At 67.9% G+C, this 56343-nt stretch carries 57 protein-coding genes (2 of these 57 cut by a window edge); 49 read left to right on the plus strand and 8 right to left on the minus strand.

The annotated features are described in order from the left end of the window. Both FSZ13_RS01590 and FSZ13_RS01595 read left to right on the plus strand, forming a co-directional pair. A protein-coding gene (locus FSZ13_RS01590) for a type II toxin-antitoxin system RelE/ParE family toxin (protein WP_145477685.1) crosses the window boundary here: on the plus strand, window positions 1-230 show its 3' portion. 58 nt of this gene lie to the left of the window's left edge; 230 of the gene's 288 nt are visible here — the last part of the coding sequence; the start codon falls outside the window, past its left edge; it ends in the stop codon at window positions 228-230. A 53-nt stretch (window positions 231-283) separates the two neighbouring features. Beyond that, window positions 284-586, plus strand: coding sequence for an addiction module antidote protein (locus FSZ13_RS01595; RefSeq protein ID WP_145478510.1), 303 nt, complete (start codon window positions 284-286; stop codon window positions 584-586). 14 nt (window positions 587-600) lie between these two features. Here the strand turns inward: FSZ13_RS01595 and FSZ13_RS01600 are convergent, their stop codons facing one another. After that, window positions 601-1089 (minus strand): hypothetical protein, encoded by a 489-nt coding sequence (locus tag FSZ13_RS01600; protein WP_145477686.1) that lies wholly within the window; start codon window positions 1087-1089, stop codon window positions 601-603. A 184-nt stretch (window positions 1090-1273) separates the two neighbouring features. Here FSZ13_RS01600 and FSZ13_RS01605 point away from each other — a divergent pair, with 184 nt between their 5' ends. The 4 genes from FSZ13_RS01605 to FSZ13_RS01620 all read left to right on the plus strand — a co-directional run bounded on the left by FSZ13_RS01605 (window position 1274) and on the right by FSZ13_RS01620 (window position 4128). Further along, the gene (locus FSZ13_RS01605) at window positions 1274-2404 is read left to right on the plus strand and encodes a GNAT family N-acetyltransferase (RefSeq protein ID WP_145477687.1); all 1131 of its coding nucleotides are present in this window, start codon (window positions 1274-1276) and stop codon (window positions 2402-2404) included. Further along, the gene (aat, locus tag FSZ13_RS01610) at window positions 2401-3147 is read left to right on the plus strand and encodes a leucyl/phenylalanyl-tRNA--protein transferase (protein WP_145477688.1); all 747 of its coding nucleotides are present in this window, start codon (window positions 2401-2403) and stop codon (window positions 3145-3147) included. The genes FSZ13_RS01605 and aat overlap by 4 nt, the downstream gene beginning before the upstream one ends. Before the next feature lie 172 nt (window positions 3148-3319). Further along, a complete protein-coding gene (gene infA, locus FSZ13_RS01615) occupies window positions 3320-3538 on the plus strand; it encodes a translation initiation factor IF-1 (protein ID WP_005409596.1) in 219 nt (72 codons plus the stop codon). A 224-nt stretch (window positions 3539-3762) separates the two neighbouring features. Then, the gene (locus FSZ13_RS01620; RefSeq protein ID WP_186308823.1) at window positions 3763-4128 is read left to right on the plus strand and encodes a hypothetical protein; all 366 of its coding nucleotides are present in this window, start codon (window positions 3763-3765) and stop codon (window positions 4126-4128) included. Window positions 4129-4173: 45 nt separating this feature from the next. On the opposite strand, the gene clpA is transcribed toward FSZ13_RS01620, so the two are convergent. Together clpA and clpS are read right to left on the minus strand one after the other, a co-directional pair. Further along, a complete protein-coding gene (gene clpA / locus FSZ13_RS01625) occupies window positions 4174-6456 on the minus strand; it encodes an ATP-dependent Clp protease ATP-binding subunit ClpA (protein ID WP_145477689.1) in 2283 nt (760 codons plus the stop codon). A gap of 319 nt (window positions 6457-6775) precedes the next feature. Next, on the minus strand, window positions 6776-7105 hold the full coding sequence (gene clpS / locus FSZ13_RS01630) for an ATP-dependent Clp protease adapter ClpS (protein WP_068851786.1): 330 nt from the start codon (window positions 7103-7105) through the stop codon (window positions 6776-6778). 94 nt (window positions 7106-7199) lie between these two features. Between clpS and FSZ13_RS01635 the strand changes: the two genes are divergently transcribed. The 6 genes from FSZ13_RS01635 (at window position 7200) to FSZ13_RS01660 (ending at window position 11517) form a co-directional block, all read left to right on the plus strand. Further along, on the plus strand, window positions 7200-7664 hold the full coding sequence (locus FSZ13_RS01635) for a hypothetical protein (protein ID WP_145477690.1): 465 nt from the start codon (window positions 7200-7202) through the stop codon (window positions 7662-7664). Window position 7665: 1 nt separating this feature from the next. Next, window positions 7666-8127, plus strand: coding sequence for an NUDIX hydrolase (locus FSZ13_RS01640; RefSeq protein WP_145477691.1), 462 nt, complete (start codon window positions 7666-7668; stop codon window positions 8125-8127). Beyond that, the gene (mnmA, locus tag FSZ13_RS01645; protein WP_145477692.1) at window positions 8124-9263 is read left to right on the plus strand and encodes a tRNA 2-thiouridine(34) synthase MnmA; all 1140 of its coding nucleotides are present in this window, start codon (window positions 8124-8126) and stop codon (window positions 9261-9263) included. The genes FSZ13_RS01640 and mnmA overlap by 4 nt, the downstream gene beginning before the upstream one ends. After that, on the plus strand, window positions 9260-9874 hold the full coding sequence (hflD, locus tag FSZ13_RS01650) for a high frequency lysogenization protein HflD (protein WP_145477693.1): 615 nt from the start codon (window positions 9260-9262) through the stop codon (window positions 9872-9874). The genes mnmA and hflD overlap by 4 nt, the downstream gene beginning before the upstream one ends. Before the next feature lie 97 nt (window positions 9875-9971). Continuing rightward, the gene (locus tag FSZ13_RS01655; protein WP_145477694.1) at window positions 9972-11162 is read left to right on the plus strand and encodes a methyl-accepting chemotaxis protein; all 1191 of its coding nucleotides are present in this window, start codon (window positions 9972-9974) and stop codon (window positions 11160-11162) included. 97 nt (window positions 11163-11259) lie between these two features. Beyond that, window positions 11260-11517, plus strand: a complete 258-nt coding sequence (locus FSZ13_RS01660) for a hypothetical protein (protein ID WP_145477695.1) — start codon at window positions 11260-11262, stop codon at window positions 11515-11517. Between the two features lie 129 nt (window positions 11518-11646). On the opposite strand, the gene FSZ13_RS01665 is transcribed toward FSZ13_RS01660, so the two are convergent. Beyond that, complete coding sequence (locus FSZ13_RS01665) at window positions 11647-14451, minus strand: sensor domain-containing protein (protein ID WP_145477696.1); 2805 nt, start codon at window positions 14449-14451, stop codon at window positions 11647-11649. Between the two features lie 144 nt (window positions 14452-14595). On the opposite strand from FSZ13_RS01665, the gene FSZ13_RS01670 reads away from it, so the two are divergent. Then, window positions 14596-16698 carry a PAS domain S-box protein gene (locus FSZ13_RS01670; RefSeq protein ID WP_145477697.1) on the plus strand — a complete coding sequence of 701 codons (2103 nt, stop codon included), beginning with the start codon at window positions 14596-14598 and terminating at the stop codon, window positions 16696-16698. Between the two features lie 3 nt (window positions 16699-16701). Beyond that, window positions 16702-18459: an EAL domain-containing protein gene (locus tag FSZ13_RS01675; protein ID WP_145477698.1), complete on the plus strand. Its 1758-nt coding sequence runs from the start codon at window positions 16702-16704 to the stop codon at window positions 18457-18459. A gap of 289 nt (window positions 18460-18748) precedes the next feature. Here FSZ13_RS01675 and FSZ13_RS01680 read toward each other — a convergent pair whose 3' ends face one another. The 4 genes from FSZ13_RS01680 to flgA all read right to left on the minus strand — a co-directional run bounded on the left by FSZ13_RS01680 (window position 18749) and on the right by flgA (window position 21479). Continuing rightward, window positions 18749-19996: an ATP-binding protein gene (locus tag FSZ13_RS01680; protein ID WP_186308847.1), complete on the minus strand. Its 1248-nt coding sequence runs from the start codon at window positions 19994-19996 to the stop codon at window positions 18749-18751. Between the two features lie 118 nt (window positions 19997-20114). Further along, complete coding sequence (locus FSZ13_RS01685; protein ID WP_145477700.1) at window positions 20115-20453, minus strand: flagellar protein FlgN; 339 nt, start codon at window positions 20451-20453, stop codon at window positions 20115-20117. Continuing rightward, on the minus strand, window positions 20450-20752 hold the full coding sequence (flgM, locus tag FSZ13_RS01690) for a flagellar biosynthesis anti-sigma factor FlgM (protein ID WP_145477701.1): 303 nt from the start codon (window positions 20750-20752) through the stop codon (window positions 20450-20452). Before flgM ends, FSZ13_RS01685 begins: the two co-directional genes overlap by 4 nt. 82 nt (window positions 20753-20834) lie before the next feature. Beyond that, on the minus strand, window positions 20835-21479 hold the full coding sequence (gene flgA, locus FSZ13_RS01695; RefSeq protein WP_428999972.1) for a flagellar basal body P-ring formation chaperone FlgA: 645 nt from the start codon (window positions 21477-21479) through the stop codon (window positions 20835-20837). A 123-nt stretch (window positions 21480-21602) separates the two neighbouring features. Between flgA and FSZ13_RS01700 the strand changes: the two genes are divergently transcribed. The 35 genes from FSZ13_RS01700 to fliN form a co-directional block, all read left to right on the plus strand. Beyond that, entirely contained in the window at window positions 21603-22547 is a 945-nt protein-coding gene (locus tag FSZ13_RS01700; RefSeq protein WP_145477703.1) for a chemotaxis protein, read from the plus strand. A gap of 149 nt (window positions 22548-22696) precedes the next feature. Continuing rightward, window positions 22697-23092, plus strand: coding sequence for a flagellar basal body rod protein FlgB (gene flgB, locus FSZ13_RS01705; RefSeq protein ID WP_145477704.1), 396 nt, complete (start codon window positions 22697-22699; stop codon window positions 23090-23092). A 3-nt stretch (window positions 23093-23095) separates the two neighbouring features. Continuing rightward, window positions 23096-23503: a flagellar basal body rod protein FlgC gene (gene flgC, locus FSZ13_RS01710; RefSeq protein ID WP_145477705.1), complete on the plus strand. Its 408-nt coding sequence runs from the start codon at window positions 23096-23098 to the stop codon at window positions 23501-23503. Between the two features lie 26 nt (window positions 23504-23529). Continuing rightward, entirely contained in the window at window positions 23530-24210 is a 681-nt protein-coding gene (locus tag FSZ13_RS01715) for a flagellar hook capping FlgD N-terminal domain-containing protein (RefSeq protein WP_145477706.1), read from the plus strand. 31 nt (window positions 24211-24241) lie between these two features. After that, window positions 24242-25465, plus strand: a complete 1224-nt coding sequence (flgE, locus tag FSZ13_RS01720) for a flagellar hook protein FlgE (protein WP_145477707.1) — start codon at window positions 24242-24244, stop codon at window positions 25463-25465. Between the two features lie 35 nt (window positions 25466-25500). Further along, window positions 25501-26253 carry a flagellar basal body rod protein FlgF gene (locus tag FSZ13_RS01725; protein ID WP_145477708.1) on the plus strand — a complete coding sequence of 251 codons (753 nt, stop codon included), beginning with the start codon at window positions 25501-25503 and terminating at the stop codon, window positions 26251-26253. A 105-nt stretch (window positions 26254-26358) separates the two neighbouring features. Beyond that, window positions 26359-27144, plus strand: coding sequence for a flagellar basal-body rod protein FlgG (flgG, locus tag FSZ13_RS01730; protein ID WP_145477709.1), 786 nt, complete (start codon window positions 26359-26361; stop codon window positions 27142-27144). Window positions 27145-27167: 23 nt separating this feature from the next. Next, complete coding sequence (gene flgH / locus FSZ13_RS01735) at window positions 27168-27860, plus strand: flagellar basal body L-ring protein FlgH (protein WP_145477710.1); 693 nt, start codon at window positions 27168-27170, stop codon at window positions 27858-27860. Window positions 27861-27879: 19 nt separating this feature from the next. Further along, window positions 27880-29004, plus strand: coding sequence for a flagellar basal body P-ring protein FlgI (locus tag FSZ13_RS01740; RefSeq protein WP_428999959.1), 1125 nt, complete (start codon window positions 27880-27882; stop codon window positions 29002-29004). Next, window positions 29004-30221, plus strand: a complete 1218-nt coding sequence (gene flgJ / locus FSZ13_RS01745) for a flagellar assembly peptidoglycan hydrolase FlgJ (protein WP_145477712.1) — start codon at window positions 29004-29006, stop codon at window positions 30219-30221. The genes FSZ13_RS01740 and flgJ overlap by 1 nt, the downstream gene beginning before the upstream one ends. An 8-nt stretch (window positions 30222-30229) precedes the next feature. Continuing rightward, window positions 30230-32107: a flagellar hook-associated protein FlgK gene (gene flgK / locus FSZ13_RS01750; RefSeq protein ID WP_145477713.1), complete on the plus strand. Its 1878-nt coding sequence runs from the start codon at window positions 30230-30232 to the stop codon at window positions 32105-32107. Then, complete coding sequence (flgL, locus tag FSZ13_RS01755; protein WP_145477714.1) at window positions 32104-33306, plus strand: flagellar hook-associated protein FlgL; 1203 nt, start codon at window positions 32104-32106, stop codon at window positions 33304-33306. The genes flgK and flgL overlap by 4 nt, the downstream gene beginning before the upstream one ends. 276 nt (window positions 33307-33582) lie before the next feature. Further along, complete coding sequence (locus tag FSZ13_RS01760) at window positions 33583-34749, plus strand: flagellin (protein ID WP_145477715.1); 1167 nt, start codon at window positions 33583-33585, stop codon at window positions 34747-34749. Window positions 34750-34821: 72 nt separating this feature from the next. Further along, a complete protein-coding gene (locus FSZ13_RS01765) occupies window positions 34822-36000 on the plus strand; it encodes a flagellin (RefSeq protein ID WP_145477716.1) in 1179 nt (392 codons plus the stop codon). An 80-nt stretch (window positions 36001-36080) separates the two neighbouring features. Then, entirely contained in the window at window positions 36081-37310 is a 1230-nt protein-coding gene (locus FSZ13_RS01770) for a flagellin (protein WP_145477717.1), read from the plus strand. A gap of 79 nt (window positions 37311-37389) precedes the next feature. Next, the gene (locus tag FSZ13_RS01775) at window positions 37390-38583 is read left to right on the plus strand and encodes a flagellin (protein ID WP_145477718.1); all 1194 of its coding nucleotides are present in this window, start codon (window positions 37390-37392) and stop codon (window positions 38581-38583) included. 389 nt (window positions 38584-38972) lie between these two features. After that, window positions 38973-40355, plus strand: a complete 1383-nt coding sequence (gene fliD, locus FSZ13_RS01780) for a flagellar filament capping protein FliD (RefSeq protein WP_145477719.1) — start codon at window positions 38973-38975, stop codon at window positions 40353-40355. A gap of 94 nt (window positions 40356-40449) precedes the next feature. Next, the gene (gene fliS / locus FSZ13_RS01785; protein WP_145477720.1) at window positions 40450-40866 is read left to right on the plus strand and encodes a flagellar export chaperone FliS; all 417 of its coding nucleotides are present in this window, start codon (window positions 40450-40452) and stop codon (window positions 40864-40866) included. Next, window positions 40866-41171, plus strand: a complete 306-nt coding sequence (locus FSZ13_RS01790; protein ID WP_145477721.1) for a hypothetical protein — start codon at window positions 40866-40868, stop codon at window positions 41169-41171. The genes fliS and FSZ13_RS01790 overlap by 1 nt, the downstream gene beginning before the upstream one ends. Beyond that, the gene (locus tag FSZ13_RS01795) at window positions 41168-41746 is read left to right on the plus strand and encodes a PilZ domain-containing protein (RefSeq protein WP_145477722.1); all 579 of its coding nucleotides are present in this window, start codon (window positions 41168-41170) and stop codon (window positions 41744-41746) included. The genes FSZ13_RS01790 and FSZ13_RS01795 overlap by 4 nt, the downstream gene beginning before the upstream one ends. 219 nt (window positions 41747-41965) lie before the next feature. Next, window positions 41966-42598, plus strand: coding sequence for a response regulator (locus FSZ13_RS01800; protein ID WP_145477723.1), 633 nt, complete (start codon window positions 41966-41968; stop codon window positions 42596-42598). A gap of 265 nt (window positions 42599-42863) precedes the next feature. Next, window positions 42864-44273 carry an RNA polymerase factor sigma-54 gene (gene rpoN, locus FSZ13_RS01805; protein WP_145477724.1) on the plus strand — a complete coding sequence of 470 codons (1410 nt, stop codon included), beginning with the start codon at window positions 42864-42866 and terminating at the stop codon, window positions 44271-44273. Window positions 44274-44286: 13 nt separating this feature from the next. Then, window positions 44287-44664, plus strand: a complete 378-nt coding sequence (locus FSZ13_RS01810; RefSeq protein ID WP_145477725.1) for a response regulator — start codon at window positions 44287-44289, stop codon at window positions 44662-44664. Beyond that, a complete protein-coding gene (locus tag FSZ13_RS01815; protein WP_145477726.1) occupies window positions 44661-46151 on the plus strand; it encodes a sigma-54 dependent transcriptional regulator in 1491 nt (496 codons plus the stop codon). The genes FSZ13_RS01810 and FSZ13_RS01815 overlap by 4 nt, the downstream gene beginning before the upstream one ends. Before the next feature lie 256 nt (window positions 46152-46407). Beyond that, entirely contained in the window at window positions 46408-47433 is a 1026-nt protein-coding gene (locus tag FSZ13_RS01820) for a YadA-like family protein (protein WP_145477727.1), read from the plus strand. A gap of 338 nt (window positions 47434-47771) precedes the next feature. Beyond that, window positions 47772-48131, plus strand: coding sequence for a flagellar hook-basal body complex protein FliE (gene fliE / locus FSZ13_RS01825; protein ID WP_145477728.1), 360 nt, complete (start codon window positions 47772-47774; stop codon window positions 48129-48131). A 12-nt stretch (window positions 48132-48143) separates the two neighbouring features. Continuing rightward, window positions 48144-49793 (plus strand): flagellar basal-body MS-ring/collar protein FliF, encoded by a 1650-nt coding sequence (fliF, locus tag FSZ13_RS01830; protein WP_145477729.1) that lies wholly within the window; start codon window positions 48144-48146, stop codon window positions 49791-49793. A gap of 22 nt (window positions 49794-49815) precedes the next feature. After that, window positions 49816-50802, plus strand: a complete 987-nt coding sequence (gene fliG / locus FSZ13_RS01835; RefSeq protein ID WP_145478512.1) for a flagellar motor switch protein FliG — start codon at window positions 49816-49818, stop codon at window positions 50800-50802. Further along, entirely contained in the window at window positions 50799-51437 is a 639-nt protein-coding gene (locus FSZ13_RS01840) for a FliH/SctL family protein (protein ID WP_145477730.1), read from the plus strand. Before fliG ends, FSZ13_RS01840 begins: the two co-directional genes overlap by 4 nt. After that, window positions 51434-52816 carry a FliI/YscN family ATPase gene (locus FSZ13_RS01845; RefSeq protein ID WP_145477731.1) on the plus strand — a complete coding sequence of 461 codons (1383 nt, stop codon included), beginning with the start codon at window positions 51434-51436 and terminating at the stop codon, window positions 52814-52816. Before FSZ13_RS01840 ends, FSZ13_RS01845 begins: the two co-directional genes overlap by 4 nt. Window positions 52817-52819: 3 nt before the next feature. Beyond that, window positions 52820-53275: a flagellar export protein FliJ gene (gene fliJ, locus FSZ13_RS01850; protein ID WP_145477732.1), complete on the plus strand. Its 456-nt coding sequence runs from the start codon at window positions 52820-52822 to the stop codon at window positions 53273-53275. Continuing rightward, the gene (locus FSZ13_RS18805; protein WP_313955404.1) at window positions 53275-54420 is read left to right on the plus strand and encodes a flagellar hook-length control protein FliK; all 1146 of its coding nucleotides are present in this window, start codon (window positions 53275-53277) and stop codon (window positions 54418-54420) included. Before fliJ ends, FSZ13_RS18805 begins: the two co-directional genes overlap by 1 nt. 330 nt (window positions 54421-54750) lie before the next feature. Beyond that, window positions 54751-55284, plus strand: a complete 534-nt coding sequence (locus FSZ13_RS01860; protein WP_186308824.1) for a flagellar basal body-associated FliL family protein — start codon at window positions 54751-54753, stop codon at window positions 55282-55284. Window positions 55285-55293: 9 nt separating this feature from the next. Further along, a complete protein-coding gene (gene fliM / locus FSZ13_RS01865; RefSeq protein ID WP_145477734.1) occupies window positions 55294-56301 on the plus strand; it encodes a flagellar motor switch protein FliM in 1008 nt (335 codons plus the stop codon). Continuing rightward, window positions 56298-56343, plus strand: the 5' portion of a protein-coding gene (fliN, locus tag FSZ13_RS01870; protein WP_145477735.1) for a flagellar motor switch protein FliN. The gene runs 296 nt beyond the window's last position; the window shows 46 of its 342 coding nt (coding positions 1-46); the start codon lies at window positions 56298-56300; its stop codon lies beyond the right edge, outside the window. The genes fliM and fliN overlap by 4 nt, the downstream gene beginning before the upstream one ends.

Raw genomic sequence — 56343 nt, forward strand, 5'->3', positions numbered from 1 at the left:
TGGGACGCGCCAGAATCCTTGCCCGGATCAGGCGATTGGGCGACGGCAACCCCGGTGACCATCGCAACCTGAGTGCCGGCATAAGTGAACTTCGCATCGATGCAGGCCCGGGTTATCGGGTGTATTACACCCAGCGGGGAAACGAGCTCATCATCCTGCTGGTTGGCGGCGACAAAAGCTCCCAGCAACGCGATATCGAGAGGGCAACGGCACTGGCTCGCAACCTGTAACGAGATGCCACGCAGCATTGTCCGTGGGCACCCAAGAACTGGAGATTTCCATCATGACTGCCAAGACAAAAACAAAGCTGGAGGCGTTCGACGTCGCAGAGCATCTGCGCACGCCAGAAGAAATGGCCGCCTATCTGGATGCATGCATCATGGAAAGCGACGGCGACTCTGCTTTCATCGCAAAGGCACTGGGCGATATCGCTCGCGCACAAGGGATGAGCAAAGTTGCCCGCGACGCTGGCGTTTCTCGTGAGAGCCTGTACCGCGCCCTTTCAGGCGAGCGGAGCCCGGACTTCGCCACCATCCTGAAGGTTACTCGCGCGCTTGGCGTGAAACTGCACGCCAGCGCCGCCTGAGCGGACCTTTCCTGCTACGGAATCTCCTCCTCCGCCGTTGGCGACGCGACGAGATCCTCAGGTCCATAGCGCTTGAGCGGCGTTCCCTGCTTCTCGAACTTCACTTCACGAATCGGAAGCCCTGCCTGCTCGGCGTGCTGCCGCAAGGTCATGGCCAGCGGGATCAGCAGCCGCCGTGCGACATCGGCGCCGCGCGGAAATCCCGCCCCGAAATCGGCTGTCATGGTGCGACCTTTCATGTCTATCGAAACGCTTACCTCGATCGAAGGCAAGGACGCGTCGCCCCCCCGGTAACGCGACACCGCCACGGATGCCTGCTTCTCGAGCAGCAGAATCAGCTCTGCGTCGATATACCAGGTGGTCGAAACTTCGGCCGACGCATCCGCCATCCTGGCGCTGTCCACGAACGGAGGCGGCACGACTGTTGCGCCTGCCGAACCCATCATCAGGAGCAGACCGCCGGCTCCTGCCAGATGCTGCAATTGTTTGACTGCCACTGCCATCTCCCTGCACCGTCACGCTTCAGGCTTGAAGCGGGTGGCAACTGTGCGCCGTCCGCCGGGAAAGGTGCGCGCACCACCTCACGCTTTCGGACGTGCACCAATCGGCTTTTCAATCGCACTGACTGACTCCATCGGCGCAGCCTAAAAGGCCCCCATTGCCATCGTCGTGCCCTATCCTTTGGCCATGCCCGATACGCGCTTTCTCCATCGCCTCGCCGATCTTCCCGCCGCCGACTGGGACGCCCTGCATGACGGGTGCAACCCGTTTGTCAGCCATGCCTTTCTGTCTGGCCTGGAGGAGCACGGCTGCCTGCGTGCCGAATGGGGCTGGCGGCCGCGCCATTTCACGGTGTGGGACGACGGCCAGCTGGTCGGGGCCATTCCCGGCTACCTGAAGGACAACTCGCACGGCGAATTCGTGTTCGACCATGCCTGGGCCAACGCCTATGCCCGGCACGGGCTGGACTACTTCCCGAAGTGGTTGGGCGCGGTGCCGTATTCGCCGGTGACGGGACCGCGACTGCTGGCCCGGGATGGCGCTACGGCAAAGACCCTGGTGGCGGCCCTGCGCGACGAAGTGGGCCGGATGGGCTGGTCGTCGGCCCACGTCAACTTCCATGCAGCAGCTGACGACAGCGCATTCGGCACGGATTGGCTGCTGCGCGAGGACATCCAGTTCCAGTGGCACAACCCGGGCGACTGGAGCGACTTCACCAGCTTCCTCGCCGCGATGGACCACAAACACCGCAAGAACATCCGCCAGGAACGCGCCAAGCTGGCGCGCAGCGGCGTCAGCTACCGCATCGTGCACGGCGATGAGGCGAGCGCCGCCGACCTGCAGGCGATGCATGGCTTCTATCTGCAGACCTTCAGCGAGTACGGCAATTCGCCGGCGCTGACCCTGCCCTTCCTGCAGCACCTGGCCGCCACGATGCCACGCCAGCTGGTGATGTTCCTGGCCCTGCACGACGAGCAGCCCATAGCAGGGGCGCTGTGCCTGCGCGGCGCCGACACCCTGTATGGCCGCTACTGGGGTGGCGCCACCCTGCCCGGCCTGCATTTCGAGACCTGCTATTACCAGGGCATCGAGTACTGCCTGCGCGAAGGCCTGTCCCGCTTCGAACCCGGTGCCCAGGGCGAGCACAAGCTGGCCCGGGGCTTCCTGCCGCAACCGGTACGCAGCCGCCATTGGATCGCCGAACCGGCGTTCGCCGAGGCGCTGGCCGGCTGGTGCGAGCAGGAACGGCAGGAGGTGCAGCGCTATGCGCGGGTGCTGGCCGACCACAGCCCGTTCAAGGACGGCACGGCCGCATGACCCGCCACCTGCCCTGGCGGCTGGACGACCGCCCTGACGCGCCCTTCCCGCCGGCCGAAACCGCGTTGCGCGAGCCGGACGGGCTGCTGGCGCTGGGCGGCGACCTGTCGCCGGTGCGGCTGCTGAATGCCTACGCCGGCGGGATCTTCCCGTGGTTCTCGGAAGGCCAGCCGCTGCTGTGGTGGTCGCCGGACCCGCGCATGGTGTTCCGCACCGACGGGGTGCACCTGTCGTCCCGTTTCCGGCGCAGCCTGCGCGGCAGCAACTGGGTGCTGCGCGCGGACACCCGCTTCCGCGAGGTGATCGAGGCCTGCGCCGCCAGCCCTCGCCCCGGACAGGACGGGACGTGGATCACCCGCGACATGATGGATGCCTACGAGGCGCTGCATGCGCTCGGTTTTGCCCATTCAATCGAAGTGCTGGAGGGCGACCGGCTGGTGGGCGGCATCTATGGCGTGGCGATTGGCCGGATGTTTTTCGGCGAAAGCATGTTCAGCGCCAGCAGCGGCGGTTCCAAGGTGGCGCTGGCCGGGTTGGCACACACGTTGGGGGAATGGGGCTGGCCGTTGATCGATGCGCAGGTGGAGAACGACCATCTGCTGCGGATGGGCGCCGAGCATTGGCCGCGGGAGCAGTTCCTGGGGATGGTCCGCGAGCTGGTGCGGAGAAATGAGGCGCCGGGGGCCTGGACAGCACGGGTTGGGGAAGTGTCGGTGGCGGCGCTGGTGGGTCGGGCGTCGTGATGTGGCGGGCGGCGCCTGGGCCGGCCAACGGCCGGCGCTACCGGGATTGCGTGCAGCGGCGGACAGCGCTGGGCCGCTGCGGTTAACATAAACTTTGCATGTGGGGGCGGTTGCGCGTAAAATGCCCGCTCTTAAGGCCAGCTCGGCCGTTTATAGAACTGCACAGGACTACATGTCGAAAGACGACTCCATCGAGTTCGAAGGCACCGTCAGCGAGACGCTGCCGAACACCACTTTCCGCGTACGACTGGAAAATGGGCATGAAATCATCGCCCACATCTCCGGCCGCATGCGCAAGAACTACATCCGCATCCTGACGGGCGACCGCGTGAAGGTCGAAATGACCCCGTACGACCTGACCAAGGGTCGCATTACCTACCGCATGAAGTAAGCGGCAAGGCGACTTCCCCCGGGAAGACGCGCCCAGAGGCCAGCCCCGTGCTGGCCTTTCTGCGTTGTTCGGGCTCACTCGGGTGGCCTCGCCCCTGCCGCTGGTCACCCTGCCCGATGGCACCATGACATCAGTCAGCCTGACGGTATGCAGATTCGGTGCCTGCCGGATTGGCGCATGGTGGCACCCGGTCCACTCCGGACCGCAACCACCTGGCCCCCGACATGAAAACCCTGTTCACGCTCAGCCTGTTGCTGGCCTCCAGCTTCACCGGCTCCGTGTTGGCGCAGACGCCCGACACTTCCCCCGCGACCGGTTGCATCGCCCTGTCCAGCGATCACCAGGTCGTGCGCAAGGATGCCGACCAGAGCGTCCTGCTGCGCAATGGCAGCGACCACTACCTGGTGCGCTTCACCCGCTCCTGCAGCAGTGCCGCGCGCTCGCGCAAGCTGGAGTTCTCCACCCCCACCCAGCGGGGCCAGCTCTGCGGCGCGGGTGGCAGCGCACTGCGCACCGATTCCCAGTCCTGCCAGGTCGCCTCGGTGGAGCCGATCAGCGCCGAACTGTTCGCCCGGCGCTCGCGCCCGTAAACCGGGAACGGCGGCAAAAAAAACGCCCCGTGAGGGGCGTTTTGGTCATTCCACCGTGGCTGGCAGCAGCCGTTCCGGCTCGGCCTGGGTTTCCACGAAGAGCTCGTCGTCGCGGACATCGATGCTGACCCGGCCGCCGTTGACCAGCTTGCCGAACAGCAGTTCGTCGGCCAGCGGACGCTTGATCTTCTCCTGGATCACGCGCGCCATCGGGCGGGCACCCATCAGCGGGTCGAAGCCGTGGCGGGCCAGCCAGTCGCGCGCGGTCGGGGTGGCCGACAGGCTGACGTGCTTTTCCTGCAGCAGCATCTCCAGCTCGATCAGGAACTTGTCCACCACGCGCAGGATGTGCTCGAAGCCCAGCGGCTGGAACTGCACCACCGCATCGAGGCGGTTGCGGAATTCCGGCGTGAAGCTCTTGCGGATGATCTCCATCGCATCGGTGGCATGGTCCTGGCGGGTGAAGCCGATCGAACGCCGCGAGGCCTGGGCCGCGCCGGCATTGGTGGTCATCACCAGCACCACGTTCTTGAAGTTCGCTTCGCGCCCGTTGGTGTCGGTGAGCACGCCGCGGTCCATGACCTGCAGCAGGATGTTGAAGATGTCCGGGTGGGCTTTTTCCACCTCGTCCAGCAGCAGCACGCAGTGCGGGGTCTTGACGATCTTCTCGGTGAGCAGACCACCCTGGTCGAAGCCGACATAGCCCGGGGGTGCACCGATCAGGCGGCTGATCGAATGCGGCTCCATGTACTCGCTCATGTCGAAGCGGACCAGCTCGATGCCGAGCTGCAGGGCCAGCTGCTTGGTCACCTCGGTCTTGCCCACGCCGGTGGGGCCGGCAAACAGGAAGTTGCCGATCGGCTTTTCCGGGTTGGCCAGGCCCGAGCGGGCCAGCTTGATCGCCGAGGACAGGGTTTCGATGGCCGGGTCCTGGCCGAAGATCACCATCTTCAGGTTGCGCTCCAGGTGCTGCAGCACGTCCTTGTCGGTCGCGCTGACCTGCTTGGCCGGGATGCGCGCCATCTTCGCCACGATGGTTTCGATCTCCTCGATGTCGATCAGCTCCTTGCGCTCGCCGTCGGGCAGCAGCCGCTGGCGGGCACCGGCTTCGTCGATCACGTCGATGGCCTTGTCCGGCAGCAGGCGGTCGCCGATGTGCTTGACCGACAGGTCCACCGCCGCCTGCAGTGCGTCATCGGCGTAGGTCACGCCGTGGTGCGCTTCGTACTTCGGCTTCAGGCCCTGCAGGATCTCGTAGGTTTCGCCCACCGTCGGTTCGACGATGTCGATCTTCTGGAAGCGGCGTGCCAGTGCACGGTCCTTCTCGAAGATGCCGCGGTATTCCTGGAACGTGGTGGAGCCAATGCAGCGCAGCTCGCCCGACGCCAGCGCCGGCTTGATCAGGTTGGAGGCGTCCATGGTGCCGCCCGACGCCGAACCGGCACCGATGATGGTGTGGATCTCATCGATGAACAGCACTGCGTTGGGCATCTTCTTCAGTGCGGTCAGCACGCCCTTGAGGCGCTTCTCGAAGTCGCCGCGGTACTTGGTGCCAGCCACCAGCGCGCCCAGGTCGAGCGAGTAGATCACCGCGTCGGCCAGAACTTCGGGCACCGAGCCTTCGACGATGCGCTTGGCCAGGCCTTCGGCGATGGCGGTCTTGCCCACGCCGGCCTCGCCGACATACAGCGGGTTGTTCTTGCGGCGGCGGCACAGGACCTGGATGGTGCGCTCGATCTCGTCGCGGCGCCCGACCAGCGGGTCGATCCGGCCGTTGCGCGCGGCCTCGTTGAGGTTGCTGGCGAATTCGGCCAGGGCGTCGCCCTTGCCCTCGCCATCCCCACCCTCGACGCGCCCCTCGGCGTCCGACGACGGCGGCACTTCGCCCTCGTCGCCCAGCTTGGCGATGCCATGGGAGAGGTAATTGACGATGTCCAGCCGGGTCACGTCCTGCTGGTTGAGGTAATAGACCGCGTGCGAGTCCTTCTCGCCGAAGATCGCGACCAGCACGTTGGCGCCGGTGACCTCCTTCTTGCCCGAGGACTGCACGTGGTACACGGCGCGTTGCAGCACGCGCTGGAAGCCCAGGGTGGGCTGGGTGTCGCGGCCGTCATCCTCGGCCAGGCGGGACACCGAGGCCTCGATGGCCTGCTCCAGTTCCTGGCGCAGGCGTTCGGCGTCGGCCCCGCAGGCCTTGAGCACGGCTTGGGCGGACGGGTTGTCGAGCAGTGCCAGCAGCAGGTGTTCCACCGTCATGAACTCATGGCGGGCCTCACGGGCGCGCTTGTAGCACTGACCGATGGTGTGTTCGAGGTCTTTACTGAACATGTTCTACTCCGGCGGCAGTTGAGAACAATATGCGGCCTACCTGCTTAATTTCCATCACCCTAGCGGATCGGTGCGTTCAGATGGCGTTAGCACTTGCATGATCATGCCCGAGACGACGCCAGCATTGGCTGCCTGCCCGTGATGGCGACGTCATCGAGAGATTGCAAGCGCCCCGCCTACCCGGCGGTCCCCGGCGCTGTTTCAGACAGGGACGGTCATAGCGGCCGGGAGCGGCCATCGGGGACAGGATGCGTGGGCCGGCCAACGGCCGGCGCTACCGGCGCGCGGTCTACGGCCCATCAGGGGCCGACACTGCCGATTACCCGGCCTTTTCCATCGTGCACAACAGCGGATGCTGGTTCATGCGCGAGAATTCATTGACTTGGGCCACCTTGGACTCGGCCACTTCACGGGTAAACACGCCGCAGACCCCGCGCCCACGGGTGTGCACGTTGAGCATCACCTGGGTGGCCTTTTCAAGGTCCATGGAGAAGAAGTGCTGCAGCACGGTCACGACGAAATCCATCGGGGTGTAGTCGTCGTTCAACAGCATGACCTGGTAGAACGGCGGCGGCGCGACCTCCGGCCGGGCCGGTTCCAGCGCTACGCCGTGGTCGTGGTGGGGTTCTTGGGAGGGCTCGCGAGGCATCCGCCCATTATAAACGCCGGACCGGCCGGATTGGACGTTGCCCCCCTGCCCCCGTCACAATCCGTGCATGAGCATCGACTTTCACAGGGATTTCATGAAAAGGATTGCCACCGCGCTCCTGTTCGCCGCCGCCGTGTCCGGGGCCCAGGCAGCAACACCCGACCCGGGCGTCGGCCGCGTGCTGGATACACTGAAGTACCCCTACGAGATCGACGAGGATGGCGACTACAAGCTGCTGTTCGACGTGGAAGGCGACCGCACTCAGCTGGTGTTCGTGCGCTCGACGGTGGAGGAATATGGCAAGCACAGGATCCGCGAGATCTGGTCGCCCGGCTACAACGCGCCGGGCAAGCAGTTCTCCGCCGCCATCGCCAACCGCCTGCTGGAAGACTCGCAGGACGCCAAGCTGGGCGCCTGGGTCAAGCAGGACCAGCTGGCCATGTTCGTGGTGAAAGTGGATGCCAACGCCAGCGCCGATGCGCTGGGTGATGCCATCGACGCGGCCATGAACACCGCCGATGCCATGGAACTTGAACTGACCGGAACGGACGAGTACTGACGTGAACGAAGTGCAGGACCTGCGCTGGGCGCCGCATGTCACCGTGGCCACCGTGGTGGCCAGGGACGGGCGCCTGTTGCTGGTGGAAGAAGCCATCGACGGCCGCGCCGTGCTGAATCAGCCGGCGGGCCACCTCGAGCCGGGCGAAAGCCTGGCCGCCGCCGCCGTGCGCGAAACCCTGGAGGAATCGGGCTGGACGGTGCGCCTGACCGCCTTCATCGGCACCTATCAGTGGACCGCGCCGGACGGCACGCCGTTCCTGCGCTTCGCCTACGCTGCCGAGCCGGTGTCGCATGACCCGGACCGGCCGTTGGACACCGGCATCCTGCGCGCGCTGTGGCTGGACCCGGCCGAGCTGCAGGCCACCCCCTCGCGCCTGCGCAGCCCCTTGGTCTGGGAGGTCGTGGCCGACTTCCTGGCCGGCCATCGCCACCCGCTGAGCCTGGTCAGGGAGGTCGCATGAGCACCCCGCGCATCATGGTCGGCGTGTCCGGTGGCGTGGATTCGTCCGTCGCCGCCTGGCGGCTGGTCCAGCAGGGCGAGCCGGTGGCCGGACTGTTCATGCAGAACTGGGCCGATGACGGCAGCGGCGACTGCCGCGCCGAGGACGACCGCCGCGACGCCGTCGCGGTGTGTGGCCTGCTCGACATTCCGTTCCATTTCCGCGACTTCTCCAGCGAGTACTGGGAGGGGGTGTTCGCGCATTTCCTGGCCGAGTACGCCGCTGGGCGCACCCCCAACCCGGACGTGCTGTGCAACCGCGAGGTGAAGTTCAAGCACTTCCTGGATGCCGCCCGCGAGCTGGGGGCCGAGCGCATCGCCACCGGCCACTACGCCCGCGTGGCCCGGCTGGATGGGCAGTGGGCGCTGCTGCGCGGCGCCGACCGCAGCAAGGACCAGAGCTACTTCCTGCACCAGCTTGGCCAGACCCAGCTGGCCGCCACCCTGTTCCCGATCGGCGACCTGCAGAAGAACGACCTGCGCCGGATCGCCCGCGACGCGCGCCTGCCCACCCATGCCAAGAAGGATTCCACCGGCATCTGCTTCATCGGCGAGCGTGACTTCCGCGAATTCCTGGGCCGCTACCTGCCCGCGCGCAGCGGCCCGATCCAGGACCCGGACGGCACGGTCATCGCCGAACACCCCGGCGTGTTCTATTTCACGCTGGGCCAGCGCGAGGGCCTGAACATCGGCGGCGTGCGCGGCCGCCCGGCGGCGCCGTGGTACGTGGTCGGCAAGGACGTGGCCAGCAATGTGCTGTACGTGGACCAGGACCGGGAAAGCCCGTGGCTGCAGTCGACCCGGCTGCACTCGGAAACCGCGCACTGGATCGCCGGCGCCCCGCCCGCCCGCAGTTTCGAGTGCACGGCGCAGACCCGCTACCGCCAGCCGGACGAACCGTGCACGGTGCGGGTCCGTGACGATGGCACCGTTGACGTGCGCTTCGCGCGGCCGCAGCGCGCCGTCACCCCCGGCCAATCCCTGGTGCTGTATGACGACGAGGTCTGCCTCGGTGGCGCGGTCATCGCCGCCACCGACGCCCCGCTGGAACAGCGCCTGCGCACCGCCCCTTCCCCCTTCGAGGTATCTGCTGCATGAGTTTTTCGATCGACGACCGCGTCCTTGCCCTGGCCGGCATTGCCCAGGCACTGCAGCAGGTGCGCCGCATCGCCGAAACCGGCCATTCCGAGGCCAGCGTGGTCCGTACCGCGATCGACAGCGTGTTCCGGATCGACGCGGACAGCCCGCAGGCCGTATACGGCAGCGCGGCCAATGTGGCGCCGGGCCTGCGCCTGCTGCACAACTATTTCCGCAGCCAGGGCCAGGACGACATCCTGCCGCGGCTGGCGCTGGCGGTGCTGCAGTTGGAGCGTCGCTTCGTCCGTGAGAATGCGGTGGTCGACCAGGTCAGCGAGGGCATCGCCCGCGCCCGGCGCCAGGCGCTGGCGCTGAACGACAGTGCCCATCCCGACGTGCTGGCCAGCCTGGGCGGGCTGTATGCCGACACCATCAGCCATCTCAAGCCGCGGGTGATGGTGCAGGGCAACCCGCATTACCTGGGCCAGGCCGGGGTGGTGGCGGAGATCCGCGCGCTGCTGCTGGCGGCGGTGCGTTCGGCGGTGCTGTGGCGCCAGACCGGCGGCCAGTACTGGGATTTCCTGATCTCGCGCAAGGCGATGATCGAGGCGGTTGACCGTCAGTTGCGATAGAAGGCGTGAAGGCATGGCGCAGGAAAAACGTGCGCCGTGCCTAAAGCAATCGGGGGTACGGCCGATACATTCTCCGTGCACCTCCCCGAGAACGTTTATGTACTCACGCCTTTTCACTAGTCTGGCCGCCCCCCTGGTCCTGACCCTGCTGCTTCCTTTCGCGATCGGCTTCGACTGGCCGGCCGCCCTCACCTGGGCGCTGCTGACCACGATGACCCTGAGTTGGCTGGGCTTTGCCTGGTGGACCGCCCGCGCCCAGACCCAGCGTTCGCCGGAACACGCGCGCCTGATGCGTGAGCAGGACCAGCTGCTGACCGAGCTGCGTACCTTCGTCGGCAACGAAATCGACGGATCGCGGGGCGAGATCGAACGCGCCCGTGACCTGATCCGCCAGGCCGTGGCCGGCCTCGGCGGCAGCTTCGACGCGATGAACCGCAAGTCACGCCAGCAGAGCCAGGCGCTGGCCCGCATCGTCGACCGCGCCGGTGAAGACGGTGGCGCCGGCGTCGACGTGGCCCGCTTCGCCCAGCACGCCAGCAACCGCATGGAACAGCTGGTGGAAGCGCTGGAACAGGTCAGTGGCCAGAGCAGCACCACCGTGCAGCACATCGACCAGATGGCGCAGCACCTGGATGGGATCTTCTCGCTGCTGGAAGACGTCAAGTCGATCGCCGACCAGACCAACCTGCTGGCGCTGAACGCGGCCATCGAAGCGGCGCGTGCCGGTGAAGCCGGTCGCGGCTTCGCCGTGGTGGCCGACGAGGTGCGCAATCTGTCCGAGCGCTCCACCACCTTCAACGAGCAGATCCGCAAGCTGGCGCACAGCTCCAAGGACGCCATCGCCAAGGTCCGCGAAACGGTCTCGAACATGGCCTCGCGCGACATGGACCGCTCCCGCGAAGCGCGTCACGAAGCGGCAGCGATGCTGGACAACGTGGCCCAGATCAATGCGTCGCTGGGCGATGGCATGCGCGAGATTTCCGAGTGCGGCCGTGCCATCGACAGCAGCGTGGCCGAAGCGGTACGCGCCCTGCAGTTCGAGGACATCGCCACCCAGGCCCTGGGCGGCGTCCACACCCACCTGGACCGCCTGACCTCGATCAACCGCGAAGCGGTCGGCCTGCAGGAGCTGCTGCACCGCAATGGCGGCGTGTTCGACGCCGAGGTGGCCACGGCCCTGCAGCGCACCGGCAACCGCCTGCGCGACATGCGCAGCGAGTGGGAGCGCCCGCCGCACAAGCCGGTGAGCCAGCAGAGCATGGCCGCCGGCGCGGTGGAACTGTTCTGATCCCCGTACCACGCCGATAATGGCACCCACGATGGCCCCGGCATGTCCGGGGCCTTCGTGCGTGTAGTTCCCGGCCCCTCCTGCTGAAGATCGCCGCATGTTGTTGAACGCCACCCCCAGCCAGGTCATCCCCGCCGGTAACGGTGCGTCGCCCGACGCGGCGGGCGACATCGCCCATCCTGCCCCGGTTCCCGTGGCGCCGAAGAGCGGCCGCACGCTGCTGGCCGTGCTGGAACAGCAGGCGCAGCGTGAACTGGCTGGATTGATGGCCACGGCACCGGCGCCCGCGCCACTGGATCCCGCGCTGGCGGGATTGGCGTGGGACCTGGGGTTGAGCGGCGACATGATCGAATGATCCGGCTCGCGATGGACGCGTAACGGTTCGGGCCGAGCCGGCAACAAACAAGGGCCCAGCGGGCCCCGAGTCAATCCACCCTACGCACCGGGCACCGGTAGCGCCGGCCGTTGGCCGGCCCACGCGCCCTCAAGGCGCAACTGGAATCCGCAATGCGTCGCCGGGCACCGCGGCCATCGGCACCGCCTGCGCGCCGCCGTTCTTCAACCACTGCGCCAGATCGCGCGGGGTCAGCGGCCGGGAATACAGGTAGCCCTGGATCTCATCGCAGCCCTGGCGGCGCAGCATCGCTTCTTCCTGCTCGGTCTCCACGCCTTCAGCGACCACTTTCATGCCCAGGGCGTGGCCCAGGTGCACGATCGCCTGGGTGACTTCGGCGGTGCCGGTGTCGTGCAGCATGCCCTGCACGAAGCTGCGGTCGATCTTCAGGCGCCCCACCGGGAACCGGTTGAGGTAATGCAGGTTGGAGAAGCCGGTGCCGAAATCGTCCACCGCCAGCGGCACGCCATGCCGTTCCAGCACGTCGAAACAGTGCCGCAGCACGTCGGTGTCGCGGATCAGCGCCGATTCGGTCAGTTCCAGCTCAAGGCGCTGCGGCGCCCAGCCATGGGCGTGGCAGATGTCGATCACGCGCTCGGCGAACCCGCGGTCGCGCAGCTGTACGGCGGACACGTTCACCGCAATGCGGTCGAACACCAGCCCGGCACGGTCCCAGGCGGCCGCCTGGCGGCAGGCCTCGGCCAGCACCCAGTCGCCGATGCGGACGATTTCGCCGCACTTCTCGGCAATCGGTATGAACTCGGCCGGGCTGCAGTAGCCGATCCCGGGGCGGTGCCAGCGCAGCAGCGCTTCGATCGCCGGAGGCTGGTCGTGGGCGGCGTGCAGCAGCGGCTGGTAGGCCAGGCTGAACTCCTCGCGCTCGATCGCCCCGAGCAGGCCGTGCTCGATCTCCAGCTTGCGCTGGATCCGCAGCAGGGCGTCCTGGCTGTAGTACTGATAGGTATTGCGTCCGGCTTCCTTGGCCGCATGCATCGCGGCATCGGCCGCGCGCAGCAGCGTGTCGAAGTCGGTGCGTTCGTCGTCGAGCATCGCGATGCCCACGCTCGCCCCTACCTTCAAGGTGGTGTCGCCGCGTTGCAGCGGCTCGGCCAGCGAGGCGATCAGCTTGCGCGCCACGTGCCCGGCATCTTCCGGGTCGGCCAGGTCGCGCAGCACCACGATGAACTCGTCGCCGTTGAAGCGGCCGAACAGGTCGGCATTGCGCAGGTTCTGGTGCAGGCGTGACGCGGCCGCCTTGAGCAGCGCGTCGCCGGTGGCGTGGCCGAAGGTGTCGTTGATGGTCTTGAAGCCGTCCAGGTCGATGAACAGCATCGCCAGCGCGGCGCCTCGGTCGCGCGCTTCCTCGATCGCATCGCCGGTCTGCTCGCGCAGCAGCATGCGGTTGGGCAGGCCGGTGAGCAGGTCGTAATGGGCGAGCAGTTCGATCCGCTCATTGGCCTCGCGTTCGCGGGTGATGTCACGGAACAGCACCACGTATCGGGTCGGCAGCCCATCGCGATGGTCCAGCTCGATCAGCACCTGCACCCAGATGCGCAGGCCGGACTGGCGGTAGAAGCACAGGTCCAGCTGTTCCGGCAGGCCGCCGGCGGCGATCCGGGCCAGCGCGGCTTCGAAGGCATCGCGCGAGTCCTGGGTATACAGCGCAAGCGCCTGGTCCAGGGTGATCGGCTCCTTGCGCAGCCCGTGGATGCGGTAGCACTCCTCGGTCCACTGCATGTGGCGGGTGGCCACGTCGATTTCGCAGCCTCCGATCCTGCCCAGCGCGGAGACCCGGTTGAGCAGTTCGGTACGCCAGCGGATCAGGGCGTCGGTCTGGTGCTGTTCGGTGATGTTCTGGACCTGGCCCAACAGGCGCTGGATGCGCCCGTCCGGGCCCAGCAGCGGCTGCATCCACACGCGCAGGTGCAGCACGCCTTCGGACCCGCGCGGCAGCTCCAGCGCCAGCATGCTGGGCTTGTTGTCGCGCAGCATGCGTCGCCAGGCCTGGCGCAGCAGGGTGCGCGAGCGCGGCGCGAGCAGGCGCAGCCAGTGCCTGCGCCCACCCAGCCGGGCGTCGCCGACACCGAGCAGGGCGCGGAACTCCGGCGACCACCAGAACTGGCGGCTGTCCGGGTCCCACGACCAGCTGCCCATGCTGGCGATGCGCTGCGCTTCACGCAGGTGCACCTGCTGCTCGCGCAGCAACGCTTCCATCTGTTTCTGCGCTTGGATGTCGGTATGCGTGCCGACCATGCGCAGCGGCTGGCCATCGACAGTACGCGCCACCACCCTGCCCCGGTCCAGCACCCAGCGCCAATCACCATCCGGGTGACGCACCCGGTACTGGGCCGCGTAGACCTCGCCTTCGCCGCGCAGGTGCGCGTCCAGCGCGGCGCGCACGGCAGCCTGGTCGTCGGGATGGACCGGCGCCAGCAGGGCGCGGCCGGCATCGGCGACGGCGTGCTCTTCGGCGCTGCCGGGCACATCGTCCCAGCGCCGGGAGCGGATCACCGCGTCGCTGGGCAGGTCCCAGTCCCAGAGGCCGTGCCCGGCGTGGTCCAACGCCACTTCCCAGCGGCTGCCGGCGTAGGCGGCAACCGGTTCGGGGATGCTCAGGGTAAACGCCAGCAGGTTGCCGTCGGCGTCGTGCACGGCGCGCATCCATCCGTCGAAGCGCCCGCGCGGGCCACCGGGCAGCTGGCACGGGACCAGCCCGCCATCGGCGGCCAGCAGGCGCAGGTCCTCCAGCAGCTCGCCATAGGCCGCCACGGTTGCCGGCAGCCCATGCTCGCGCGCGGCCGGGTTGGCGGCCAGCGGGCGCCCGCTCCGGTCCAGGATGACCAGGGCCGACGCCAGGGGGTGCTGCAGCAGACTCGCGATGATGCCTTGGTCCACGCGGTAGGACTCCAATTACGCACCCGACAGCCGGGAACGTAACCGTTAGCGGCGGAATGGCCGGATAGTTGAGTCCCGCGTGCGCCAACGGTGCTGCAGCCACTACTATGGAGCGCCCCTTCCGCCCCGGTCCTGTCGCGCCCCATGCCTGTCGTCCCGCCCGGCCCGCCCGCCCCGCCCCGTCGCGACCATCCGCTCGCACGGGCCCTGCGCCGCGACCGCTTGCGGGTGGTCATCGGCTATCTGCTGCTGGCGCTGGTCTGGATCCTGTGCAGCGATGCGGCGGTGCAGATGCTGACCTCGGACCTGCCCACCGCCGCACGCTGGCAGACCGCCAAGGGCACGCTGTTCGTGCTGCTCAGCGGCACGCTGATCTACCTGCTGCTGCGCCCGCTGGCCCAGCACGTGCTGCATACGCACGTGCAACTGGAGCATTCCGAGCAGCGCCACCGCCAGCTGTTCGAAGGCAACCCGGGGCCGATCCTGGTCTACGACCTGGACACGCTGGAGATCCTGGACGTCAATCCCGCGGCCAGCAGCCTGTTCGGCTGGACCCGTGAGGAGTTCACCGCGCTGCCGATGACCGCGTTGTGGCCGCCGGGCGACGAGGCCGCGCTGGCCGCCAAGCTCGAACAGATCCGGGCCCAGCCCGAGCAGCTGTGCGTGATTACCGCCGACCTGCTGCTCAAGGATGGCACCCCGCGCCGGATGGAGATGCGCAGCAACTACCTGGATTACGCCGGCCGCCCGGCGCGGCTGCTGATCGCGATCGACCGCACCCGCGAAGACCAGGCGCTGCGCCGCCGTGACCAGGCCCTGGCCCGGGTCGAGGAAGCGCACGAAATGGCGCGGATCGGTGCCTGGGAGTTCGAACCGGCCACCGGCCTGGGCCGCTATTCCAACCAGGTGTACCACCTGCTGGGCCGGCGCCCGCCGGAGGCACGGCGCTGGCACCGCTTCGAGGAGCTGCTGGTGCCGGCCGACCCGGCCACGGCGGCGCTCACCGAGCAGCTGCTGCAGGACATGCGCGGCGACGGGGTGCAGATCGACGTGCTGCTGCCGTTGCTGGCGATGGATGGGCGTGCGCTGATGGTGCACCTGCGCGCGGAGAGTGGCAGCGATGATGCCGGCCGCCCGCTGGTGCTGGGCACGCTGCAGGACGTGACCGAACGCGAACAGTCGCGGCGCCTGCTGCGCGAGCGCGAGGAGCAGTTCCGCGAGCTGGTGCGGGTGCTGCCGGACGGGGTGGTGATCCTGTCCGACGAACACGTGCTGTATGCCAATGCCTGCGCTGCGGCGCAGTTCGGCTACGGCCAGCACACCCTGCTGGGGGAGCCGCTGTCGGCGCTGGTGGTGGCCAGCGACCTAGCGCGGGTGCGCGCGCAGCTGTTCGCCAGCATTCCGCTGCCCAGCAGCGGCAGCGAAGTCATCGGCATGCGCCGGCTGGACGGCGAGCGTTTCCAGGCCGGGCTGGCGGTGGGCGAAGTGCGCTACGGCGGCCGCAACTGCAAGCTGCTGATCGTGCGCGACCTGAGCGAACCCGAACGCATCCGCGAGGCGCTGGAGACCAGCAACCGCGAGCTGCAGGCGATGGCCGGGCGGCTGTTCTCTCTGCAGGAGGACGAGCGCCGGGCGATCTCGCGCGACCTGCACGACGACATCGGCCAGGCGATCACGGCGATGAAGCTGTCGGCCTATGCGGCGCAGGACGAGGCCGATCCGCAGCGGCGCGGCGAGGACCTGGAACAGATCATCCAGCTGGCCGATGCGACGGTGGGCAAGCTGCGCGACATTTCCACCCTGCTGCGCCCGCCCCAGCTGGACGCGTTGGGCTTGGAGGCGGCGCTGCGCTGGCAGGCGGGGGTGTTGTTCCGTTCTTCGCCGATCGAGCTGCTGGCCGACATCCAGGCGCTGCCGCGCCGGCCCGAGGGCGACATCGAGCAGGCCTGCTTCCGCATCGCGCAGGAGAGCCTGACCAACGTGCTGCGCCACGCGCGCGCCAGCCAGGTGCACCTGAAGCTGCATGATGTGCACGATCACGGGCTGCACCTGCAGGTCCGCGACGACGGCGAGGGTTTCGACCCGGACGGTCCGCGCGGGCTGGGCCTGATCGTGATGCGCGAGCGCGCGCAGAGCGCCGGCGGCACCCTCAAGATCGAGTCGGCGCACGGCGCCGGCACCCTGGTCGACCTGTTCCTGCCTTATCGCAGCGACAGTACGACCGCCCCCGATACCCTGGAACATTGAGTCATGTGGAACCCTTCCCTGCCCCTGGTCAGCATCGAGGACGCGCCGCCGCGCCTGGGCGCCGGCAACCCCGAACTGCAGGCGATGGTGGCCGAGGCGGCTTCGGGCGGCACGCCGCTGATGCTGATGCACGTGGACATCGACCATTTCGCGTCGGTCAATGAGAACATGAGCGCGGAGGTCGGCGACCAGGCGCTGGTGCTGGTGGCGCAGCGCCTGCAGCACCACCTGCGCGGACGCGGCAAGCTGTGGCGGCACGGCAGCGACGAGTTCCTGCTGGCGGTGCCGCGCGCGGCGGACATGCCGTTGCCGGATGACCTGGCCGAGGAGATCCGGCAGCAGCTGGAGCTGCCGTTGTCGGTGCTGCCGTACACGCTGTTCATGACCGGCAAGCTGGGGGTGAGCCTGTGCCCGGAACATGCGACCGACACGTCGCGCCTGCTCGACCACGCCGAAGATGCGCTGTACCAGGCGGCGCGCGAGGGCGGAAACGCGGTGCGCATCCATGCGGTGAACACGCCGTCGAGCGCGCACAGCGAGAGCATCATCGCGCGGCAGATCGTGGACGCGATTCCCAATGGCGAGCTGAAGCTGCGCTACCAGCCGCTGGTGAGCGCACGCGATGGCCACGTGGTCGGCATGGAGGCGCTGCTGCGCTGGCAGTCGCCGACGCTGGGCATGCTGGTGCCGGAGCGTTTCATGCGCACGGCGGAGCGGCTGGGGATCATCGTGCAGATCGGCACGTGGGTGCTGGAGGGGGCGCTGAAGCAGGCGCGGCTGTGGCGCGACCAGGGGTTCGATGACTTCACGATTGCGGTGAACGTGTCCACGTTGCAGCTGCTGCGGCCGAACTTCTTTGCGGAGGTGATGGCGTTGATGCAGACGGCGGGGGTGCCGGCGCACATGCTGACGTTGGAGATCAACGAAAGCGCGCTGACCAACAATGTGAATTTCGTGCACGAGACGCTGGTGAACCTGCGCAACGAGGGGATCAGCCTGAGCCTGGACAATTTCGGGACGGGCGATTCAAGCCTGAGCGCGCTGGTACGTTATCCGGTGGACAAGCTGAAGATCGACCGCAGCTTCATCAAGAGTGCGCCGGCGGGCAACCGCGAGGCGGCGATCGCACGCGCGATCATTGCGATGGGGCACCAGCTGGGCATGACGGTGATCGCCAACGGGGTCGAGTCGCAGGCACAGCTGGGCTTCCTGCGCCGCAACGACTGCGATGTGTTCCAGGGCTATCTGTTCGGGGAGCCGATGTCGGCGGATGCGGCGGGCATGACGCTGCGCCGCCGTTACCTGCGCCCCGAGGCCTTCGCGGAGACGCGTCCGGACCGTACGCTGCTGCTGCTGGACGACGAGGAGAACGTGCTGCGTTCGCTGGTGCGGCTGTTCCGGCGCGATGGCTACCGGATCCTGGCGGCAGGCAACGTACGCGATGCGTTCGACCTGCTGGCGATCAATGATGTGCAGGTGATCCTGTCGGACCAGCGCATGAGCGACATGAGCGGCACCGAGTTCCTGGGCCGGGTGAAGATGCTGTACCCGGACACGATCCGGCTGGTGCTGTCGGGCTACACCGACCTCAACACGGTGACCGACGCGATCAACCGCGGCGCGATCTACCGTTTCCTGACCAAGCCCTGGAACGACGACGAGCTGCGCAAGCACATCCACCAGGCATTCCGCACGCACGAAGAGCAACGGCGGGCGAATACCTCGCAACCGGCGGCGATGTCGGCGCCTGAGGGCGAATAGTCGTCTGATTGCTTACGGCGAAAGGCAGCTATTCGATGCTACGTGCAGGGGCGGCCGGCGGGCAGCCCCCTCCGGGACACGCCGTGAATACATCCATGTAGGCTTGTCAAAAACATCCATGTTTTTGACAGTCCCTACGGGGGCTACCCGCCGCCCGCCCCCATACAGGGTCGTGTGCGGTGGGGAAAAGCAGGCAGCCATGCGGGATGTGCTGGTAGGGTCGGTTCCCAAACGACCGCCCGGAACCCAACCACGTCCGGTGACGCATGAAAACGATCGTCGCCGCGCTCTACCGCGGCTGTTTGATCGGCAATACCAACCGGAACGTCGACCCCACGCCCGGGGTGCTGTCGAGGTCGATGCGGCCGTGGTGCTTGTTGATGATGCTGTAGGAGATCGAAAGGCCCAGCCCGGTGCCGCTGCCGACCGGCTTGGTGGTGAAGAACGGGTCGAAGATGCGCTGGCGCAGTTCCGGCGAGATGCCGCCGCCGGTGTCCTCGAATTCCACCCACACGTTCTCGCCTTCCACGCCGGTGCGCACGGTGATCGTGCCGCGCTCGGCGATGGCGTGTCCGGCGTTGAGCAGCAGGTTCATGTACACCTGGTTGAGTTCCGACGGCAGGCACTCCACCAGCGGCAGCTGGCCGAATTCGCGCTTCAGCTCGGCTTTGTACTTCAGCTCGTTCCAGATGATGTTGATGGTCGATTCCAGCCCGGCGTGCAGGTCGACCAGCTTCCACGACTCGTCGCGCCCGGAGTACGAGAAATCCTTCAGGTCGCGCACGATCCGCGTTACCCGCTCGATGCCCTCGCGCGACTCGGCCATCAGCTGCGGGAGGTCGCGGCTGATGAAATCGATGTCGAAACGCGTGCGGATATCGTCGATCTCCGGGATCAGCGCCTTCGGGTCCGGCGCGCGCAATGCGCGTTCATAGGCTTCGATCACGGTGAACAGGCTGCGAAGGTATTCCTGCAGGCTGCCCAGGTTCGAGTGCACGTAGCCGATGGGGTTGTTGATCTCATGCGCCACGCCGGCGGCCAGCTGGCCGATCGAGGCCATCTTCTCGGACTGCAGCAGCTTTTCCTGGGTGCCGTTGAGGCGCAGGTAGGCCTGGCGCAGCTCCGCATGGCGCTGCTGCAGTTCGCGTTCGTAGTCCTCCTGGCCCTCGATGCGGCGGAACAGGGCCAGGAAGTGGCGGCGACCGGCATCTTCCTGTTCGTACAGGTGCACGATCACCATGCGCTCACCGACCGGCAGGCTGCCGTTCCAGTGGCCATGCTGGCGTGCGTGTTCCAGCGCGTCCGGCGGCAGCAGCTGGCGCAGCCATTGCGCGGGCTCCAGGCCGGTGCCCGTTTCGGCGTCGCCATCGGTTTCGGCCTGGCCGAGCATCGCCCGTACGGCGGCATTGGCCACGGCCACGGTGCCGTCTTCGCGGAACAGGAGCACGCCTTCGTTGATGCGCTCGAACAGCGCAAGCAGGACCGGCTGCGGGGGCAGCGGTGCGGTGACAAAGGTAGTCGACAGGGTCACGGTCACGTCGGGGCAGTTGGAACAGGCGCCCACTATATCCGGCTTGGATGGATTGCGATTGCCGGGCAGAGCCCGGCACTACGTCCGGCTTGGATGGATTGCGATTGCCGGGCAGAGCCCGGCGCTACGCCACTGCCAAGGGGCGGCGCACGTGCAGGGTGTTGGACTGGCCCTTGGCGTCGTACGCCGAGGCGGTTTCGCTGCGGCCCAGCTGGCGCAGTGCCCAGTTGACCTCGCGCCGGCGCCGCGACAGCAGTACGCCATTGGCGCGGTTGCGCTCGGCCAGCTCCTGCAGGCGCTCGTTCTGCCCCACCGGCAGCACCTGCTCCAGTGCACGCAGGGCCTCGAGCTTCGCACTGGTGGCGCGGATCAGCGACTGCACGTCATGGTCCACCAATGCCTGGCGTTCGACGTCCAGGGCATCGCTGAGGCGCTGCAGCGGCTCGCTCATGGCCAGCTTCATCCCTGCAGCTGCTGGTCCAGCTCAAGCATGCGCGAGGCGATCGCGTCCGGATTGATCTTGTAGGTGCCGTTCTGCAGCGACTCGCGTACCGCCTGCACGCGGCCGGCGTCGATCGCCGGGGCGGCGCTCAGTTCGCGCTGCATGGCCTGCAGGCTGGTGGCTTCGCCGGTCAGCCGCAGGCTGTCGGCTGCTTCCACCGGGCGCGCCGGGGCATCGGTGCTCACGCTGGGCTTGTTGCCCGGCGCAATGCTGCGCAGATGGGCGGTCGCCTGCAGGTTGCCGTCGATTTTCTGGCTCATGGACTTGTCCTGGGAGTTACGGTTCACAAGGGATAACGGCACCGGGGCCGCCATCTTTAGGAAAATTTGCCGGTCACAGTGGTCAGCGCGTCACAAAAACGTCGCCGGAGGCCGCCACCGTACCCTGTACCACCTTGCGTGACGACAGATTCTCGACCGACACGCGTTCATTTTCACCCGCATCGGCCAGCGCCTTGCCCGCCACGCGGACCTCGACCCCGGCATAGCGCGACACCAGTGCCACGCTGTCTCCACGTCGAATGAGACGCTGGGCAACCAGGTCGTTGGCCGACAGCAGGCTGCCGGCGCTCAACGTGCGCCGCGCCACCCGCCCTACCGCCGCAGCCGGATCGGCCAGGGCGGCACCGGCGATGCGGGCCACGTCACGTTGCGCAGTGGTGATATCGGCCGCGCCCAGGGTTTCTCCAGCGGCGATGCCGCGATTGAGGATCAGCACGGTCTGGTTGCGCCGCACTTTGACCGGCACGAACAGGCGCCAGCCACCGGCGTCCGGGCAGCTCACCTCGACCGTGCTGGTGCCGGTGGGCGCTGCGCGCAGCGCCTGGCCGCAGGCCGGCAGGCGCAGGGCCGTGTCCAGCGTGGTATCGCCCTCGCTGCCCTGCGGCAGCGTGGACAACGCGGCGGCGCGGATGCTGTCGACCGGCTGCCAGGCCCCTGCCGCGTGGACCGCAGGCGGGACCAGTCCGACCAGGGCGGTCAGCAGGATGGCTATATAGATACGCATGGCGGCTCCACGGACAGGCACATGCGCAGCGTCCTGCAAGCGGCGTGCCGAACCCGCGTTCCGCACCGCCCTCAAGGGAATGCCGGGCGCGCCGATACCGTCTCCATGTCACATGACCTGCTCAACCGCATCGATCAGCGCACCCGCCTGGCGGGCCACAACCGGCTCGCCCTGCTGTTGTTCCGCCTCGGCGGGCGCCAGCTTTTTGGCGTGAACGTGTTCAAGGTGCAGGAAGTCCTGCGCCGCCCGGACCTGTTCCAGGTGCCCGGCCTGCCCGGCCAGTTCGCCGGCGTGGCCGACGTCCGCGGGCGCTCGGTGCCGGTGCTGGACCTGGGCCTGGCGATCGGTCACCCCGAACGCGAGCCGGACGCCGACAAGGCGCCGGGCTACCTGGTGGTGACCGAATTCAACCGTTCGATCCAGGGCTTCCTGGTCAGCGGTGTGGAGCGCATCGTCAACATCGCGGTGGAAGACATCCACCCGCCGCCGGAACTGGGTGCCGAATCGAGCTACCTGACCGCGGTGACCCGCTTCCAGGGCGAGCTGATCCAGGTCATCGACGTGGAAAGCGTGCTGGCCGATATCGCCCAGGTGCGCGGTGAGGCGGTGCTGGACCCGTTGATGGCGCTTCCCGCCGACGCGCCGCAGCTGCAGGTGCTGGTGGTGGACGACTCGCGCGTGGCCCGCCAGCAGATCCGCAGCGTGCTGGACCAGCTGGGGGTGGGCGCGACCCTGCTCTCGGACGGCAAGCAGGCCCTGGACCACCTGCTGCAGATCCACGCCGCCGGCGAGAACCCGGCCGAGCGCTACGCCATGGTCATCTCGGACATCGAGATGCCGGCGATGGACGGCTATACCCTGACGACGGAAATCCGTCGCCACCCGGGCCTGGCCGGCCTGTACGTGCTGCTGCACACCTCGCTGTCGGGGGTGTTCAACAACGCCATGGTCGAGCGGGTGGGCGCGAACGCCTTCGTGGCCAAGTATTCCCCCCACGAACTGGCCGATTTCGTGCTGGACCGTCTGCGCAGGGTCGCCGAAGCGGCGTAATGCCGGACGGGCCCCGTGGACACGCATGGCGTGTCCCTACGCCTCGGGCTTGACCCGCGTAGAGACACGCCATGCGCGTCCCACGCAAACCGTCCCCGTTCTGGCACGCACCTTGCAGCCTCCCCCACATCGTCCCGTGGGAGAGCGCCATGCCCAACCTGATTTCCGATTACCTGGGGGTCCACGCCCAGGCCATGCCGTTGCGCGAGCAGCGCATGAAGCTGATCGCCAGCAACCTGAGCAATGCCGACACCCCCGGCTACAAGGCCCAGGACCTGGACTTCGACGCCGCGTTGCACAATGCCCAGGGCCTGGACAGCAACGGGCTGATGAAGACCACCAGCGAGCAGCACTACGCCATCGGTGGCGGCCTCAACCCGTTCCAGGTCACCAAGGAAGGCGTGCAGCCCAGCATCGACGGCAACACCGTCGATCCTGACGCCGAACGCGCCGCCTACGGCCGCGCCGCGCTGGAATACCGCGCCTCGCTGAGCTTCGTCGAATCCAAGGTGCGCTCCATGCTCACCGCGATCACGGGGCAATAAGCCATGAGCAACCTGCCCATCTTCGACATCGCCGGCTCCGCGCTGCAGGCGCAGTCCGTGCGCATGAGCACGCTGGCGTCCAACCTGTCCAACGCCGACACCATTTCCGGCTCGGCCGACGCCGTGTACAAGCCGCTGGAACCGATCTTCCAGGCCGTCACCAGCCGCACCGACCCGAACATCACCACGGTGCAGGTCAAGGAAATCAGCCAGAGCGACGCCGCGCCGATCAAGCGCTACGAGCCGGGCCACCCGCTCGCCGACGGCGACGGCTACATCTACCAGCCCGACGTCGACCCGGTCGCGCAGATGGTCAACCTGATCTCGACCTCGCGCAACTACCAGGCTGGCGTGGAGATGCTCACCACCGCCAAGGAACTGGCGCTGGCCACCCTGACCATGGGTCGCTGACCCTACTTATTGCAGGACACCCCGAGATGACCACCACCAGCGGCGTCGGCAACACTGACATCTACAGCGCCTTGGGCCTGAACGCACCCAACAGCACGGCGACCAAGAAGAAGGACACCCTCGACCAGGCGGATTTCATGCGGCTGATGACCGAGCAGCTGCAGCACCAGGATCCGCTCAAGCCGATGGACAACACCCAGATGGTGGCGCAGATGGCGCAGCTGTCGCAGGTGCAGGGCATCACCGACCTCAACAACACGGTCAAGGGTTTCCAGGAATCGATGGCCGGCGACCAGGTCCTGCGTGGCGCCGCGCTGGTTGGCCACGAGGTGCTGGTGCCGTCGGCCAAATGGCAGCTGGAAACCGAAGGCGATGCCAGCGGCATGGTCGCCGCGCCAGGTGCCGGCTACGTCACCGTGGACATCACCGATGCCAACGGGGTCAAGGTCACCCAGCTCAGCGTGGAAGCCAAGCAGGCCGGCGAAGTCACCTTCGACTGGGACGGCAAGGACGCCAACGGCAACCGCATGGCCGCCGGCAGCTACAGCATCACCGCCACGCATACCGACAGCGCCGGCACCCAGACCAAGGTCAACACCTACGTCGAAGCACCGGTGGAGAGCGTCACCGTCGGTTCGGACGGCCTGTACCTCAACCTCAAGGGCCTGGGCACGGCCCCGATCGACTACGTGCTGCGCGTCAGCTGAGTCCCTTCGTCACGCATCCAAGGAGAACCCCATGGGCTTCAATATTTCGCTGTCCGGCATCAATGCCGCCAACGCCGACCTCAACGTCACCGCCAACAACATCGCCAACGTCAACACCACCGGCTTCAAGGAATCCCGCGCCGAATTCGCGGACCTGTTCTCGGCCACCAGCTACGGCCTGTCCAAGAACGCGGTCGGCTCGGGCGTGCGCCTGACCAACGTGGCCCAGCAGTTCTCGCAGGGCAACAACGAACAGACCGGGCGCAGCCTGGACATGGCCATTTCCGGTGAGGGCTTCTTCACCATGAGCATGAACGGCGCCCGCGTGTACTCGCGCGCCGGCAACTTCCAGACCGACCAGGCCGGTTTCGTGACCAACCCGCAGGGCGCACGCCTGCAGGTATTCGCGCCCAACGCCGACGGCACCGGCTTCGACAGCGGCCGCCTCACCGACCTGCAGCTGCTCACCACCGACAGCCCGCCGAAGCAGACCGGCAAGGTCAACGTGGCCTTTACCCTGCCGGCCAACGCCAAGCAGCCGACCCTGGCCGCCTTCGACCCGACCGACTCCAACAGCTACAACCAGTCCACCGGCGGCATCACCGTGTACGACTCGCTGGGCGTGAGCCACACCCAGACCTCGTACTTCGTCAAGACCGCCACCGCCAACGAATGGCAGGTCCACAACTATGTCGACGGCCAGCCCGTAGGCACGCCGACCACGCTGACCTTCAACGACGCCGGTGCGCTGACCAACCCGGCCAACGGCCAGATCGTGATGGATCCGTTCACCCCGACCACTGGCGCCGGCACCCTGGCGATGACCCTGGACGTGACCGGTTCTACCCAGTACGGCGAGAAGTTCGCGCTGCGCAATACCCAGCAGGACGGCTACGCCGCCGGCAAGCTCAATGAGATCACCGTCTCCGAGGAAGGCGTGGTCTATGCGCGCTACACCAACGGCGACGACAAGCCGCTGGGCCAGGTCGCGCTGACCACCTTCAACAATTCGCAGGGCCTGGAAGCCAAGGGCAACAACCTGTGGGTGGAAACCTTCAGCTCCGGCACCCCGCGCACCGGCGCGCCGGACAGTTCCAACCTGGGCAAGGTCCAGGCCGGTTCGCTGGAATCCTCCACGGTCGACCTGACCGAACAGCTGGTCAACATGATCACCGCGCAGCGCAACTTCCAGGCCAACTCGCAGATGGTCTCGACCATGGACCAGATCACCCAGACCATCATCAACATCCGTTGATGAGCCACTGATCGCAGCAGCGCGGGAATACCACGATGGACAAGGCTCTCTACGTCGCGATGACCGGTGCACGCGCCTCCCTGCAGGCGCAGGGCACGCTGTCGCACAACCTGGCCAACACCGACACCCCCGGATTCAAGGAGGCCCTCGCCAATACCGAGGCCTTCCCGATCAAGGGCACCGGTTACGCCTCGCGCGTGGACGCCCTGCACGTGGACGCAGGCTTCAACCGCCGCCAGGGCGCCCAGGTCATCACCGGCAATGCGCTGGACCTGTCGCTGGACGCGGGCAACTGGCTCGCCGTGCAGGCGCCGACGGGTGGCGGCGAGGCCTATACGCGGGGCGCCGCGCTGTCGATCACCCCGAACGGCCAGCTGGTGACCGCCGGCGGCCACCCGGTGCTGGATGAGAACGGCGCGCCGATCGCGGTGCCGCCGCACCAGGCGATGGACATCGGCAACGACGGCACCATCTCGATCATCCCGCAGGGCGAAGGCCCGCAGACCATGGCCGTGATCGGCCGCCTGCGCGTGGTCGCCGCCGACGACGCGCGGCTGGAGCGCGGCCTGGACGGACTGATGCGCAATACCGACCCGCAGCAGCCGTTCGTGCAGGCCCAGGGCAAGTCGCTGGACAGCGGCCAGCTGGAAGGCAGCAACGTCGACGCCGCCGGCGCGCTGGTGCAGATGATCCAGCTGCAGCGGCAGTACGAAATGCAGGTGAAGGTGATCAAGCACGGCGACGACAACGCCCGCAGCGCCAATTCACTGCTGCGCCTGGGCAGCTGAGCGGCACCGCCGACGTAATCCTGGCGCGGTTGTGGCACGCGCCATGCATGAGCCAGGACAACGGCCACTTCCGGTGGCCCCCCGCACCAACACAGGAACACCGCCATGAACCAGGCATTGTGGATCGCCAAGACCGGACTGGATGCGCAGCAGACGCGCATGTCGGTGGTGTCCAACAACCTCGCCAACACCAACACGACCGGCTTCAAGCAGGACCGTGCCAGCTTCGAAGACCTGCTGTACCAGCAGGTGCGCCAGCCGGGCGGTTCATCGTCGGCGCAGACGCAGCTGCCGACCGGCCTGCAGCTGGGTACCGGCGTGCGCGTGGTGGCCACCTCGAAGAACTTCGAGCAGGGCAGCCAGCAGCAGACCGGCCGCGCGCTGGACGTGATGGTCAACGGTCGTGGCTTCTTCGAGGTGCAGATGCCCGACGGTTCGTCGGCCTACACCCGTGACGGCTCGTTCCAGCGCAACCAGCAGGGCGAACTGGTCACCAACAGCGGCTATCCGGTGCAGCCGGGCATCCAGATTCCCGAAGGCGCGCAGTCGCTGACCATCGGCACCGACGGCACCATCAGCGTGAAGATGGCCGATGACGCCGCATCGGTCGAAATCGGCGCGCTGACCCTGACCGACTTCGTCAACCCGGCTGGCCTGCAGGCGCGTGGCGAGAACCTGTTCCTCGAAACCACCGCGTCCGGCCCGGCGCAGAACGGCAATCCCGGCCTGAACGGCCTGGGCAGCGTGGTCCAGGGCGCGCTGGAAGGCAGCAACGTCAACGTCGTGGAAGAGCTGGTGTCGATGATCGAAACCCAGCGCGCCTACGAAATGAACGCCAAGGCCATTTCCACCACCGACGCCATGCTCGGTTACCTCAACAACAACGTCTGATCGGTTTGATCCGGGACCCCGCCATGCTGCCTCTCACCCCTGCCCTTCGCCTGCTTTCCGCCGCCAGCGTGGTCGCCCTGCTCGGCGGCTGCGTGATCGCCGGCGACGTCCGGCCGTACCCGGCCATGGCTCCGGTGGTTCCCGTCGTCGCCCCGAGCGCACCGGCCACTGCCGGCGCCATCTACGCCGCCGGCCCGGGCCTGCAGCTGTATTCGGACCGCCGCGCCCGTGACGTCGGCGACCTGCTGACCATCACCCTGACCGAAAGCACCACCGCGCAGACCACCGCCAACACCAGCACCGACAAGGAATCCAACCTGGCGCTGGGGACCCCGACCCTGTTCGGCGCGCCGGTCACCCTGGGCGGCAAGGACATCCTGAGCGCCACCGCGGCGGGTTCGCGCGACTTCACCGGCAAGGGCAGCAGCGCGCAGAGCAACCGGCTGCAGGGCAGCGTGACCGTCACCGTGATGCAGCGCCTGCCGAACGGGAACCTGGTCGTGCAGGGCGCCAAGAACCTGCGCCTGAACCAGGGCGATGAACTGGTGCAGGTGCAGGGCATCGTGCGCGCGGCGGATATCAATCCCGACAACACCATTGCCTCCAGCCGGGTGGCCGATGCGCGCATCGTCTACGGCGGTCGCGGTCCCGTGGCCCAGTCCAATGCGATGGGCTGGTTGAGCCGGTTCTTCAACTCGGCGCTGGTGCCGTTCTGAGGTGGGTATGAAGAGCATCATGTCGATCATTTTTCCGCAGCGGGGCAGAGCCCCGCTCTACGCCGTTCTCATCTCCCTTTTCTGCATTGCGCCTGCCTCGGCTGAGCGGATCAAGGACCTGGCGCAGGTGGGCGGCGTGCGTGGCAATGCGCTGGTCGGCTACGGGCTGGTGGTGGGCCTGGACGGCAGCGGCGACCGCACCAGCCAGGCGCCGTTCACCGTTCAGAGCCTGAAGAACCTGCTCGGCGAGCTGGGCGTGAACGTGCCGGCCAACGTCAACCCGCAGTTGAAGAACGTGGCTGCGGTGGCGATCCACGCCGAGCTGCCGCCGTTCGCCAAGCCGGGCCAGCCGATCGACATCACCGTGTCGTCGGTCGGCAACGCAGTGTCGCTGCGCGGCGGCTCGCTGCTGATGGCGCCGCTGCGCGGTGCCGACGGCCAGGTCTACGCCATCGCCCAGGGCAACCTGGTGGTGGGCGGTTTCGGCGCGCAGGGCAAGGACGGTTCGCGGGTGTCGGTGAACGTGCCCAGCGTGGGCCGCATTCCCAACGGCGCCACCGTCGAGCGCGCCCTGCCCGACGTGTTCAGCGCAGGCGGCGACATCACCCTCAACCTGCACCAGAACGACTTCACCACCGTCTCGCGGATGGTCGCCGCGCTCAACAACGCCTTCGGCGAGGGCGTCGCGCGCGCGGTCGACGGCGTCACCGTGGCGGTGCGCTCGCCCAGCGACCCCGGGGCCCGCATCGGCCTGCTGGCGCGTATCGAAAACCTCGAACTCACCCCCGGCAGCGCGCCGGCCAAGGTGGTGGTCAATTCGCGCACCGGCACCGTGGTGATCGGCGCGCAGGTCCGGGTCGGCGCGGCCGCGATCTCGCACGGCTCGCTCACCGTGACCATCAACGAAAACACCAACGTCAGCCAGCCCAACGCCTTCGCCGGCGGCCAGACCGTGGCCACGCCGCAGTCCACGATTACCGCGACCAACGACGGCAGCCGCATGTTCAAGTTCAACGGCGGCACCACGCTCGACGAGATCGTGCACGCGGTCAACGCCGTGGGCGCCGCACCGGGCGACCTGATCGCGATCCTGGAGGCGCTCAAGCAGGCCGGCGCGCTCAGTGCCGAACTCGAGGTGATCTGATGCGCATCCAACCGTCGCTGGAACTCAATCCGGCCCAGGCCAACAGCCCGGCGAAGGTCGACAAGGTCGCGCGCCAGCTGGAAGGCCAGTTCGCACAGATGCTGGTCAAGAGCATGCGCGATGCCAGCTTCGGCGATTCGCTGCTGCCGGGCGAGAACACCATGTTCCGCGACATGTACGACCAGAAGATCGCCGAAGCGATGACCCGCGGGCGTGGCCTGGGCCTGTCGGCGATGATTTCGCGCCAGCTCGGCGGTGGCGAAGGCGAGAGCGCCAAGCCGACCGATACCCGGCTCGATCCCGCTGCGGCGCTGCGTGCGTACCGGCTGCATGCGCCCAGCGCCGCGCCGATGGCGCTGCCCGCCGCCGAGGTCACCGCCGCCGGCACCGACGAGGTCGCCCTCCTGCAGAAAATGGCGGGCGGCGCGGCGTCGGCCGTGCTGCAGCCGATGGAGCGCGCCCTGGACCTGATCGCCGGCCGCGAAAGCAGCCAGATGCATGAGGCGATCGGCGGCCACACCCCGTACGGTGCCGCCACCGGCACCGACACCGCCAGCGCCGACTGGGCGATGGCCGATGACCGTTGGCGCGATGTCGGCCGGCCTGGCGCCGCGCCCGGCGCGGTCGATACCCTGGCCGCCAGCACCGCAGCGGCGCAGCTCGGCCCGCACACGCCGGAAGGCTTCGTCGCCAGCATCTGGGGGCACGCGCAGCAGGCCGCCCGCGAACTGGGCGTGGATGCCAAGGCGCTGGTCGCGCAGGCCGCACTGGAGACCGGCTGGGGCCGCAAACTGGTGCAGCGCAATGGCGGCGGCAGCTCGCACAACCTGTTCGGGATCAAGGCCAGTGGATGGAGCGGCGAGCGCGCCACCAGCGGTACCCACGAATACGTGGATGGCGTGCGCCGCAACGAAACCGCCAGCTTCCGTGCCTATGGTTCGGTGGGCGACAGCTTCGCCGACTACGTGAAACTGCTGAAGAACAGCCCGCGCTACCAGAACGCGCTGCAGGCCGGCGCCGACGTGCGCGGCTTCGCGCAGGGCCTGCAGAAGGCCGGCTACGCCACCGACCCCCGCTACGCGGCCAAGATCGCCGCGATCGCCGGCGGCCCGACCATCGAGCGCGCCATCGCCGCCGTGGGCGACGCCAGCCAGCGCCTGGGCCGCACCTTTGCCAGCACCGCCAGCCCGGCCGGGCTGGGGGCAATCCGTCGTTGAGGTAACCCATGTCCGTACTTTCCACCGGCTCCAGCGCCCTGCTCGCCTTCCAGCGCGCCCTGGCCACGACCAGCCATAACGTCGCCAACATCAACACCCCCGGCTACAGCCGGCAGAAAGTGGACTTCGCCACCGCCAGCCCGCAGAACCTGGGCTATGGCGATATCGGCAACGGCACCCGCATTACCGACGTGCGCCGCGTGGCCGACCAGCTGGCGATCTCGCGCCTGCTCGACAGCAGCGGTGAGCTGGCGCGACTGAAGCAGCTTTCGAGCATGGCCGACCGGGTGGACGCGATGTTCTCCGACACCGCCACCAATGTGTCGGGGGTGTGGTCGAACTTCTTCGACACCGTCAGCGGCCTGTCGTCGAATGCCTCGGGTACTTCCGACCGTCAGAACATGCTCGACGGCGGCAAGACCCTGGCCAGCCGCTTCCAGCAGCTCAACGGCCAGCTCGACACCCTCAATGGCGAGGTCAACAACGGGCTGATCGCCGGCGCCACCGAAGTGAACCGGCTGGCCGCGGAGATCGCCCAGCTCAACGGCGCGATCGGCAGCAACGCCAATACCGCCGCGCCCGACCTGCTCGACCGCCGCGACGCCCTGGTCGCCAACCTGATCGGCTACACCGGCGGCACCGCGGTGATCCAGGACGGCGGCTTCATGAACGTCTACACCGCCGGCGGCCAGCCGCTGGTGGTGGGCACCACGGCGAGCAAGGTCACCACCGTCACCGACCCGTACCAGCCCGAGCGCCTCCAGCTGGCACTGGAAACCCAGGGCCAGAAGCTGACCCTGGACCCGAAGATCCTCGGCGGCCAGATCGGCGGCCTGCTCGAGTTCCGCGAGACGGTGCTCACCCCCACCCAGGCCGAACTGGGCAAGCTCGCCATCGGCCTGGCCAGCAGCTTCAACGAGGTGCACCGCCAGGGCGCGGACCTGTACGGCAACCTGGGCGGCGACTTCTTCAACATCGGCAGCCCGCGCGTCACCAGCAACGCCAACAACACCGGCACCGCGCGCATGAGCGCCAGCTTCGGCGACCTGTCGAAGCTGGACGGGCAGAACGTGGTGCTGAAGTTCGACGGCAGCCAGTGGCAGGCCACCCGCGCCGACACCGGTGCCGCGATTCCGATGACCGGCACCGGCAGCGCCACCGACCCGCTGGTCATCAATGGCGTCGCGCTGGTGATGAGCGGCACCCCGGCCGCCGACGACCGCATGCTGCTGCAGCCCACCGCCGGCGTGGCCGGCACGATGTCGGTGGCCATCACCGATACCTCGCGCATTGCCGCCGCCGCGCCGGTAAAGGGCAGCGCGGCGCTCTCCAACAGCGGCACCGGCAAGCTCACCGGGGTCAAGGTCACCGACCCGGCCAACCCGGCGCTGCGCACGCCGTCGGCGATCGTGTTCACCAGCGGCACCCAGTACACCCTCGACGGAAACGGTCCGTTCACCTATACCGCCGGCCAGACCATCAGCGCCAACGGCTGGAGCTTCGTGCTCGACGGTGCGCCCAAGGCCGGCGACACCTTTACCATGGGCCCCACCCCCGCCGGTTCTTCGGACAACAGCACCGCCCTGCTGCTGGCCAAGGTGGAACAGGCCAAGGCCTTCAACGACGGCACGGTGACCCTGAGCGGTGCGCTGGGCGGGCTGACCACCCAGGTAGGCGCCGCCGCGCGCTCGGCCGACTACTCGCTGCAGGCGCAGCAGGTGATCACCGACCAGGCCCAGTCCGCCCGCGATGCGGTGTCCGGAGTCAACCTGGATGAGGAAGCCGCCGACATGCTGCGCCTGCAACAGGCCTACCAGGCGGCGTCGCAGCTGATTTCCACCGCGGACAACATGTTCCAGACCATCCTCGGAGCCGTGAGCCGATGAACAACCGCATCTCCACCGGGATGATGTTCCAGCAGTCGGTGTCGCTGATGATGGCCAAGCAGGCCAAGATGAGCCACCTGGAGCAGCAGATCGCCACCGGCCGCCGCCTGGTCACCGCCAAGGACGACCCGGTCGCCTCCGGCGCCGCCGTGGGCCTGGACCGCACCCTGGCCGCGCTGGAACGCATGGAACTCAATGCCGGCAACGTGCAGAACCGGCTCGGTTTGCAGGAAAACGCGCTGGCCCAGGTCGGCGACATGATGGGCCGCATCACCGAACTGACCGTCTACGCCAACAATCCGGCGCTGGCGGCGTCGGACAAGCAGTCGATGGTCACGGAAATCGAAGCGATCCGCGGCAACCTGCTGGCCCTGGCCAACAGCACCGACGGTACCGGCCGCTACCTGTTCGGCGGCACCGCCGACGGCAGCCCGCCGTTCAGCCAGGTCGACGGCAAGGTGGTCTACAACGGCGACCAGAACCAGCGCCAGGTCGAAGTGGGCCCGGACACCTACGTGCTGGATGCCCTGCCCGGCAGCGAGATATTCCTGCGCATCGGCACCGGCGATGGCCATGTGGACGGGGCCGCGCATAGCGCCAACACCGGTACCGGCGTGCTCACCAACGTGACCCGCGACGGCAGCGACAGCTGGAACGGTCAGGCCTTCAGCGTGCGCTTCACCGCAGCGGACCAGTACGAGGTGCTGGATGCCGGGGGCGCGGTGGTGTCCAGCGGCAGCATGAAGGCCGGCGACGACCTGGTGCTCAATGGCGTTCGCCTGCATATCGACGGCGTGCCCGCGGCCGGGGACCGGTTCGAGGTTGGCGCGGCGACCAGCCGCGACATCTTCAGCACCCTGGACGGGTTGATCGGCTCGCTGAAGATGGACACCGGCACGCCGGCGCAGTCGGCGGCGCAGCAGAACCTGCTGCAGGGCGGCCTGCGCGACATCGCGCGGGCCTCGGAGCGGATGATCGACTCACGCGCGGCCGGCGGCGCCCAGCTCAAGGCGCTGGACAATGCAGCGGACATGCGCGAATCGAATACGGTCACGCTCAAGGGCACCCTGTCGCAGATGCGCGACCTGGACTACGCCGATGCGATCAGCCAGTACCAGCTGGAGAGCACCGCGCTGCAGGCGGCACAGACCTTGTTCTCGCAGATGCAGCAGATGTCGTTGTTCAACGTGTTGCGCTGAGCCAGCGCTTCCCCTTCGAAGGGCCCCCAAGGCCGCGATGCTTGTGCATCGCGGCCTTTTTCGTTTCTGGCGCCTGGGGTTGGCTGTTCAGCCACGCAGGGCGTGGCTCTACCGGGTCGTCGTGGGCCTCTGGAAACCTGAATGAAATTTCCGGCTAAAGGTTGTTGACAAAGCGCCGTTATTCATTTGGCAACCACGAAGCACACAGCCAAACAAAAACAAACGGCGGCGCTTCGTTTCATTCCAGCACCGGGATTCCAATAAGGGAGACGACCCATGGCACAGGTAATCAACACCAATACGATGTCGCTCAACGCTCAGCGCAACCTGAGCACCAGCGGCAGCTCGCTCGCTACCACCATCCAGCGCCTGTCGTCCGGTCTGCGCATCAACAGCGCGAAAGACGACGCCGCCGGCCTGGCCATCTCCGAGCGCTTCGGCACCCAGATCCGCGGCACCGACGTCGCGATCCGCAATGCCAACGACGGCATCTCGCTGGCCCAGGTCGCCGAAGGCGCGCTGAGCGAGATCGGCAACAACCTGCAGCGCGTCCGTGAACTGGCGGTCCAGGCCTCCAACGCCACCAATTCGGCCAGCGACCGCAAGGCGCTGCAGGCCGAAGTGACCCAGCTGGTCAGCGAAATCGACCGCGTCGCCAAGCAGTCCGACTTCAACGGCACCAAGCTGCTGGACGGCAGCTTCACCAGCCAGCTGTTCCAGGTCGGCGCCAACGCCGGCCAGGCCATCGCCATCAACAACGTGGTCGATGCGAAGGCCAGCTCGCTGGGCAATGCCAAGTTCGCCCCGCCGGTGAGCAGCACCGCCGACGTGGCCACCATCACCGACCTGACCGGCGTCACCATCAACGGCGTCACCATCGGCACCATCAGCGGCACCACCACCGCCGAGTTCGCCGCCTCCGCCGCCGCCCAGATCAACAACCAGATCGGCGAAGCCGGTGTCTACGCCGAAGTGGTCACCACCGCCGGCACCCCGGACACCCACCGCCTGAAGCTCACCTCGGTGCAGGCCGACCGCGATCTGGTCATCACCGGCGCCACCCAGCTGAGCCTGGCCGATTCGACCTCCGCCGCGCCCAGTGCCGTCGCCGCCACCGCGACCGGCGAAGTGGTCAAGGGCCTGGATGTGTCGAGCTACGTCGGCGCGCAGAAGGCGCTGGAAGTGGTCGACAAGGCGCTGGAATCGGTCAACAGCGTGCGCGCCGACCTCGGTGCGATCCAGAACCGCTTCACCTCCGTTGTCGCCAACCTGCAGACCTCCTCGGAGAACCTGTCCGCCTCGCGCAGCCGCATCCGCGATACCGACTTCGCCAAGGAAACCGCAGAACTGACCCGCACCCAGATCCTGCAGCAGGCCGGCACGGCCATGCTGGCCCAGGCCAACCAGGTGCCCCAGAACGTGCTCAGCCTGCTGCAGCGCTGACATGAGCCGCTCCTGAAGCACGTCTCGAGCGTCTGAACCCATACACGTGCATCCGCTCAAGGACCTCTCCTAATGGCACAAGTCATCAACACCAACACGATGTCGTTGAATGCTCAGCGCAACCTGAGCACCAGCGGCAGCTCCCTGGCCACCACCATCCAGCGCCTGTCGTCGGGTTCGCGCATCAACAGCGCCAAGGACGACGCCGCCGGCCTGGCCATCTCCGAGCGCTTCGGTACCCAGATCCGTGGCACCGACGTGGCCATCCGCAACGCCAACGACGGCATCTCGCTGGCCCAGGTCGCCGAAGGCTCGCTGAGCGAAATCGGCAACAACCTGCAGCGCGTGCGTGAACTGGCGGTCCAGGCCTCCAACGCCACCAACTCCGCCAGCGACCGCAAGGCGCTGCAGGCCGAAGTGACCCAGCTGGTCAGCGAAATCGACCGCGTCGCCAAGCAGTCGGACTTCAACGGCACCAAGCTGCTGGACGGTTCGTTCTCCAGCCAGCTGTTCCAGGTCGGCGCCAACGCCGGCCAGGCCATCGCCATCGACAAGGTGGTGGACGCCCGCGCCGGTTCGCTCGGCACCAGCACCTTCGCCACCGGCGCCACCGCGGCGATCGGCGCCGTCGCCGCCGACGCACGCTTCAGCGGCACCGTGATGGGCGTTGACATCGGCACCGTGGAAGTGAAGAGCGGCGCCAGCGTCGGCGACGCGGCCAAGGCCGTGGCCACCGCGATCAACGGCAAGATCGGCGAATCCGGCATCTACGCCGAAGCCAACACCGACGGCACCCTGAAGCTGTCCTCGGTGAAGGAAGGCAAGGCCGTGGTCGCCGCCGACATCGCCCTGACCCGCAGCAACTACCAGACCGCTACCAACGACTGGTCTGCTGCCGCCGCCACCAGCGCGTACACCGCCGGTACCGCAACGGCCAGCAACGCGCAGAAGCTGGACGTCAGCTCGGTGCTGGGCGCGCAGCAGGCGCTGGAAGTGGTCGACAAGGCGCTGGGTTCGATCAACAGCACCCGCGCCGACCTGGGTGCGGTGCAGAACCGCTTCACCTCGGTCGTCGCCAACCTGCAGACCTCCACCGAGAACCTGTCCGCCTCGCGCAGCCGCATCAAGGACACGGACTTCGCCAAGGAAACCGCAGAGCTGACCCGTACCCAGATCCTGCAGCAGGCCGGTACGGCCATGCTGGCCCAGGCCAACCAGGTGCCGCAGAACGTGCTCAGCCTGCTGCGCTGATCCGTCCGGCAGCATCGGCGCCGGCCTGACCGGCGCCGATCCCGACCTACCGCGTTCCATCCCCGCCTGAAGGAATTCCCATGGCACAAGTCATCAACACCAACACGATGTCGCTCAACGCTCAGCGCAACCTGAGCACCAGCGGCAGCTCCCTGGCCACCACCATCCAGCGCCTGTCGTCGGGTTCGCGCATCAACAGCGCCAAGGACGACGCCGCCGGACTGGCCATCTCCGAGCGCTTCGGCACCCAGATCCGCGGTACCGACGTGGCCATCCGCAATGCCAACGACGGCATTTCGCTGGCCCAGGTCGCCGAAGGCTCGCTGAGCGAAATCGGCAACAACCTGCAGCGCGTGCGTGAACTGGCCGTGCAGGCCTCCAACGCCACCAACTCGGCCAGCGACCGCAAGGCGCTGCAGGCCGAAGTGACCCAGCTGGTCAGCGAAATCGACCGCGTCGCCAAGCAGTCGGACTTCAACGGCACCAAGCTGCTGGACGGTTCGTTCTCCAGCCAGCTGTTCCAGGTCGGCGCCAATGCCGGCCAGGCCATCGCCATCGACAAGGTGGTCAATGCCAAGGCCAACGCCCTGGGCAACGCCACCTTCGACGCCAACTCGATCACCATTGCCGCCGGCACCGTGACCGCCGCCAACAAGGGCACCACGATTTCCTTCGATGGCCTGAAGATCGGCGGCGGCAGCCTGGCCGCAGCCGTGTCGATCGACAAGGTCGAAGTGGTCTCGACCGGCGTGCAGGCCGATGACCAGAAGGCCCTGGTGGCTGCAGTCACCACCGCGATCAATGCCAAGATCGGCGAAACCGGCGTGCTGGCCGAAGTCGATGCGACCGCCGGCAAGATCAACCTGACCTCGGTCAAGGAAAGCGTCAACTCGGCCGGTGCCTTCACCGCGATGACCGTGACCGCCGGCACCAGCGCGGGCATCACCGGCTTCAATTCGACCGCACCGACCGCGACCACCCCGGCACCGGCCGGCAAGATGCTGAGCGATGTGAACATCGACAGCGTCAAGGGTGCACAGCAGGCGCTGGAAATCGTCGACAAGGCCCTGGGCGCGATCAACAGCACCCGCGCCGATCTGGGCGCCGTGCAGAACCGCTTCACCTCGGTCGTCGCCAACCTGCAGACCTCCACCGAAAACCTGTCCGCCTCACGCAGCCGCATCAAGGACACGGACTTCGCCAAGGAAACCGCAGAGCTGACCCGCACCCAGATCCTGCAGCAGGCCGGTACGGCGATGCTGGCCCAGGCCAACCAGGTGCCGCAGAACGTGCTCAGCCTGCTGCGCTGATCGCGTCTGACCCGAAGGCGCCGGGAAACCGGCGCCGCTTTCACCGCCGCACGTTTCATGCTTTACCGAAGGAATATCCATGGCACAAGTGATCAACACCAATACGATGTCGCTCAACGCTCAGCGCAACCTGAGCACCAGCGGCAGCTCCCTGGCCACCACCATCCAGCGCCTGTCCTCGGGTTCGCGCATTAACAGCGCCAAGGACGACGCCGCCGGCCTGGCCATCTCCGAGCGCTTCGGTACCCAGATCCGCGGTACCGACGTGGCCATCCGCAATGCCAACGACGGCATCTCGCTGGCCCAGGTCGCCGAAGGCTCGCTGAGCGAAATCGGCAACAACCTGCAGCGCGTGCGTGAACTGGCGGTGCAGTCCTCCAATGCCACCAACTCGGCCAGCGACCGCAAGGCGCTGCAGGCCGAAGTGACCCAGCTGGTCAGCGAAATCGACCGCGTCGCCAAGCAGTCGGACTTCAACGGCACCAAGCTGCTGGACGGTTCGTTCTCCAGCCAGCTGTTCCAGGTCGGTGCCAACGCAGGCCAGGCCATCGCCATCGACAAGGTGGTCAATGCCAAGGCCAGCGCGCTCGGCGCGGCGACCTTCGCCACCGCCGGCAAGATCGAAGTGGACGGGGCCGATCTGGCCAGCGGCACGATCGGTGCGATGACGGTCGGCGGCATAGCGTTGGGCGATGTGAAGTTCGACTACGTGGCCGGCGCCGATGCGGCCAACCAGGCCAACGCAGTGAAGGCGATCACCGCCGCCATCAGCAGCAAGCTGGGTGAGACCGGTCTGCTCGCCGCGCAGGCGGTGGATGCCAACGGTGCCGCCATCGCCGGCGAGATCACCCTGACCTCGGTCAAGGCCGATGCCAAGCTGGCCGACCTGGCCGTGGCCGGCGCGGGCGCCTCGGTGGCCGGCGTCACCACCACCGACGTCACCGCCAACACCACCGCTTCGCACCTGTCCGACCTGAAGATCGACACCGTTGCCGGTGCCCAGCAGGCGCTGGAAATCGTCGACAAGGCGCTGAGCTCGATCAACAACACCCGTGCCGACCTGGGCGCGGTGCAGAACCGCTTCACCTCGGTCGTCGCCAACCTGCAGACCTCCACCGAAAACCTGTCCGCCTCGCGCAGCCGCATCAAGGACACCGATTTCGCCAAGGAAACCGCAGAGCTGACCCGCACCCAGATCCTGCAGCAGGCCGGTACGGCCATGCTGGCCCAGGCCAACCAGGTGCCGCAGAACGTGCTCAGCCTGCTGCGCTGAGCCACGCGTCCACGCCGCCGGCTCTTCCGCCGGCGGCGCGGGCAAACCCCAGGAAGCAGCAAACCCCTTGCAGGACCGGGCCATGTCCATGGCATCCGTGGCCATCGCCCGCCCCTGCGGCCGAACCGTTATCAGCGCTGTAAGTTTGACTGAACTCCCCGGGTGGCTTCGTCTCCCCCCGCTTTTTTCAGTAGCCTGAGCCCTCCCCTGCATTGGGGGAGGGTTTTTTACAGACCCCTGGCCGGACCGTACCGCGTCCCGCCCTATATGCCCTGCAATGCGCGTGCCAATCTTCCGCGCCCTGCCTCTGGCACAACTCCTGCATCAACGTTGATCTAAAGACCCGGCGGCCATGGCCGCTAATTTCGTTGACAGACAGGAGAAACAGCGTGGCTGACTTTGGTTACGGCGGCATCGGTTCGGGACTGGATATTTCCGGCATGGTGGCCAGCCTGGTCGCGGCCGACCGCAAGCCTGCGGACAACGCGCTCAACCTGCAGCAGTCCAAGGCCAAGATGCAGCTGTCGGCGGTGGGCACGGTCAAGTCCGCGTTCGACGTGCTCAGCACCTCGCTGAAGGCGCTCAAGGCCTCCACCGCCTTCGACGCGCGCCTGTTCAACGTGACCAAGACCGGCACCGACGAGATCCTGACCGCCAGCGGCACCAACGAAGCGGCCACCGGCACCCACGTGGTCAAGGTCGACCAGCTGGCAGCGGCCAACAAATGGATCGCCGACACCGCCGTAGCCAAGACCAAGACCTTCGGTGCCGGAACACTGACGCTGGATGTGGGCGTGGGCGACAAGATGAAGTCGCTGGAGATCCAGGTCGAAGCCGACGACACCCTGTCTTCGATCCGCACCAAGATCGACAAGGCCGCGCGTGGCCTGGGCGTGCAGGCGACCCTGATCGCCTCGGGCGATGACCAGTACCTGTCCCTGTCCCAGGAAAAGTCCGGCACCGCCAACGCGATCAAGCTCCGCGCCGGCAGCGGCAACGCCGACCTGACCGCGCTGGCTGCCAGCATGTCCGAGCGTACCGCGGCCGCCGACGCCAAGCTGACCATCGACGGCGTGGCCGTGGTGGCCAGCGAAAACACCGTCACCGACGTGGTGCCGGGGCTGACCCTGAACCTGAAGAAGGTCGGCGAAAGCAGCGTCACCATCAGCAGCGACGTGGCCGCCGCGCGCAAGGTGATGCAGGACTTCGTGACCGCCTACAACGGCGCGCTGTCGGCGATCAACGACGCGACCAAGTACGACGTGGAGAACAAGGAGCCGTCCTCGCTGACCGGCGACGCGCAGATGCGCGGCGCGGCCAGCCAGCTGCGCTCGATGATGAGCGGCGTGCTGAAGGACCTGGCGGCCAACGGCCTCGACCCCAAGACCCTGGGCCTGCAGACCCGCGCCTACCCCAATGCCGACGGCAGCCTGGTGCTGGACAACACCAAGTTCGAAGCCGCGCTGGTCAACCAGTCCGGCGCGGTGCGCCAGGCCTTCACCGGCGACGATGGCGCCGCCACCAAGCTGTTCAACATGGTGGACGGTTACGTCAACACCACGGTCGGCAAGGAAGGCGCCTTCGTCTCCCGCACCAAGAGCATCAATGCCACGCTCACCGACATCGACAAGCGCCGCAAGGCGCTGGATACGCGCATGGCCGGCGTCGAGGAGCGTTACAAGAAGCAGTTCCTGGCACTGGACGCGCTGATGGGCAAGCTCAGCCAGAGCAGTTCGGCGTTGAGCCAGCAGCTGAGCCAGCTGTCGGGTTGAGCCAGGCGCTCAAGTTGGGCGCGCGCGCGGCCGATATCGGTACCAACGATGCATACCGCGAGGCGCCCCGGCCCGCACGAAGGAGACAGGATCCATGTACGGTTCGAACCGTCAATTCACCGAGCAGTACCGCAAGGTCGGCGTGCAGAGCTCGATCATCGATGCCGACCCGCACAAGCTGGTCGCCCTGCTGCTGTCGGGTGCGCTTGAACGCGTGCGCCTGGCCCAGGCCTGCCTCGAAGGCGGTGACCAGGCGCGCAAGGGCAAAGCGATCGGCGAGGTCTGCGCCATCGTCGGCCATCTCAACGGCTCGCTGGACCACGAGGCCGGCGGTGAAATCGCCGGCAACCTGTCGGCCCTGTACGATTACGTCATGCAGCGCCTGACCGAAGCCAACCTGCACAACGACCCCGAGGCGCTGCGCGAATCGCTGGAACTGCTGGGCGAGATCGACGCGGCGTGGAATGCCATTCCGCACGACCAGCGCCAGCCCGCTGCGGTTGCCCTGTGATGGACGCCGGGCTTTCACTGGCCTGCCTCAACGCCGACCTGGACGCGGTGGAAGCCGCCCTGCGCGTGGACGATTACCTGGCCGCCGGTGAATCGCTGGATGACCTGGACCGCCACCAGCGGGCCTGGCTGGCGCAGCCCGACGCGCTGGCCGACGTGGCCGGCCTGACCGCGCTCGAAGGCCGCCAGCAGCGCATCCTGCGGATGATGGCCGAGCAGCGCGATGACGCGGCACGCCATCTGCGCCAGGGCGTTGCCGCCGGCCGCGCCGCGCGCGCCTACCTCACCGCCGAATCCCTGTCATGAACGAACCGCGCCCCAGCGACATCCATCACCCGGCTGAAAGCGAGCTGTTCGATGAGACGCTGAGCTGCGAACTCGCGCTGCCGGCCGAATTCCGCCTGGGCAGCGCGGTGATCCGCCCGGGCAGCGCCGAGACCCTGCTGCGCAGCGTCGCCCTGGTCGAAGACGCACGCGCCGACGACAGCCACGACGAGCGCGGCGACAGTGCCCAGCTGCAGCGCGTGGAAGCCAAGCTGGACCTGGCCATGGTGCTGCTGGGCCGACTGGTCCGGCACAGCACGCCCGAACTGGACCTGCGCCCGCTGCGCTGGTCGCGCCGCGGCATCCGCCTCGAGCTCGGTGCACGCACCGGCGCCGCGGCCGGCAGCCTGGGCGTCATCCGCCTGCAGCCCTGTGACTGGCTGCCCGACCATATCGACCTGCCGGTGTCGATCCTGGCCGAAGCGGCCAGCGGGGCCGGCTCCTGTTTCCTCTGGCTGCGCTTCGAACCGATGAGCGACGGCCTGGAAATGGCGCTGGAACGCCATCTGTTCAGGTTGCATCGCCGGCAGGTAGCGGACGCGCGCCGCGCGCGGTAGCGCCGGCCGTTGGCCGGCCCAGGCGACCCGCGAAACGCCCGCCCCACGTGGAGCCGGCCTCTGGCCGGCTGCAGGCTATCCGCCAAACGCCGAATCCGACTAACAGTCGGAGCTACCGCGCTTGGCGTTGCCTCGCGCTTGGCTTTGCCTCGCGCTTGGCTCCCGGCGCCGGGTCCGGTAATGTGAAGAACTTCTTGACCTTCGCAAACCACCCTGCCCGTGCGCGTTCTCATCGTCGACGATCACACCCTGGTCCGCGCCGGCCTCAGTCGCCTGCTCCAGGGCTTTGCCGAGGTCGAGGTCGCCGCCGAAGCCAGCAACGCCGAGCAGGCCCTGCAGATGGCCCTGCTGCACACGCCGGACGTGATCCTGATGGACCTGTCCCTGCCCGGCCGCACCGGGCTGGAAGCGCTCAGCGACATCCTTGTGCGCGCCCCCGGGACCCGGGTGGTGATGATGACCATGCACGACGACGCCGTGCACGTGCGCGATGCCCTGGACCGCGGCGCGGTCGGCTTCGTGGTCAAGGACGCCGCCCCGCAGGAACTGGAACTGGCCCTGCGCGCCGCCCATGCCGGCCAGGTGTTCCTGAGCCCGCAGATCTCGGCCAAGATGCTGGCGCCGATGCTGGGCCGGGAAAAGCCGGTGGGCGTGGCCGCGCTGTCGCCGCGCCAGCGCGAGATCCTGCGCCAGATCGGCAAGGGCGAAAGCAACAAGGAAATCGCGGCCGACCTCGGCATCAGCGTCAAGACGGTGGAAACCCATCGCGCCCGGATGATGGAATCGCTCGGCTGTCGCCGCGCCAACGACCTGCTGCTGCTGGCGGCCCGGCACCAGCACGAACTGGAGTAGTCCGCGACGGTTCCCCGACACCCGGCTGGCACCACCGGTGCCTCCGTCGGAATTTTGATCCAGTCGAAGCGTCGCCCGCCACGTGATCACGCGGTTTTCGGCGGTCACCCGCGTCAAAAAACCGGAATACGGTAGGGAATCTCCCTACACCCTGTCAGGATCTCGACGACCCCGCTCAGGAACCCCCTGATTTCCCCCATGAGGGATCGAAAGCAAGATGTGTTCCATAACGCACCGGGGAGTCGGTGCGACGGGGAATACACACATGAAGCCAACCATGTCGACCCAGCTGGGTCAGCAGCTCCACCTCACGCCGCAACTGCTGCAGTCGATCCGCCTGCTGCAGCTGGATGGCATGCAGCTGGAGCTGGAAATCCGCCGCGCACTGGAAACCAACCCGTTGCTGGAGCTGGAAGAAGCCCCGGCGCCGGAAGCCGCAACCGCCCCCGAAACCGGCACTACGGTGGAAGTGGCCGCGTTCGACGAGCTGCCCGAACCGGCCATGTGGGACGTGGCCGGTGCCAGCTGGCACGACGGCGACGACGACCGCCTGCAGCGCATTGCCGCCGACGAATCCAGCGACCCGCAGCTGCGCGCCCTGCAGCGCCTGTCGCTGGAACTGGACGCACGCGAGCTGGCGGTGGCCCGTTTCTGGCTGGAGCACTGCGACGACGCCGGCTACCTGGATGCCCCGCTGGACCAGCTCACCCTGCTCGCCAGCGCCCACTGCGACGTCGACGCCGCCGGCGTGGAAGCGGTACGCCAGCAGATCCTGCACGGCGACCCGGCCGGCCTGGCCGCGCGTGACCTGCACGAATGCCTGTCGGTGCAGCTGCGCGCCCTGCAGGGCCGCGTGCCGGCCCGGCATCTTGCCCTGCGCGTGCTGGACCACGGGCTGGAGGCGCTCGCCGCCCACGACTACCCCGCCCTCGCCCGCCAGCTGGACGCCGAGGTGGCCGACATCCACGAAGCGGTGCGGCTGATCCTCTCGCTGCAGCCGCGCCCGGGCGACAGCCTGCTGCCGGACACCGCCGGCGCCGTCATCCCCGACGTGGTCGCCTGGCACGCCGACGGCCAGTGGCGGGTCGCACTGAACCCGGCCACCAGCCGCCGCCTAAGCATCAACCCCACCTATGAAAGCGCCCTGGCCGACGCCGGCGACAGCGCCCAGCCGCTGCGCGACATGCTGCAGGAAGCGCGCTGGCTGACCCGTGGCCTGTCGATGCGCTACGACACCCTGCTGCGTACCACCCGGGTGATCATCGAGCGCCAGGCCGGGTTCCTCAGCCGCGGCGAAGAGGCCATGGCGCCGCTGACCCTGAAGGAAGTCGCCGATGCAATCGGCATGCACGAGTCCACCGTCTCGCGCATCACCACCGGCAAGTACCTGCAGACCCCGCGCGGCACCCTGGAACTGAAGCACTTCTTCGCCGTCCGCCTGGAAGGCGCCAGCGTCTCCGGGCAGGCCGTGAAGGCCATGGTGCGGCGCCTGATCGACGCCGAACCGGCCGGCAAGCCGCTCGCCGATGAGGCGATTGCGGGACTTCTGTCACGCCAAGGGGTGAATATTGCCCGCCGAACCGTTGCAAAATACCGCGAACAACTGGACATCGCGCCGGCCCGTGAACGCCGCCGGCACAGTGCCCGCACCCCGCTACTGGCCCGGGTGGGCTGAGGAAGTACACGACATGAACAAGCTCACCGTATTGCTGGTGGACGACCACGAAGGCTTCATCAACGCCGCCATGCGCCACTTCCGCAAGGTCGACTGGCTGGACGTGGTCGGCAGCGCCGGTAACGGCCTGGAGGCCATCGAGCGCTCCGAGGCGCTGCGCCCGCAGGTGGTGCTGATGGACCTGGCCATGCCGGAAATGGGCGGGCTGCAGGCCACGCGGCTGATCAAGAGCCAGGACGATGCGCCGTATATCGTCATCGCCAGCCATTTCGACGACGCCGAACACCGCGACCATGCGCTGCGTGCCGGGGCCAACAACTTCGTCAGCAAGTTGTCCTACATCCAGGAGGTCATGCCGATTCTGGAAGGCTTGAAGGAGGCCACGCCATGAGCGAATCGCGCATCCTGGTGCTGGACAACGACGCCGTGCGCGCCGAACGCACCGTCAGCCTGCTGGAATTCATGGACTTCAACCCGCGCTGGGTTGCCGACGCGGCCGACTTCGATACCACCCGCCACCGCGCCACTGACTGGATGGCGGTGATCATCGGCGGGCTGGAACCCGGACCGCGCAGCGAAGCGCTGTTCGCCTGGGCCGGCCAGGGCGCACTGCCGCCGCCGGTGATGCTGATCGATGGCGATGTCGGCAGCTTTGCCCAGCGCCACGGCCTGCATGAAGCCAATGTCTGGCCGCTGGAAGCGCCGCTGCGCCATGCGCAGATGGAAGCGCTGCTGCGTCGTGCCAGCCTGAAGCGGCTGGATGCCGAACACCAGGCCGGTGCCGTGCAGGACCAGGGACCCACCGGCGACGGCGCGGCGGTAAGCGCGTTGCGCCAGATGATCGAACAGGTGGCTGCCTTCGACACCACGGTGTTGGTGCTGGGCGAATCGGGCACCGGCAAGGAAGTGGTGTCGCGCTCGATCCACCAGCGCTCGCCGCGCCGCGATGGCCCGTTCGTGGCCATCAACTGCGGCGCCATTCCGGCCGACCTGCTCGAAAGCGAACTGTTCGGTCACGAAAAAGGCGCCTTCACCGGCGCACTCAGCGCGCGCAAGGGCCGTTTCGAAATGGCCGAGGGCGGCACCCTGCTGCTGGACGAAATCGGCGACATGAGCCTGCCGATGCAGGTCAAGCTGCTGCGCGTGCTGCAGGAGCGCAGTTTCGAGCGCGTCGGCGGCAACCAGACCATCCGCTGCAACGTGCGGGTGATCGCCGCAACCCACCGCGACCTGGAATCGCGCATCGCCGACGGCAAGTTCCGCGAAGACCTGTTCTACCGCCTCAACGTGTTCCCGATCGACGTGCCGGCGCTGCGCGAGCGCAGCGAAGACCTGCCCGCACTGGTCACCACCATCGCCGGGCAGCTGGCCCGCACCGGCCGCGGTGAAGTGCGTTTCAGCCCCGAAGCTCTGCAGGCCCTGGCCGCCTACGAATGGCCGGGCAACGTGCGCGAGCTGACCAACCTGGTCGAGCGCCTGGCCGTGCTGCATCCGGGTGCCAGCGTCCGCGTTCAGGACCTGCCGGCCCGTTACCGCGGTGACTTCGCCGTGGCCGCACCGGTGGCCGCACCCGCACCGGCCGCCAGCGGCGACGAGCGCCTGGACCTGCGCAGCTTCTCCTTCCACGCCCCGGCAACGGGTGCGGCGGCAGCGAACGGTGCGGCCCCGGCCGACAAGGCCCCAGCCCTGCCCGACGCCGGCCTGGACCTGCGCAACCACATGGCCAACATCGAGCTGACCCTCATCAACGAGGCACTCGAGCGTACCCAGGGCGTGGTCGCCCACGCCGCCCAGCTGCTCGGCCTGCGCCGCACCACCCTGGTGGAGAAACTGCGCAAGTACGGGATCGAGCGCGACCAGGCCGAACTGGCGGGCTGATCGAAACGTAGAGCCACGCCCTGCGTGGCTGGGCGGAACCCCCAAGGTCTGGTCACATCCGGGCCTCGATGCATCTGCGCGGTTGCCGACCAACGGTCGGCGCCACGCATTGCCTTCACCTCTTCGTGACGGCACCGGGCATAGCGTCGCCAGCAGCCGTATGCGGGGGAGACGCGTACGGGGAATCGGGGGATTCATGCAGATCGCCTGACCGGCATTGCCCCGGCGGGCGCGCTGCCACCCGAGGATCTCCGCCATGGATCGTTCCTGGTATCGCATTGCACTGCGTGGTGTTTCGCGCGCGACCTCCACCCGCTCTCTCCTCGTCACCGCCGCTGCGTTGGGCGTATTCCTGTCAGCAGCTTCTCCTGTACTGGCCCAGTCGGTCTGCAACCAGACCGGCGGCACCGCGCCGACCGCGACCGGCGGCAGCGCCTTCGCCTGCGGTGACGGCGCGACGGCGAGCGGAGGGCTCGGCACGGCCTTCGGCACCGACAGCAGTGCCGCCGGCGGCAACGCGGTTGCGGTCGGCGGCCTGTCCAATGCCTCCGGCGAATTCACCACCGCATTGGGCCGAAGCGCCACCAGCAGCGGTGACGCCACCACTGCCGTCGGGTTCAACAGCGCGGCAACGGGAAACAATTCGGTCGCGGTGGGCGCCAACTCTGTCGCCGACCAGGACGACACCGTATCGATGGGCGCGGCTGGCGCAGAGCGTCGCATCACCAATGTCAGTGCCGGCACCGCAGGCACCGACGGGGTGAATGTCAGCCAGCTCAACGACACCGCAGCCACCACGCTCAACGCCGCCAACACCTACACCGACGAGCAGGCCGACGCCACGCTGGTGGAAGCCAATACCTACGCCGACCAGGTAGCCGGCGATACGTTGACGGCGGCCAACACCTACACCGACCAGCAGGTCGACCAGATCGGCGGAATGGCCAGCGGTGCCGCAGCCGCGCTGGAACAGTTCCGCGCCCAGGTCGGCGACCAGTTCGCCAACGTCAACGCGCGGCTCGATGGCATGGACAATGCCTTGCGCACGATGGATCGGCGGATCAGCCGGCAGGCGGCAATGTCCGCCGCGCTGGTCCAGAGCAGCGTCACACCCGAACCCGGGGAAAACTACCTGGGCGCCGGCGTTGGTGGGTCAGAGGGCGAGCGCGCCGTCGCCGCCACCTTCCGCCGGAAGTTCAACCAGCATTTCACCGGGTCGGTAGGCTATGCGCGCAGCGGCGATGAAAGTTCCTGGGCGGTCGGCGGTGGCGTGAGCTGGTAGCGCTGCGCCGCATCAACGTTTCCGACGCCCGGCCAGCCCGGGCGTCTTTGTCTCCGGTAGCGCCCGCCGTTGGCCGGCCCACGCCATGACCGGCGGTGCGCGGAGGAACAGCACGCGACCCGCGCCACCGGCCAGGTGTCGGTTTCCCGACGCCGGGGTTCCGGCGGCAGCCCGGCGGCGCACCGACGCAGCGGCTTTCCGTCACGCCCGGTGTGTAATCGATTGCGCAGCGGGTCAATGCGGCCCGCCATCACCACATCGCTGAACCACTCAGCCGTTTCGGCACGAGGCTTGCAACGTCATCACTCGAGATCCCCCAATCAGCCGGAACGTTCCAGATGTCACACTCCGTCACCTCGATCCTTTCCCAGATCCGCAGCTACCAGACCCAGGTCGGGCAGCCGGTCAGCCCGCTCGCCGAGAGCCCGCAGACCAACGCGCTGAAGGGCCTGGTCGCCCCGCAGGACGTGCAGGGCCCGAGCTTCACCGACACCCTGCGCGGCGCGATTGCCGGGGTCAACGAAGCGCAGCAGAAATCCGGCGCCCTCGCCCGCGCTTTCGAACTGGGCGAACCCGGCGCCGACCTGGCCAAGGTCATGGTCGCCTCCCAGCAGTCCCAGATCGCCTTCCGCGCCACCGTGGAAGTCCGCAACCGTCTCGTCCAGGCTTACCAGGACGTGATGAACATGCCGCTGTAAGGATAGAACCGCATGGCCCTGTCGCTCACCAAGGAATCCCTGAACGCCGAAAAGGCGGGCCAGTGGTTCGACCGGCTGCAAAGCCTGCAGATCACCCGTCGGCTCGGCCTGATGGCGATGATCGCCGTGGCCGTTGCGGCAGGCCTGTTCGTGTTCTTCTGGTCGCAGAAGCCGGGCATGGTGCCGCTGTATACCGGGCTGGACCAGAAGGCCACCGCCGAAGCCACCGACCTGCTTCGCGCCGCCCAGATTCCGTTCGAACTGGACCCGGCGACCGGTGGCATCACCGTGCCGGAGAAGAACCTGCACGACGCGCGCCTGAAGCTTGCCGGGTCCGGCCTGACCGACAGCGGCCGGCTCGGATTCGAGCTGATGGAACGCGATCCCGGCTTCGGCGTCAGCCAGTTCATGGAGAACGCGCGCTACCAGCATTCGCTGGAAACCGAGCTGTCGCGCACCATCAACACCCTGCGCCCGGTGCGCGATTCGCGCGTGCACCTGGCCATTCCCAAGCCGAGCGCCTTCACCCGCCAGCGCGACGTGGCCAGCGCCTCGGTGGTGCTGGAACTGCGTGGCGGCCAGCAGCTCGAACGCGGCCAGATCGACGCCATCGTGCACATGGTCGCGGCCAGCATCCCCGACCTGGCCCCGGAGCGGGTCACCGTGGTCGACCAGAGCGGGCGCATGCTCAGCGTGTCCGACCCGAACAGCGACGCGGCGATGAATGCCGCGCAGTTCGAACAGGTGCGTCGCCAGGAAACCTCGTTCAACCAGCGCATCCGCGAACTGCTCGAGCCGATGACCGGCCCCGGCCGGGTCAACCCGGAAGTGAGCGTGGACATGGACTTCTCGGTGATCGAAGAAGCCCGCGAGCTGTACAACGGCGAGCCGCAGAAGATCCGCAGCGAGCAGACCAGCGAAAACAGCACCAGCACCCAAGGTCCGCAGGGCGTGCCGGGCGCGGCCAGCAACACCCCGCCGGGCGCTGCCGCCGCTGCCCCCGCCGCGGCCGCCGCCCCGACCGAGACCTCTCGCAACGCCACCCGCAACTACGAGCTGGACCGCACCCTGCAGCACACCCGCCAGCCGGCCGGCCGCATCAAGCGGGTATCGGTGGCGGTGCTGCTGGACAACGTGCCGCGCCCCGGCGCCAACGGCAAGACCACCGAGCAGCCGCTGTCGGCGGCCGAGCTGACCCGCGTCGAAGCGCTGGTCAAGCAGGCGGTGGGCTTCGACGCCGAACGTGGCGACACCGTGTCGGTGATGAATGCCCCGTTCGTGCGCGAAGTGACCCCGGTCGAAGGCCCGAAGTGGTGGGAACTGCCGCAGGTCCAGGACGGGCTGCGCCTGCTGCTCGGCGCGATCGTGGTGCTGGCGCTGGTGTTCGGCGTGCTGCGCCCGGCACTGCGCTCGATCACCGGCACCCCGAAGAAGGCGCTGGGCAACGACAGCCTGGAGCCGCACAGCGCCGACGTGCAGCTGGTGGACGACGGCGAAGGCCTGCCCGCGCTGGGCAGCGACCGCGTGCACCTTTCAGGGCAGGAGCCGCTGGCCCTGCCGGTGGACTCCTACGAGGAACGACTGCGCATGGCGCGTGAAGCCGTAAAGACCGACTCCAAGCGCGTGGCCCAGGTGGTCAAGGGTTGGGTGGCCAATGATTGATCCTGCCGCCCCCCCTGCCCCGCTGAGCGGCGTGCAGCGTGCCGCCGTGCTGCTGCTGTCGCTGGGCGAACTGGAAGCCGCCGACGTGCTGCGCCACATGGAACCCAAGGAGGTGCAGAAGATCGGCATCGCCATGGCCACCATGAGCGACATCACCCGCGAGCAGGTCGAGCGGGTGATGGACCAGTTCAACAGCGAACTGGGCTCCAAGACCTCGCTGGGCGTCGGCTCGGACGACTACATCCGCAACATGCTGGTGCAGGCGCTTGGCAGCGAGAAGGCCGGCAACCTGATCGACCGCATCCTGCTCGGCCGCAACACCACCGGCCTGGACGCGCTGAAGTGGATGGACCCGCGCGCCGTTGCCGACCTGGTCCGCAATGAACACCCGCAGATCATCGCGATCGTGATGGCCCACCTGGAAACCGACCAGGCCGCCGATGCGCTCAAGCTGCTGCCCGAACGCACCCGCGTCGATGTGCTGCTGCGCATCGCCACCCTGGACGGCATTCCGCCGAATGCCCTGAACGAACTGAACGAAATCATGGAACGCCAGTTCGCCGGTAACCAGAACCTGAAGTCGTCCAACATCGGCGGCGTGCAGTGCGCGGCCAACATCCTGAACTTCATGGACAGCGGCCAGGACCAGGCGATCCTCGGCGAGATCTCGCGCATCGACGCCCCGCTCAGCGCGCGCATCCAGGAGAAGATGTTCGTGTTCGACGACCTGATCGACCTGGAAGACCGCGAACTGCAGCTCGTGCTGCGCGAAGTCAGCGGCGAGCGCCTCGGCCTGGCCCTGCGTGGCGCCGACATCAAGGTGCGCGACAAGATCACCCGAAACATGTCCCAGCGCGCGGCCGAGATCCTGCTCGAAGACATGGAAGCTCGCGGCCCGGTGCGGCTGTCCGACGTGGAAGCGGCGCAGCGCGAGATCCTTGCCATCGTCAAGCGCATGGCCGATGAAGGCACGGTCACCTTGGGCGGCAACGCGGAGGCGATGCTGTGAACGCCGCCGCCGTACGCTGGCTTGCCCCGGACCTGCTGGCCGACCCGGCCGCAGTGGAGGATGAACACCTCGACGCATTCGACGATGTGCCCGAACACGACCCGGAACCGCTGCTGCAGCTGCCCACCCTGGAGGAAATCCAGGCGATCCAGGACGCCGCGCAGAAGGATGGGTTCGACCAGGGCCATGCCGACGGCCATGCCCAGGGCCAGGCCGAAGTGCGCCGCCTGGTCGCCCAGATCGAAGGCATCCTCGACAATTTCAGCCGGCCGCTGGTGCGGCTGGAAAACGAAGTGGTGGCCGCGCTGGGCGAACTGGCGGTGCGCATCGCCGGCACCCTGGTCGGCCGCGCCTACCAGGCCGACCCGGCCCTGCTCGCGCAGCTGGTCGGCGAAGCGGTCGATGCAGTGGGCGGCGCCAACCGCGAAGTGGAAGTGCGCCTGCACCCCGACGACATCGCCGCGCTCGCCCCGCTGCTGCAGCTGTCCCCGACCCAGCGCCTCAGCCCCGACCTGAGCCTGAGCCGCGGCGACCTGCGCGTGCACGCCGAAGCCGTGCGTATCGACGGCACCCTGGAAGCGCGCCTGCGTGGCGCGCTGGACGCGGTGCTGCGCAAATCCGGAGCCAGCGCATGAATCCCGAACCCCTGCCCTCGCCCGCCGCCGACTGGTCGGCCGCACGCAACCTGCGGCTCGCCGCGCGCCTGGACGGCATCCAGCCCGACGGCGCACATGGCCGTGGCCTTATCCGCGAAGGCGTGCTGCGCCGCGCGGTCGGCCTGACCCTGGAAGCGGTCGGCTGCGAATCACCGATGGGCGCCAGCTGCCGGGTCGAAGTCGCCGACGGCGGCTGGGTCGACGCCGAAGTGGTCGGCTTCGCCGGCGAACGCACCTACCTGATGCCCAGCGCCGAGCTGCACGGCCTGCTGCCCAACGCCCGCGTGGTGCCGTCGCTGGGTCGCGGCGGCGTCGAAGTCGGCGAGGGCCTGCTCGGCCGCGTCATCGACAGCGACGGCGTGCCGCTGGACGGCAAGGGCCCGATCCGCGCCGAAGGCACCGTCGGCATGGCCGGCGTGGCGATCAACCCGCTGGCCCGCGAACCGATCACCCAGCCGCTGGATGTCGGCGTGCGCGCCATCAACGCCCTGCTGCCGATCGGTCGCGGCCAGCGCGTGGGCCTGTTCGCCGGCTCCGGCGTCGGCAAGTCCACCCTGCTCGGCATGATGACCCGCTACACCGCCGCCGACGTGATCGTGGTCGGCCTGATCGGCGAACGCGGCCGCGAAGTGCGCGACTTCGTCGAAAGCACCCTGGGCGAAGAAGGCCTGCGCCGCGCCGTGGTCGTGGCCAGCCCGGCCGACCGTCCGCCGCTGGCCCGCCTGCACGGCGCCTACCGCGCCACCGCCATCGCCGAGTGGTTCCGCGACCAGGGCCTGAACGTCCTGCTGCTGATGGATTCGCTGACCCGCTTCGCCCAGGCCCAGCGCGAAATCGGCCTGTCGGTGGGCGAGCCGCCGACCACCCGCGGCTACCCGCCCTCGGTGTTCGCCAAACTGCCGGCCCTGGTCGAACGCGCCGGCAACGGCGCCAAGGGCCGCGGTTCCATCACCGCCTTCTACACCGTGCTGACCGAAGGCGACGACCCGCAGGACCCCATCGCCGACGCCGCCCGCGCCATCCTCGACGGCCACATCCTGCTCTCGCGCCGGGTCGCCGACAGCGGCCTGTACCCGGCCATCGACGTCGAATCCTCGGTCAGCCGCGTGGTCACCGAAATCGCCGACGAACCCTGGCGCCTGCGCATCCGCAAGCTCAAGCGCCTGGTCTCGGCCTACTCCAGCAACCGCGACCTGATCGCCATCGGCGCCTACCAGCGCGGCAACGATCCGGCCACCGACGAAGCACTGGAACGCTGGTCGGACATCGTCGACTTCCTCGGCCAGGACGTCGGCAAGGCGGCCGACCTGCCGCACAGCCAGGCCGCGCTCAAGCGCCTGGTGGAACCTGAGGGCTAAGCCATGCAATCCAAGCGCATCGATCCCCTGCTCAAGCGGGCCCAGGACCACGAAGACGAAGTCGCCCGCGACCTCGCCGAGCGCCAGCGCGTGCTCGACACCCACCTGTCGCGCCTGGACGAACTGCGCCGCTACGCCGAGGAGTACGCCAGTGCGCAGATGGCCGCGACCAGCCCGGCCCAGCTGCTCAACCGCCGCGCCTTCCTCGACCGCCTCGACACCGCCGTCGCCCAGCAGCGCCAGACCGTGGACAACAACCGCGAGAAAGTCGAAGCCGAACGCGCCCGCCTGATCCTCGCCAGCCGCGACAAGGCCGTGCTCGAACAGCTCGCCGCCAGCTATCGCGCCCAGGAAAAAGTCCTGGTCGACCGCCGCGACCAGCGCGAGATGGACGAAATCGGCGCCCGTCGCAGCCGCCTGGCGCGCGCCGCCGACACCGACACCGGAGACGCCCCGTGATGCCCCCCAGCCTGCCCGGCAGCAGCCTCGGCACCGCTGCCAGCAGCAGCGCCAGCCCCACCACCCCCAGCCCACGCAGCAACGCCACTGGCGCCGGCAGCGACCGTCGGGACTTTGACGCCCTGCTCAAGGCCGACGGTGGCAACAAGGACGCGCCCGCCAAAGGCGCCGCCGACAAGCACACCCCCGACAACGCCAGCAGCAGCCTAGGCGACGCCACTCGCCGCCCCGCCGCCGACGCCCCCAGCGAGGCCAGCGACCCCGCCGCCACGCCGGCCACGGCCGCTACCGACAAGCCGACCAGCAGCGACCCCACCGACGACACCGACACCGCCCCCTGGCCGCCGCTCGGCCTGGCCGGCCTGGCCCTGGCCGGCGTCGAAGCCGTCACCGTCATGGCCGCACCCGCCGCCAATGCAGACACCGCCCTGGCCAACGCCGCCCCGGCCCTGCCCGTCGCGCAGGCCGCGCCCGCCAACGCGCTGACCGCACCCGCATTGCCCGGCGTCAACGCCAACAGCGGCGCGAGCACGCCCGCGCCGCTTGCCCTGCCAGCAGATGCCCTGGTCAGCGAAGACACCGCCGTGCCGGACACCCTGGCCGACGCCATCGCCAACGCAGCCGGGGACGCCGACGCCCCCACCACCCCGTTCCTGCACGCCCTGAACGCCGCCGCCGAGCTCAAGGCCGCCGCCACCGCCAGCACCCCGTTCCAGGGCGAGCCGACCGCCACCCCGCACATCGGCGGCGACGACTTCGACGACGCCATGAGCGCCCGCATCGGCTGGCTGGCCGACCAGAAGATCGGCCACGCCACCATCAAGGTCACCCCGCACGACCTCGGCCTGATCGAAGTGCGCCTGCAGATGGACGGCGACAAGGTCCACGCCACCTTCAGCAGCGCCCACGCCGACGTCCGCCACGCCCTCGAATCCAGCATCCCGCGCCTACGCGAAATGCTGAACGACCAGGGCTTCCAGCTGGGTAACGCCGATGTGGGACACCAGCAGACCGCGCAGGATGGGAAGAACGGGAGTGGCAATCCGGCACACGACGGCAGCGAAAGCGACCTGGCCATGGCCGAAACCATCGTGTCGCCCGCGCAGTTGATGCGTCAACGTGGGTTGGTCGACGCATACGCGTAAAGCCGGCCCGACCAACGGTCGGGCCCTACCGCTCTTACCTGCCGTCAATGACACACTGTCAAAGGTGGGGCGGTGTGGGTTTGTGGGGGTGTGAGCCGCATGGATGCGGCGACCAAGCCTACATGGACGTATTCACGGCGTCCCCCACGAACCCATACCGCCCCGCCAAGCCAGAAGGCAACGCAGAGCCGAGGCCTTTGAAGTTGACGTTGACGTTGACGTTGACGTTGACGTTGACGACATAGGTCACAAAACACCCCGTCAAATTCCCGGCAACGAAAAACCGTCGGGGTTCGGCACAGCGTTTGCATGTAGCCAGGAAGCAATCCTATGGAGCTTCCCCTCGTGGCCGCAGCCGCTGACAAAACCAAGAAATCCACCGACAAGGACAAGGCCGCCAAGCCGCGCAGCCCGCTCCTGGTCACCGCCCTGATCGCCGTCGTCGCCGCTGGCGCCGCCGGTGGCGGCGTGTGGTACTTCACCCAGTCCCACGACGAGAAGACCCCGGCCAAGGCCGCCGCCGCCAAATCGGCCGTGCCCGCCCCCGCCCAGTACTTCGGCCTCGAACCGCCGTTCGTCGTCAACCTCAGCAGCAGCTTCGACGGCCCCCGCTACCTGCAGGTCGAAGTCCAGCTCATGACCCGCGACCCCGCCGCCCTCGAAGCCATCAAGCTCCACGCCCCCGCCATCCGCGCCAAGCTGCTGATGCTCTTCTCCCAGGTCGAACCGGCCCAGATCGCCGACCGCGCCGGCAAGGAAAAGCTCCAGGCCGACTCCCTCGCCGAAGTGCAGAAACTGCTGAAGGCCGAAACCGGCAGCAAGGGCGTCGACGAACTGCTGTTCACCAGCTTCGTCACCCAGTAAGGGCACCCCATGAACGACCTGCTCTCCCAGGACGAAATCGATGCCCTGCTGCACGGCGTCGACTCCGGCGCCGTCGAAACCGAAGTCGACACCATCGCCCCCGGCGAAGCCCGCAACTACGACTTCGCCAGCCAGGACCGCATCATCCGTGGCCGCATGCCGACCCTGGAGATGGTCAACGAACGCTTCGCCCGTCTCTGGCGCATCGGCCTGTTCAACCTCATCCGCCGGTCCGCCGAACTGTCCGTGCGTGGCATTGAACTGATCAAGTTCAACGACTACATGCACTCCCTGTACGTCCCCACCAACCTCAACCTGATCCGCTTCAAGCCCCTGCGCGGCACCGGCCTGATCGTCTTCGAACCCACCCTCGTGTTCGCCATCGTCGACAACTTCTTCGGCGGCGACGGACGCTACCCCACCCGCATCGAAGGCCGCGAATTCACCGCCACCGAAATGCGCGTCATCCACCTCCTGCTCAAGCAGACCTTCGCCGACCTGCGCGAAGCCTGGGCCCCGGTGATGGATGTCGAGTTTGAATACATCAACTCCGAAATCAACCCCCACTTCGCCAACATCGTCACCCCCCGCGAATACGTCGTGGTCTGCCGCCTGCACGTCGAACTCGACGGCGGTGGCGGCGACATCCACGTCACCCTGCCGTACTCCATGCTCGAACCGATCCGCGAACTGCTCGACGCCGGCATCCAGAGCGACCGCAACGATCGCGACGAAAGCTGGGGCACCATGCTGCGCGAACAGCTCAACATCGCCGAAGTGACCCTCTCCAGCGTCCTCGCCACCAAGCGCATGAGCCTGCGCGACCTGACCACCCTGAAGATCGGCGACATCCTGCCCATCGACCTGCCCAGCCAGGTCCCGGTCTGCGTCGAGAACATCCCCGTGTTCACCGGCCAGTTCGGCGTCGCCAACGGCATGAACGCCGTGAAGATCACCGCAACCCACCCCCCGGGCACCCGCCCGCGCGTTCCCGTCATCCAGGAAGACCCGCAATGAACGACATCCTCGAGTCCAACGAACCGGCACCGGCGCAGTTCA

Source organism: Stenotrophomonas rhizophila (assembly GCF_007667275.1).
In the GTDB taxonomy this organism is placed as follows: Bacteria; Pseudomonadota; Gammaproteobacteria; order Xanthomonadales; family Xanthomonadaceae; genus Stenotrophomonas; species Stenotrophomonas maltophilia_AE.

Excerpts from the sequence above, each read along its gene's own strand:
- FSZ13_RS01595 (WP_145478510.1), top strand. The coding sequence starts at position 284 with ATGACTGCCAAGACAAAAACAAAGCTGGAGGCGTTCGACGTCGCAGAG.
- FSZ13_RS01600 (WP_145477686.1), bottom strand. The coding sequence starts at position 1,089 with ATGGCAGTGGCAGTCAAACAATTGCAGCATCTGGCAGGAGCCGGCGGT.
- FSZ13_RS01605 (WP_145477687.1), top strand. The coding sequence starts at position 1,274 with ATGCCCGATACGCGCTTTCTCCATCGCCTCGCCGATCTTCCCGCCGCC.
- aat (WP_145477688.1), top strand. The coding sequence starts at position 2,401 with ATGACCCGCCACCTGCCCTGGCGGCTGGACGACCGCCCTGACGCGCCC.
- infA (WP_005409596.1), top strand. The coding sequence starts at position 3,320 with ATGTCGAAAGACGACTCCATCGAGTTCGAAGGCACCGTCAGCGAGACG.
- FSZ13_RS01620 (WP_186308823.1), top strand. The coding sequence starts at position 3,763 with ATGAAAACCCTGTTCACGCTCAGCCTGTTGCTGGCCTCCAGCTTCACC.
- clpA (WP_145477689.1), bottom strand. The coding sequence starts at position 6,456 with ATGTTCAGTAAAGACCTCGAACACACCATCGGTCAGTGCTACAAGCGC.
- clpS (WP_068851786.1), bottom strand. The coding sequence starts at position 7,105 with ATGCCTCGCGAGCCCTCCCAAGAACCCCACCACGACCACGGCGTAGCG.
- FSZ13_RS01635 (WP_145477690.1), top strand. The coding sequence starts at position 7,200 with ATGAAAAGGATTGCCACCGCGCTCCTGTTCGCCGCCGCCGTGTCCGGG.
- mnmA (WP_145477692.1), top strand. The coding sequence starts at position 8,124 with ATGAGCACCCCGCGCATCATGGTCGGCGTGTCCGGTGGCGTGGATTCG.
- hflD (WP_145477693.1), top strand. The coding sequence starts at position 9,260 with ATGAGTTTTTCGATCGACGACCGCGTCCTTGCCCTGGCCGGCATTGCC.
- FSZ13_RS01655 (WP_145477694.1), top strand. The coding sequence starts at position 9,972 with ATGTACTCACGCCTTTTCACTAGTCTGGCCGCCCCCCTGGTCCTGACC.
- FSZ13_RS01660 (WP_145477695.1), top strand. The coding sequence starts at position 11,260 with ATGTTGTTGAACGCCACCCCCAGCCAGGTCATCCCCGCCGGTAACGGT.
- FSZ13_RS01670 (WP_145477697.1), top strand. The coding sequence starts at position 14,596 with ATGCCTGTCGTCCCGCCCGGCCCGCCCGCCCCGCCCCGTCGCGACCAT.
- FSZ13_RS01675 (WP_145477698.1), top strand. The coding sequence starts at position 16,702 with ATGTGGAACCCTTCCCTGCCCCTGGTCAGCATCGAGGACGCGCCGCCG.
- FSZ13_RS01685 (WP_145477700.1), bottom strand. The coding sequence starts at position 20,453 with ATGAAGCTGGCCATGAGCGAGCCGCTGCAGCGCCTCAGCGATGCCCTG.
- flgM (WP_145477701.1), bottom strand. The coding sequence starts at position 20,752 with ATGAGCCAGAAAATCGACGGCAACCTGCAGGCGACCGCCCATCTGCGC.
- FSZ13_RS01700 (WP_145477703.1), top strand. The coding sequence starts at position 21,603 with ATGTCACATGACCTGCTCAACCGCATCGATCAGCGCACCCGCCTGGCG.
- flgB (WP_145477704.1), top strand. The coding sequence starts at position 22,697 with ATGCCCAACCTGATTTCCGATTACCTGGGGGTCCACGCCCAGGCCATG.
- flgC (WP_145477705.1), top strand. The coding sequence starts at position 23,096 with ATGAGCAACCTGCCCATCTTCGACATCGCCGGCTCCGCGCTGCAGGCG.
- FSZ13_RS01715 (WP_145477706.1), top strand. The coding sequence starts at position 23,530 with ATGACCACCACCAGCGGCGTCGGCAACACTGACATCTACAGCGCCTTG.
- flgE (WP_145477707.1), top strand. The coding sequence starts at position 24,242 with ATGGGCTTCAATATTTCGCTGTCCGGCATCAATGCCGCCAACGCCGAC.
- FSZ13_RS01725 (WP_145477708.1), top strand. The coding sequence starts at position 25,501 with ATGGACAAGGCTCTCTACGTCGCGATGACCGGTGCACGCGCCTCCCTG.
- flgG (WP_145477709.1), top strand. The coding sequence starts at position 26,359 with ATGAACCAGGCATTGTGGATCGCCAAGACCGGACTGGATGCGCAGCAG.
- flgH (WP_145477710.1), top strand. The coding sequence starts at position 27,168 with ATGCTGCCTCTCACCCCTGCCCTTCGCCTGCTTTCCGCCGCCAGCGTG.
- FSZ13_RS01740 (WP_428999959.1), top strand. The coding sequence starts at position 27,880 with ATGTCGATCATTTTTCCGCAGCGGGGCAGAGCCCCGCTCTACGCCGTT.
- flgJ (WP_145477712.1), top strand. The coding sequence starts at position 29,004 with ATGCGCATCCAACCGTCGCTGGAACTCAATCCGGCCCAGGCCAACAGC.
- flgK (WP_145477713.1), top strand. The coding sequence starts at position 30,230 with ATGTCCGTACTTTCCACCGGCTCCAGCGCCCTGCTCGCCTTCCAGCGC.
- flgL (WP_145477714.1), top strand. The coding sequence starts at position 32,104 with ATGAACAACCGCATCTCCACCGGGATGATGTTCCAGCAGTCGGTGTCG.
- FSZ13_RS01760 (WP_145477715.1), top strand. The coding sequence starts at position 33,583 with ATGGCACAGGTAATCAACACCAATACGATGTCGCTCAACGCTCAGCGC.
- FSZ13_RS01765 (WP_145477716.1), top strand. The coding sequence starts at position 34,822 with ATGGCACAAGTCATCAACACCAACACGATGTCGTTGAATGCTCAGCGC.
- FSZ13_RS01770 (WP_145477717.1), top strand. The coding sequence starts at position 36,081 with ATGGCACAAGTCATCAACACCAACACGATGTCGCTCAACGCTCAGCGC.
- FSZ13_RS01775 (WP_145477718.1), top strand. The coding sequence starts at position 37,390 with ATGGCACAAGTGATCAACACCAATACGATGTCGCTCAACGCTCAGCGC.
- fliS (WP_145477720.1), top strand. The coding sequence starts at position 40,450 with ATGTACGGTTCGAACCGTCAATTCACCGAGCAGTACCGCAAGGTCGGC.
- FSZ13_RS01790 (WP_145477721.1), top strand. The coding sequence starts at position 40,866 with ATGGACGCCGGGCTTTCACTGGCCTGCCTCAACGCCGACCTGGACGCG.
- FSZ13_RS01795 (WP_145477722.1), top strand. The coding sequence starts at position 41,168 with ATGAACGAACCGCGCCCCAGCGACATCCATCACCCGGCTGAAAGCGAG.
- rpoN (WP_145477724.1), top strand. The coding sequence starts at position 42,864 with ATGAAGCCAACCATGTCGACCCAGCTGGGTCAGCAGCTCCACCTCACG.
- FSZ13_RS01810 (WP_145477725.1), top strand. The coding sequence starts at position 44,287 with ATGAACAAGCTCACCGTATTGCTGGTGGACGACCACGAAGGCTTCATC.
- FSZ13_RS01815 (WP_145477726.1), top strand. The coding sequence starts at position 44,661 with ATGAGCGAATCGCGCATCCTGGTGCTGGACAACGACGCCGTGCGCGCC.
- FSZ13_RS01820 (WP_145477727.1), top strand. The coding sequence starts at position 46,408 with ATGGATCGTTCCTGGTATCGCATTGCACTGCGTGGTGTTTCGCGCGCG.
- fliE (WP_145477728.1), top strand. The coding sequence starts at position 47,772 with ATGTCACACTCCGTCACCTCGATCCTTTCCCAGATCCGCAGCTACCAG.
- fliF (WP_145477729.1), top strand. The coding sequence starts at position 48,144 with ATGGCCCTGTCGCTCACCAAGGAATCCCTGAACGCCGAAAAGGCGGGC.
- FSZ13_RS01845 (WP_145477731.1), top strand. The coding sequence starts at position 51,434 with ATGAATCCCGAACCCCTGCCCTCGCCCGCCGCCGACTGGTCGGCCGCA.
- fliJ (WP_145477732.1), top strand. The coding sequence starts at position 52,820 with ATGCAATCCAAGCGCATCGATCCCCTGCTCAAGCGGGCCCAGGACCAC.
- FSZ13_RS18805 (WP_313955404.1), top strand. The coding sequence starts at position 53,275 with ATGCCCCCCAGCCTGCCCGGCAGCAGCCTCGGCACCGCTGCCAGCAGC.
- FSZ13_RS01860 (WP_186308824.1), top strand. The coding sequence starts at position 54,751 with ATGGAGCTTCCCCTCGTGGCCGCAGCCGCTGACAAAACCAAGAAATCC.
- fliM (WP_145477734.1), top strand. The coding sequence starts at position 55,294 with ATGAACGACCTGCTCTCCCAGGACGAAATCGATGCCCTGCTGCACGGC.